This window comes from Streptomyces krungchingensis (genome assembly GCF_054729265.1).
In genome coordinates this window covers 8,398,028-8,455,698 of the sequence record NZ_JBPUKY010000001.1, presented here as the reverse complement: position 1 = coordinate 8,455,698, position 57,671 = coordinate 8,398,028, and the positions used below count along the sequence as shown (strand labels likewise).

General features: G+C 72.6%; 45 protein-coding genes (1 of these 45 cut by a window edge). 19 read left to right on the top strand and 26 right to left on the bottom strand.

What is annotated here, in order from left to right; translation table 11 throughout:
- From eboE to ACSYGO_RS36670, 19 genes are all read right to left on the bottom strand, one after another.
- Window positions 1-681: the 5' portion of a metabolite traffic protein EboE gene (eboE, locus tag ACSYGO_RS36760; RefSeq protein WP_426681613.1), read on the bottom strand. 489 nt of this gene lie to the left of the window's left edge; the window shows 681 of its 1,170 coding nt (coding positions 1-681); its start codon is at window positions 679-681; the stop codon falls past the left edge of the window.
- Window positions 682-684: 3 nt separating this feature from the next.
- Window positions 685-1,533, bottom strand: coding sequence for a TatD family hydrolase (locus ACSYGO_RS36755; RefSeq protein WP_359503853.1), 849 nt, complete (start codon window positions 1,531-1,533; stop codon window positions 685-687).
- On the bottom strand, window positions 1,533-2,279 hold the full coding sequence (locus tag ACSYGO_RS36750) for an EboA domain-containing protein (RefSeq protein ID WP_432174124.1): 747 nt from the start codon (window positions 2,277-2,279) through the stop codon (window positions 1,533-1,535). The genes ACSYGO_RS36755 and ACSYGO_RS36750 overlap by 1 nt, the downstream gene beginning before the upstream one ends.
- The gene (locus tag ACSYGO_RS36745; protein ID WP_432174125.1) at window positions 2,276-3,187 is read right to left on the bottom strand and encodes a sugar phosphate isomerase/epimerase family protein; all 912 of its coding nucleotides are present in this window, start codon (window positions 3,185-3,187) and stop codon (window positions 2,276-2,278) included. The genes ACSYGO_RS36750 and ACSYGO_RS36745 overlap by 4 nt, the downstream gene beginning before the upstream one ends.
- A complete protein-coding gene (locus ACSYGO_RS36740; protein ID WP_460389219.1) occupies window positions 3,184-4,464 on the bottom strand; it encodes a UbiA family prenyltransferase in 1,281 nt (426 codons plus the stop codon). The genes ACSYGO_RS36745 and ACSYGO_RS36740 overlap by 4 nt, the downstream gene beginning before the upstream one ends.
- 650 nt (window positions 4,465-5,114) lie before the next feature.
- On the bottom strand, window positions 5,115-6,245 hold the full coding sequence (locus ACSYGO_RS36735; RefSeq protein WP_432174127.1) for an inositol-3-phosphate synthase: 1,131 nt from the start codon (window positions 6,243-6,245) through the stop codon (window positions 5,115-5,117).
- A gap of 128 nt (window positions 6,246-6,373) precedes the next feature.
- On the bottom strand, window positions 6,374-7,732 hold the full coding sequence (locus ACSYGO_RS36730) for a ThuA domain-containing protein (protein ID WP_432174128.1): 1,359 nt from the start codon (window positions 7,730-7,732) through the stop codon (window positions 6,374-6,376).
- Window positions 7,733-7,749: 17 nt separating this feature from the next.
- Entirely contained in the window at window positions 7,750-10,257 is a 2,508-nt protein-coding gene (locus tag ACSYGO_RS36725) for a PQQ-dependent sugar dehydrogenase (RefSeq protein ID WP_432174129.1), read from the bottom strand.
- A gap of 511 nt (window positions 10,258-10,768) precedes the next feature.
- The gene (locus ACSYGO_RS36720) at window positions 10,769-11,773 is read right to left on the bottom strand and encodes a sugar phosphate isomerase/epimerase family protein (protein ID WP_095937688.1); all 1,005 of its coding nucleotides are present in this window, start codon (window positions 11,771-11,773) and stop codon (window positions 10,769-10,771) included.
- Window positions 11,774-11,787: 14 nt separating this feature from the next.
- Entirely contained in the window at window positions 11,788-13,005 is a 1,218-nt protein-coding gene (locus ACSYGO_RS36715; RefSeq protein ID WP_426681620.1) for a Gfo/Idh/MocA family protein, read from the bottom strand.
- 79 nt (window positions 13,006-13,084) lie between these two features.
- Window positions 13,085-14,134, bottom strand: coding sequence for a substrate-binding domain-containing protein (locus tag ACSYGO_RS36710; RefSeq protein ID WP_095937686.1), 1,050 nt, complete (start codon window positions 14,132-14,134; stop codon window positions 13,085-13,087).
- A gap of 20 nt (window positions 14,135-14,154) precedes the next feature.
- Window positions 14,155-15,177, bottom strand: a complete 1,023-nt coding sequence (locus tag ACSYGO_RS36705; RefSeq protein WP_028801782.1) for an ABC transporter permease — start codon at window positions 15,175-15,177, stop codon at window positions 14,155-14,157.
- Window positions 15,174-16,685 (bottom strand): sugar ABC transporter ATP-binding protein, encoded by a 1,512-nt coding sequence (locus tag ACSYGO_RS36700; RefSeq protein WP_432174130.1) that lies wholly within the window; start codon window positions 16,683-16,685, stop codon window positions 15,174-15,176. The genes ACSYGO_RS36705 and ACSYGO_RS36700 overlap by 4 nt, the downstream gene beginning before the upstream one ends.
- 146 nt (window positions 16,686-16,831) lie before the next feature.
- Window positions 16,832-18,013, bottom strand: a complete 1,182-nt coding sequence (locus tag ACSYGO_RS36695; RefSeq protein ID WP_426681622.1) for an ROK family transcriptional regulator — start codon at window positions 18,011-18,013, stop codon at window positions 16,832-16,834.
- 917 nt (window positions 18,014-18,930) lie between these two features.
- Window positions 18,931-19,605: a GntR family transcriptional regulator gene (locus ACSYGO_RS36690; protein WP_426681643.1), complete on the bottom strand. Its 675-nt coding sequence runs from the start codon at window positions 19,603-19,605 to the stop codon at window positions 18,931-18,933.
- Between the two features lie 183 nt (window positions 19,606-19,788).
- Window positions 19,789-20,727 carry a beta-ketoacyl-ACP synthase III gene (locus ACSYGO_RS36685; RefSeq protein WP_432174131.1) on the bottom strand — a complete coding sequence of 313 codons (939 nt, stop codon included), beginning with the start codon at window positions 20,725-20,727 and terminating at the stop codon, window positions 19,789-19,791.
- A 183-nt stretch (window positions 20,728-20,910) separates the two neighbouring features.
- Window positions 20,911-21,048, bottom strand: a complete 138-nt coding sequence (locus tag ACSYGO_RS36680; protein WP_199791429.1) for an MFS transporter small subunit — start codon at window positions 21,046-21,048, stop codon at window positions 20,911-20,913.
- Window positions 21,014-22,348, bottom strand: a complete 1,335-nt coding sequence (locus ACSYGO_RS36675; protein WP_426681624.1) for an OFA family MFS transporter — start codon at window positions 22,346-22,348, stop codon at window positions 21,014-21,016. Before ACSYGO_RS36675 ends, ACSYGO_RS36680 begins: the two co-directional genes overlap by 35 nt.
- A 400-nt stretch (window positions 22,349-22,748) precedes the next feature.
- Window positions 22,749-23,165: a hypothetical protein gene (locus tag ACSYGO_RS36670; RefSeq protein WP_426681625.1), complete on the bottom strand. Its 417-nt coding sequence runs from the start codon at window positions 23,163-23,165 to the stop codon at window positions 22,749-22,751.
- Window positions 23,166-23,486: 321 nt separating this feature from the next.
- Here ACSYGO_RS36670 and ACSYGO_RS36665 point away from each other — a divergent pair, with 321 nt between their 5' ends.
- The 5 genes from ACSYGO_RS36665 (at window position 23,487) to fdhD (ending at window position 29,982) form a co-directional block, all read left to right on the top strand.
- Window positions 23,487-24,458, top strand: coding sequence for a 2-dehydropantoate 2-reductase (locus tag ACSYGO_RS36665; protein WP_345648971.1), 972 nt, complete (start codon window positions 23,487-23,489; stop codon window positions 24,456-24,458).
- Complete coding sequence (locus tag ACSYGO_RS36660; RefSeq protein WP_460389214.1) at window positions 24,455-26,374, top strand: molybdopterin oxidoreductase family protein; 1,920 nt, start codon at window positions 24,455-24,457, stop codon at window positions 26,372-26,374. The genes ACSYGO_RS36665 and ACSYGO_RS36660 overlap by 4 nt, the downstream gene beginning before the upstream one ends.
- A gap of 4 nt (window positions 26,375-26,378) precedes the next feature.
- Window positions 26,379-28,202: an NADH-ubiquinone oxidoreductase-F iron-sulfur binding region domain-containing protein gene (locus tag ACSYGO_RS36655; protein ID WP_460389807.1), complete on the top strand. Its 1,824-nt coding sequence runs from the start codon at window positions 26,379-26,381 to the stop codon at window positions 28,200-28,202.
- A 63-nt stretch (window positions 28,203-28,265) separates the two neighbouring features.
- Window positions 28,266-29,126, top strand: a complete 861-nt coding sequence (locus ACSYGO_RS36650; protein ID WP_432174134.1) for a 2Fe-2S iron-sulfur cluster-binding protein — start codon at window positions 28,266-28,268, stop codon at window positions 29,124-29,126.
- A 7-nt stretch (window positions 29,127-29,133) separates the two neighbouring features.
- Window positions 29,134-29,982, top strand: coding sequence for a formate dehydrogenase accessory sulfurtransferase FdhD (gene fdhD, locus ACSYGO_RS36645; protein ID WP_432174135.1), 849 nt, complete (start codon window positions 29,134-29,136; stop codon window positions 29,980-29,982).
- Window positions 29,983-30,216: 234 nt separating this feature from the next.
- Here fdhD and ACSYGO_RS36640 read toward each other — a convergent pair whose 3' ends face one another.
- Both ACSYGO_RS36640 and ACSYGO_RS36635 read right to left on the bottom strand, forming a co-directional pair.
- Window positions 30,217-30,759, bottom strand: coding sequence for an isochorismatase family protein (locus ACSYGO_RS36640; RefSeq protein ID WP_432174136.1), 543 nt, complete (start codon window positions 30,757-30,759; stop codon window positions 30,217-30,219).
- A gap of 19 nt (window positions 30,760-30,778) precedes the next feature.
- Entirely contained in the window at window positions 30,779-31,213 is a 435-nt protein-coding gene (locus ACSYGO_RS36635; protein ID WP_426681631.1) for a MarR family winged helix-turn-helix transcriptional regulator, read from the bottom strand.
- Window positions 31,214-31,336: 123 nt separating this feature from the next.
- Here ACSYGO_RS36635 and ACSYGO_RS36630 point away from each other — a divergent pair, with 123 nt between their 5' ends.
- The 5 genes from ACSYGO_RS36630 to ACSYGO_RS36610 all read left to right on the top strand — a co-directional run bounded on the left by ACSYGO_RS36630 (window position 31,337) and on the right by ACSYGO_RS36610 (window position 36,770).
- The gene (locus ACSYGO_RS36630; RefSeq protein ID WP_432174137.1) at window positions 31,337-32,254 is read left to right on the top strand and encodes a quinone oxidoreductase family protein; all 918 of its coding nucleotides are present in this window, start codon (window positions 31,337-31,339) and stop codon (window positions 32,252-32,254) included.
- Window positions 32,255-32,479: 225 nt separating this feature from the next.
- Window positions 32,480-32,752 carry a hypothetical protein gene (locus tag ACSYGO_RS36625; protein WP_426681633.1) on the top strand — a complete coding sequence of 91 codons (273 nt, stop codon included), beginning with the start codon at window positions 32,480-32,482 and terminating at the stop codon, window positions 32,750-32,752.
- Window positions 32,749-33,507, top strand: a complete 759-nt coding sequence (locus tag ACSYGO_RS36620; protein ID WP_432174138.1) for a collagen-like protein — start codon at window positions 32,749-32,751, stop codon at window positions 33,505-33,507. The genes ACSYGO_RS36625 and ACSYGO_RS36620 overlap by 4 nt, the downstream gene beginning before the upstream one ends.
- A 124-nt stretch (window positions 33,508-33,631) precedes the next feature.
- Entirely contained in the window at window positions 33,632-35,521 is a 1,890-nt protein-coding gene (locus ACSYGO_RS36615) for an exo-alpha-sialidase (RefSeq protein WP_460389210.1), read from the top strand.
- Window positions 35,522-35,531: 10 nt separating this feature from the next.
- The gene (locus ACSYGO_RS36610) at window positions 35,532-36,770 is read left to right on the top strand and encodes a DUF4185 domain-containing protein (RefSeq protein ID WP_460389208.1); all 1,239 of its coding nucleotides are present in this window, start codon (window positions 35,532-35,534) and stop codon (window positions 36,768-36,770) included.
- Here ACSYGO_RS36610 and ACSYGO_RS36605 read toward each other — a convergent pair.
- Window positions 36,703-37,743, bottom strand: coding sequence for a bile acid:sodium symporter family protein (locus ACSYGO_RS36605; RefSeq protein WP_426681637.1), 1,041 nt, complete (start codon window positions 37,741-37,743; stop codon window positions 36,703-36,705). The genes ACSYGO_RS36610 and ACSYGO_RS36605 overlap by 68 nt on opposite strands.
- 145 nt (window positions 37,744-37,888) lie before the next feature.
- Here ACSYGO_RS36605 and ACSYGO_RS36600 point away from each other — a divergent pair, with 145 nt between their 5' ends.
- The gene (locus ACSYGO_RS36600; protein WP_028801803.1) at window positions 37,889-38,761 is read left to right on the top strand and encodes a LysR substrate-binding domain-containing protein; all 873 of its coding nucleotides are present in this window, start codon (window positions 37,889-37,891) and stop codon (window positions 38,759-38,761) included.
- A 19-nt stretch (window positions 38,762-38,780) separates the two neighbouring features.
- Here ACSYGO_RS36600 and ACSYGO_RS36595 read toward each other — a convergent pair whose 3' ends face one another.
- The gene (locus tag ACSYGO_RS36595) at window positions 38,781-39,761 is read right to left on the bottom strand and encodes an Lrp/AsnC family transcriptional regulator (protein WP_460389206.1); all 981 of its coding nucleotides are present in this window, start codon (window positions 39,759-39,761) and stop codon (window positions 38,781-38,783) included.
- A gap of 118 nt (window positions 39,762-39,879) precedes the next feature.
- Here ACSYGO_RS36595 and ACSYGO_RS36590 point away from each other — a divergent pair, with 118 nt between their 5' ends.
- From ACSYGO_RS36590 to ACSYGO_RS36565, 6 genes are all read left to right on the top strand, one after another.
- Window positions 39,880-41,364: an MFS transporter gene (locus ACSYGO_RS36590; protein WP_460389205.1), complete on the top strand. Its 1,485-nt coding sequence runs from the start codon at window positions 39,880-39,882 to the stop codon at window positions 41,362-41,364.
- A gap of 653 nt (window positions 41,365-42,017) precedes the next feature.
- The gene (locus ACSYGO_RS36585) at window positions 42,018-43,844 is read left to right on the top strand and encodes an AMP-dependent synthetase/ligase (RefSeq protein ID WP_426680843.1); all 1,827 of its coding nucleotides are present in this window, start codon (window positions 42,018-42,020) and stop codon (window positions 43,842-43,844) included.
- 803 nt (window positions 43,845-44,647) lie between these two features.
- The gene (locus ACSYGO_RS36580) at window positions 44,648-44,908 is read left to right on the top strand and encodes a hypothetical protein (protein ID WP_426680845.1); all 261 of its coding nucleotides are present in this window, start codon (window positions 44,648-44,650) and stop codon (window positions 44,906-44,908) included.
- Between the two features lie 509 nt (window positions 44,909-45,417).
- The gene (locus tag ACSYGO_RS36575) at window positions 45,418-46,671 is read left to right on the top strand and encodes an ABC transporter substrate-binding protein (RefSeq protein ID WP_426680846.1); all 1,254 of its coding nucleotides are present in this window, start codon (window positions 45,418-45,420) and stop codon (window positions 46,669-46,671) included.
- Between the two features lie 22 nt (window positions 46,672-46,693).
- The gene (locus ACSYGO_RS36570) at window positions 46,694-49,390 is read left to right on the top strand and encodes an ABC transporter permease subunit (protein WP_460389203.1); all 2,697 of its coding nucleotides are present in this window, start codon (window positions 46,694-46,696) and stop codon (window positions 49,388-49,390) included.
- On the top strand, window positions 49,387-50,223 hold the full coding sequence (locus tag ACSYGO_RS36565) for an ABC transporter ATP-binding protein (protein ID WP_432176026.1): 837 nt from the start codon (window positions 49,387-49,389) through the stop codon (window positions 50,221-50,223). The genes ACSYGO_RS36570 and ACSYGO_RS36565 overlap by 4 nt, the downstream gene beginning before the upstream one ends.
- 75 nt (window positions 50,224-50,298) lie before the next feature.
- On the opposite strand, the gene ACSYGO_RS36560 is transcribed toward ACSYGO_RS36565, so the two are convergent.
- Complete coding sequence (locus ACSYGO_RS36560; RefSeq protein ID WP_432176025.1) at window positions 50,299-51,084, bottom strand: heparin lyase I family protein; 786 nt, start codon at window positions 51,082-51,084, stop codon at window positions 50,299-50,301.
- A gap of 354 nt (window positions 51,085-51,438) precedes the next feature.
- Between ACSYGO_RS36560 and ACSYGO_RS36555 the strand changes: the two genes are divergently transcribed.
- Both ACSYGO_RS36555 and ACSYGO_RS36550 read left to right on the top strand, forming a co-directional pair.
- Window positions 51,439-52,230 (top strand): aldo/keto reductase, encoded by a 792-nt coding sequence (locus ACSYGO_RS36555; protein ID WP_460389806.1) that lies wholly within the window; start codon window positions 51,439-51,441, stop codon window positions 52,228-52,230.
- Between the two features lie 204 nt (window positions 52,231-52,434).
- Window positions 52,435-53,130: a glycoside hydrolase family 75 protein gene (locus ACSYGO_RS36550; protein ID WP_426680850.1), complete on the top strand. Its 696-nt coding sequence runs from the start codon at window positions 52,435-52,437 to the stop codon at window positions 53,128-53,130.
- Between the two features lie 80 nt (window positions 53,131-53,210).
- Here ACSYGO_RS36550 and ACSYGO_RS36545 read toward each other — a convergent pair whose 3' ends face one another.
- Both ACSYGO_RS36545 and ACSYGO_RS36540 read right to left on the bottom strand, forming a co-directional pair.
- A complete protein-coding gene (locus ACSYGO_RS36545) occupies window positions 53,211-53,912 on the bottom strand; it encodes an SDR family oxidoreductase (protein ID WP_460389200.1) in 702 nt (233 codons plus the stop codon).
- Between the two features lie 164 nt (window positions 53,913-54,076).
- Complete coding sequence (locus ACSYGO_RS36540; RefSeq protein WP_460389199.1) at window positions 54,077-57,649, bottom strand: nSTAND1 domain-containing NTPase; 3,573 nt, start codon at window positions 57,647-57,649, stop codon at window positions 54,077-54,079.
- Window positions 57,650-57,671: the final 22 nt, after the last annotated feature.

Here is a 57,671-nt window from a genome sequence, read left to right as displayed (position 1 = left end):
GGCGGTGTCCGGGTCTTCGAAGGAGGTGGCGAGGTGGCAGGTGTCGACGCAGATGCCGATGCGGTCGTGGCCGATCGCGGTGAGCGGGGCCACGGCGTCGGCGGTGGTCTCGACGGTGCAGCCCGGCTCGGGCTCCAGGCCGACGCGGATGGAGCGGCCGGTGAGTTCGTGCAGCGCGTCGAGGCGTTCGGCGAGCGTGCTGAGCGCGGTGCGGGCGGCCCGCGCACGGTCGTCGTCGTACACGGTGCGCCAGGCGAGCGGCAGGGTGGAGACGCTGCCCTCGGTGACGTCGTCGGGCAGCAGCTGGGCGAGGACGCGGGCCAGGGCGGTGGTGTGGACCAGTCGCTCGGGGTCGGCCCAGTCCGGCCGGTAGACGCGGTACTTGACCTCCTCGGCGCCGAAGCCCTCGTACGGGAAGCCGTTGAGGGTGACGACCTCGAGGCCTCGGCGGTCGAGTTCGGTGCGCAGGCCGCGCAGTGCGGACGGGTCGGTGACCAGGGTGCGGGCGGCGTCCCTGGCCAGCCACAGGCCGATGCCGAGGCGGTCCCGGCCCAGGCGGCGGCGCACCGGTTCGCAGTGGTCGCGCAGCTGCGTGAGGACGCCGTCGAGGGTTTCGGCGGGGTGGACGTTGGTGCAGTAGGCGAGGTGGACGGTGGAGCCGTCCGGGTGGCGGAAGCGCATCGGTCACTCCCCGCCGCGGAGGATGGAGTTGCCTTCGTGGGTGGCTTCCGCGGCGGTCACGTCGAGGGACAGCCGCCCGCTGAGCCCGTAGAAGGCGACCGGGTTGCGCCACAGCACGCGGTCCACGTCGTCGTCGTCGAATCCGGCCCGCAGCAGGGCCTCGCCGACCCGGCGGGTCTTGAGGGGATCGCTTCTCCCCCAGTCCGCGGCCGAGTTGACGAGCACCTTCTCCGGGCCGTAGGCGCGCAGGACGGCGACCATCCGTTCCTCGTCCATCTTGGTGTCGGGATAGACGGAGAAGCCCAGCCAGCAGCCGCTGTCCTTGGCCTCCTTGACGGTGGTCTCGTTGAGGTGGTCGACGAGGACCCGGTCCACCGGCAGGGCGGACTCGCGGACGGCGTCCAGGGTGCGGCGCAGGCCGGCCAGCTTGTCGCGGTGCGGGGTGTGGACGAGTGCGGGCAGCTCGTGGTCGGCGGCGAGCTGGAGCTGTGCCGCGAGCGCGGTGTCCTCCGCCGGGGTCATCGAGTCGTAGCCGATCTCGCCCACGGCCACGACCTGGTCCTTGACGAGATAGCGGGGCAGTTCGTCGAGGACGGGGACGCAGCGGGGATCGTTCGCCTCTTTGGGGTTGAGGGCGATGGTGCAGTGGTGGGCGATGCCGTACTGCGCCGCGCGGAAGGGCTCCCAGCCGAGGAGCGAGTCGAAGTAGTCGAGGAAGGAGGCCGGTGAGGTGCGGGGCTGTCCGAGCCAGAAGGCGGGCTCGACCACGGCGCGGACACCCGCCGCGTGCATCGCCTCGTAGTCGTCGGTGGTCCGTGACGTCATGTGGATGTGGGGGTCGAAGATGCGCATCAGGACTCCTTGCCGGACGTGCCGGTCGCACCGGAGGCGCCGGGGCCTCCGGACGTGCCGGTGGGGGTTGCCGTGGGCTCGGTCAGGGCCAGGACGCGGTACAGGTCTTCGGGCACGGGACGGCCCGCCGCGGTGCGTTCGTCGGCGTAGTCGCCGAGCATGCGGGCCAGTTCGGTGTCGGCGCGGGCACGCCGGGGCAGGTCCGCGACCTCGTCGACGGGTACGCCGGTGAACAGGCACTTGAGGACGGCGTGGCGCCAGTGGTGTGCCGGCAGGTGCCGTGCGGCGTACGGGCCGACGGCCGCCGCGAGCAGCCGGGTGTCGTTGGTGCGCAGGGCGTCCTCGACGAGGGGCAGCGCGTCGGGGCCGTCCACCAGATGGGGCAGCACGTGCAGGACGGCGAGGCGTTCGGCGGCGGTGCCCTGCCGGTAGACGCGCGTGAGGGCGTCCAGGTCGGCGCGGGCCGCGTACAGCAGGAGCACGCGGGCGTCGTCCGAGTGCTCGGGCCCGCACCGGCGTCCGGCCTCCGCTATCCGCAGCTCCCAGGTGGAGATCGGGCCGTGGGTGCCGGGGTGGTCCGCGGCTTCGCCGAGGGCGCGGTCGAACCAGGCGCGGGCGTCCGGGCGCAGGCGGCTGTTGAGGCGGGCGTGCCGGGCCGTCAGGGCGGCGGGGGCACCTCGCCCCCGGCGGGTGTCCTGGGCGTGCGGGCCGGACCGGCCGTCCTGGGTGCGGTTCGGGTGGTTCACGGGGTTCTCCCTTCGGGGCTCTCGGGGATCGCCCGGGCCGCGCGGTGGAGGAACGGAAGGGACTGTGCGGCGAAGTGCGGGCCCGCGTGGGAGTGGCGGGGCAGTTCGACGACGGTCAGGGCCTGGTAGCCGGTGGCGGCCAGTGCTTCGAGCACCGGCGGGAAGTCGATCTCGCCGTCGCCGAAGGGGAGGTGTTCATGGATGCCGCGGCGCATGTCCTCGATCTGGACGTGGCGCAGCCACGGTGCGGCGGCGCGCACGCAGTCGGCGGGGGGCAGGGGTTCGAGGCACTGGCAGTGGCCGATGTCGAGGGTGAGTCCGAGGGCGGCCGGGTCGCCGAGCGCGTCGCGCAGCCGGTGGAAGTCGGCGAGGGAGGAGAGCAGATGACCGGGTTCGGGTTCGACGGCGAGCGGCACACCCGCGCGGGTGGCCGTCTCGACGACGGGTGCGAGTGCCTCCGCGAGACGCTTCCAGGCGGTGTCCTCGTCCGTGCCGGACGGGGTGACGCCGCTGAAGCAGTGCACGGCGTGGGCGCCGAGGTCCGCGGCGACGCGCACGGTCCGGAGGAGCAGGTCGACCCGGCGTGCGCGGTCGCCCGGGTCCGGGTCGAGGAGCGAGGGCCCGTGTTTGCGCCGTGGGTCGAGGACGTAGCGCGCGCCGGTCTCCACGGTGACGGAGAGGCCGCGCGCCGCGAGGGTGCGGGCCACCCGCGCGGTGCGGGCGGCCAGGTCCGGGGCGAGCGGGTCGAGGTGCATGTGGTCGAGGGTCAGGCCCACGCCGTCGTAGCCCAGGTCGGCGAGGAGTGCGAGGGCGTCGTCGAGACGGAGGTCGGCGAGGCCGTTGGTGCCGTAGCCGAAGCGGAGGACGGGGGCGGCGGGGGTGCCGGCCGGGCCGGGGCTCGATGTCATGTGACGCTCACCTTCTTCGCGAACCTGCGGGCCGCCGGTGCGAGGGCGGCGGTCAGCAGAGCGGTGACGGGCGCGCCCGCGCGGGCGGCGAGGGTGGCCTGGAGCGGGATCATGGCGCGGATGCCCCCGCCGACGGCTCGTTGGACGAGTGGGGGTGAGGGGTTCAGGGCCGCGTGGAAGAGAGGGCGGGCCGACGTCGCCGCGTAGGCGAGGGTGAGAGCCGTGCGCAGGGTGTCCGTCGGGGCGGACACGGCTGCGGAGGGCGAAGGCGCCGACCCCGCCGGGCCCCGGCCACCGCCCGCCCGTCCCGCCCCGGGGGCCGGACGGCTCGTCAGGCTCCAGGCCAGCGCGCCCGTCGTGGCCAGCGCGGCCAGCGGTGCCACCGGCGAACCGCCCTGTGTCTCCCCGCGGGACACCGTCGTCACGGCGAGCGTGTGCGTGGCCAGGGCGATGGCGGAGGGGAGGGCGCGCCGGGCCGCGGTGGCGTGGCGGTCGCCGGTGCCGTGCGTGACGGCGGCCGTCCGGCCGGGCCGTGGGCCACCACGGCTGCCCCCGCGGTCGGCCGGAACGACGGGGCCGGACGGTCCGGATCGTCCGGCGGGTTCGGCGGGTTTCCTCAGTCCGGCCAGTCCGACCAGTTCGACAAGTCCGGCCAATCCGGCCAGTCCGGTTCGTCCAGCGGGTCCGGCGGGGCCGGCAGGTCCGGCGGGTCCAGCAGGTCCGGCAGGGCCGGCAGGGCCGGCAGGGCCGGCGGGTTTCCCCGGGCCGGCCAGTCCCGTCAGTGCGGTGCGTCCGGTCGGTCCGGCGGGTCCGTCCGGTCCGGCGGGTCCGCCCGGTCCGGCGGTGGCCGATGCCCCGAGGAGGACGTCCAGTCCGCGGGCGGCGGCCATCGCGGCGGGCCCGGCGGGGGTGTGTTTGAGGAAGAGGTCGTAGGCCCAGACGGTGGCCGCGAGCGGAGCGGCGACGGCGAGGGAGGGACGGCCCGCGCGGGACGCCAGGGCGAGCCCCGCGGCCGTCAGGGCTCCCGCCGCCGCGAGTGCCGCCGCCGGGCGTACACGGCCGGAGGGCAGCGGGCGGTGCGGGCGTTCCACGGCGTCCTCGGCACGGTCGGCCCAGTCGTTGAGGGCCATGCCCGCCTCGTACAGGCAGACGGAGGAGCCGACGGCGAGCAGGGTGCGGGAGTTCGGGCGGGCGCCGATGGCGGCGGCGCCCGCGAGGGCGTCACCGGGGACGGTGAACAGGGCGGGCAGGCGCAGCAGTTCGGCCCAGGCACGCACCCGCGCGCGCCTGCTCGGCCGCGCCTCGCCGGGCCCTCTCGACCGGGCTCCGCCGGGCCGCGTGCCCGCCCCGGCCCCTCGGCCGTCGCCAGCCCCTCGGCCGTCGCCAGCCCCTCGGCCGTCGCCAGCCCCTCGGCCGTCGCCAGCCCCTCGGCCATCCCTCGCCTCACAGCCATCGCCTGCCGAGCGGCTCCGCCCGGTCCCCCGGGACTCGCCCGCCGACCGGGAGGCCTCTCGCGTCCGGGACTCACCTGCCGACGGCGACTCGCCCGCCGACCGGGGCTCCCGTTCCGCTGGGCCCTCGCCTGTAGCTCGGTTGTAACCGGCCGGCCGTGACGCTTCCCCCCGCCAGGCCCCCTCGCCCGACCGAGAACCCTCGCCCTCGGCCGACTGGCTCGCCCCGGACGATCGGCAGCCCTCAGCCGACGAGCTCCCGCCCGCCGCCGGACTCTCCCTGACCGACCGGCTCCCCCCGCCGGACGGAAGCCCCTCGCCCGACCGGCTCCCCCCGCCGGACGGAAGCCCCTCGCCCGACCGGCTCTCCCCGCCGGACGAAAGCCCCTCGCCCGACGGGCTCTCCCCGGTCGGCCGAGGCTCCTCGGCCGGCCCATGGCGTCGGGGCGACCGTCGTGTTCCGAGTGCGCGGAGGTTCACCGGGTCTCCTCGGGGAGCGGGCGGAGGCGGGTGGCGAGGGCGGCCAGGGCCGCGTACTGCTCGCCCAGGGACGAAGGGCCGTCGCCGACCGGGTCCTTGAAGTAGAAGCCGAGTTCGCTCAGCGGACCGGAGAGGCCGGCTTCGTGCGCGCGGGCCGTGATGCGGGCCAGGTCGAGGACCAGGGGCGCCGCGAGCGCCGAGTCGCAGCCCTGCCAGGTGGTCTGGAGGATCATCCGGGTGCCGAGGAAGCCGTCGAAGGCGATGTGGTCCCAGGCGGTCTTCCAGTCACCGAGGACGGGGACGTCGTCGATGTGGGTCTCGCCGTCGGGGGCCGCGCCGAGGGTGTCCGCGAGCACCCGCTCCTTGCCGGCGTTCTTGGCCGCGGCGGCGGCCGGGTCGGCGAGGGCCGCTCCGTCGCCTCCGCCCAGGAGGTTCGTGCCGGACCAGGCGCGGACCGACAGCGCGCGCTGGGCGAACATCGGGCCGAGCACCGAGCGCAGCAGCGTCTGACCGGTCTTGCCGTCACGGCCCGCGTACGGCAGTCCGCTGGACTCGGCCGGCGCGGTCAGCGCCGGGTGGTGCAGGCCGGTGGAGGGGGTGAAGTTCACATACGGGCAGCCGGCCCGCAGGGCTGCCGCCGCGTACAGCGAGCTCGGCGGCATGGCACCCGGCCGGGCGGGCTCCGTGGAGGCCACGTTCACGACGACCGCCCGGTCCAGGCCGCGGCGGCGGACGAAGTCCCGCATGTCCGTGGCGAAGGCGTCGATGAGCTCGTCCGGTGCGCGGGTGTCGCCGGGGGTGGGCCCGCCCGGGCGGATCTCCCGGTCGGCGGCCTCCAGTTCGGCGGCGATCGCCGAGGGCAGGCCGTGCGGGAGCACACCTCCGGCGGCGAGGGCCTCCGCCCGCTTGGGGAGCGGACAGTCCACCGTGTCATGGCCGCCGAAGACGAGGGACGACAGGGCGGGCAGGCCGCTGCCGGTGAAGACGTCGGTCTCGGTCACCATGCCCGTGGGGGTGTGCAGGCCGGCGGTCACGGCGGCGCAGCCCGCGATGACGGTGGTGGCGACGGAGCCGCGAGCTCCGATCAGCCACACCCCCACCCTTGGGGCGGAAAGGGACGCGGACATGGGCAGCCTCCTTGTCGTACGTCAGCCGGAAGAAGCCGGAGATCCCGGGAACGGAATGGGCCGGGAGGACCGGTGGAAGTGGATGGGGGACGGCGGGCGGGAGTACGGCGTCTCCCGCCCGCCGCCGCTCAGTCGCCCGGCGAAGCCCCTTGTGCGGGGGACTTCGTGGGCAGTTCCTTGATCCGTACGTCACGGAAGGACACCTGGTCGTCGGCTCCGTGGTTCTGGATGCCGACGTGCCCGTCGCGCAGGCTCCGTACCGGATCGGTGTTGGTGAAATCGTTGACCTTGACGCCGTTGAGCCAGACCCGGAGCCGTTCGCCCTCGACCCGGATCTCGTACGTGTTCCACTCCCCCGGCGGGTTCAGCGCGCGGTCGCGCTTGCCGAGATCGGCGGACTGGAAGCTGTACACGGCGCCGGTGGTGCGGTCGGGGGCGTCGGTCGCGTCGATCTGGACCTCGTAGCCGTTGTCGACGGCCGACCACGGGTCGTCGGAGGCCGGGAAGCCCACGAAGACACCGGAGTTGTCGTCCCCGGCCACCTTCCAGTCCAGCTTCAGCGAGTAGGACCGGAACGCGGACCCGGCGTACCAGAGCATCCCCAGCCCGCCGGACGACGTGAGCGTGCCGTCGTCCGAGAGGGAGAAGGAGCCCGGTCCCGCCTGCTTCCACGCCGCCAGGGAGTCGGCCGTGCCGTCGAAGAGCGGCCGGTAGCCGTTCTCCGGGCGGCAGTCGGCCTGTGCGGCCCCGATGGCATAGCGGATTCCGCCCAGCAGGTGATGGCGGAAGGCGGGTTCGGCGTACGACTCCTTGGTGTGACCGCCGCCGGTGTAGAAGGCGCGGCCGCCCTGGTACTCCTGGCACCAGGCGATCGGATGGTCGCCGTTCATCGTGCCGCCGGTGTACGACGACTCGTCGAGCGAGGCCAGGATGTGCGCCCGATCGCGCGGATCGGAGCGGTAGTTGTACCACTCGTCGGTGCGGTCCCAGGCCTGCGGCAGCTCCGAGGTGGCCGGGTGTGCCCGGTCCTCGACGTTCACCGTCGCCGGCTGGATCGCCGGGTGCGACTGGAAGTAGGCGCCCGCGAGGCCGCCGTAGAAGGCCCAGTCGTACTCGGTGTCGGCGGCCGCGTGGATGCCCACGTAGCCGCCTCCCTTCTTGATGTACTTCTCGAAGGCGCTCTGCTGGGGGCCGTCGAGGACGTCACCCGTGGTGGACAGGAACACCACGGCGTCGTACCGGGCGAGGTTGCGGGCGGTGAAGGCTCCCGCGTCCTCGGTGGCGTCGACGGCGAAGCCGCCCTCCGTGCCCAGATCGCGTACGGCCGCGATCCCCTCGGGGATCGAGTCGTGCCGGAAGCCCGCCGTCTTGGAGAAGACGAGGACTCGCTTGCCGTCCGCGCCCTTGGACGCGGCGGGTCCCGACACACAGCCGAGCAGCAGGGCGGCAGCGGCGCCCGCGGTCAGCATCCGTGCGGATGCGCGCATGTCCGTCACCCCTTCCGTCAGCTCGTCGTGAAGGTGAAGTCGTCCACGTCGTAGAGCGCTCCGGTGCCGCTCCCCTTGAAGACGAGGTACAGCGTGGTGGTGCCGCGCGGCGCGCCCGCGAGGTTCGCGGTGACGTCCTGGAAGGTGTCCCAGCTGCCGGTCACGGGCACGGTCGCGCTGCCCAGGAGCCGGCCGGTCGGGGAGCCCGCCCGGACCTGGAGGGTGCCGCCGGATCCGGCGGACGAGACACGTGCCGTGATCTTGGTGGCCTTGTCGAGGACGTACGGGGTGAAGGAGATCCAGTCGCCGTTGTTGATGTCGCCGACCGTGCGGCCGCCGTGGGCGCTGGTCTTCGACTGGAGGGTGACACCGGAGGAGTCGTTGTAGTGCTCGGCCTGACGGTGCCTGGGCTGGAGCACGTTGCGGTCGTGGGTGGTCAGCGCGGCCTGGCCGCCGCCTCCGCCGTCGGTGTACTCGGCGTCGAGGACTCCGAAGATGTTGGCGTCGTCGTCATGGCCGCCGTCGGCGCTGGTCTGGAGGGTGCCGGAGCAGCCGTTCGCCGAGGTGAGCGGGTGGCCGTGGCTGTCGTGGCCGAGGATGAAGGTGACCTTCACCTTCGAGCAGTCGATCGTGGTGCCGTCCTCGGGGTCGGTGACCTTCACCTTGAACGGCACGGGGTCGCCGAAGCTGAACAGCTCGCCGTCGCGGGGCAGTTCCACCGTCACCTTGGGCGCGGTGTTGCCGACGACGATCTGCACGCTCGCGCTTCCGGTGCGTCCGCCCGGGTCCTTGGCGGTCACCGTCGCCGTGTAGGTGCCGTTCTTCGTGTACTTGTGCGTCGGGTTCGCGGCGGTGGACTTGCCGCCGTCGCCGAAGTCCCAGCTGTAGGTGAGGGCGTCGCCGTCGGCGTCCGTCGAACCGGCCGAGGAGAAGCTCACCTTGAGCTTGGCCTGGCCGGAGGTGCGGTCGGCCGCGGCCTGCGCCACGGGCGAGTGTCCGTCGGTGGCGTTCTCTATGCGGTAGAGGCCGGAGTTCTCGTCGCCGCCGAACCAGGCGGTGCCGTAGTCCAGGACGTACAGGGCGCCGTCGGGTCCGAACGCCATGTCCATCACCTGGGTGCCGGTCCACGGCACGTCGTTGATCGACTGCACGGTGCCGCTGCCGTCCTCGACGATCCGCTTGATCCAGCGGCGGCCGAACTCACCGGCGAAGAAGTTGCCGTCGTAGGCCTCGGGGAACTTCACGGGCGAGTCGAGCGAGGCGTCGTAGTGGTAGACCGGGCCGCCCATCGGGGACTCCGAGCCGCTGCCGAACTCCGGGACGGACGCGCCGTCGTACGGGATCCAGGCGGGCTGCGCCGGGGGCAGGTCGGTGAGGCCGGTGTTGTGGGGCGAGGTGTTCTTCGGTGCGGCGCAGTCGAACGTCGCGCCGGAGGCCTTGGTCCCGAAGTCGTAGTCGACGTAGGCGTCGTTCTTGCCGGTGCAGTAGGGCCAGCCGAAGTTGCCGGCCTCGGTGACCCGCGCGAACTCGACCTGTCCGCCGGGGCCGCGTGCCGGGTCGGCCGCGCCCGCGTCGGGGCCGTAGTCACCGACGTAGACGATGCCCGTCTTCTTGTCGACGCTGAAGCGGAACGGGTTGCGGAAGCCCATCGCGTAGATCTCGGGGCGCGTCTTGTCCGTGCCCGGCGCGAAGAGGTTGCCCTCGGGGATGGAGTAGGAGCCGTCGGCGTTCACCTTGATGCGCAGGATCTTGCCGCGCAGGTCGTTGGTGTTGCCGGCCGAGCGCTGGGCGTCGAACGCGGGGTTGCGGTCGGCACGCTCGTCGATGGGCGTGAAGCCGTCCGACTGGAAGGGGTTGGAGTCGTCGCCGGTCGACAGGTAGAGGTTGCCGGCCGCGTCGAAGTCGATGTCGCCGCCGACGTGGCAGCAGATGCCGCGGGAGGTCTGGACGTCGAGGATCTTCTTCTCGCTGGCCGCGTCGAGGGTTCCGTCGGTCTTGAGGACGAAGCGCGAGAGGCGGTTGACGCCGTCGAAGGGGGCGAAGTCCGCGGCCGTGCCGGTCTCCGGGGCGTCGCCGGCGGGCGTGTCCAGGGGCGGGGCGTAGTAGAGGTAGATGAAGCGGTTGTCGCTGAAGCCGGGGTCGATGCCGACGCCCTGGAGGCCTTCCTCGTCGTGGCTGTACACGTCGAGCTTGCCCGCGATCTTGGTGTTGCCCGCCGCGTCGGTGAGACGGAGTTCACCGTCGCGCGAGGTGTGCAGGACGGAGCGGTCCGGGAGGACGGCGAGGGACATCGGTTCGCCGACCTCGGGCTCGCCCTTGGCGAGGGTGACTTGCTGGAAGTCCTCGGCGGCGGTCCCCGCGTCGGCGACGGCTGCGCCGGCCGGGGGTGTCGTGAGCGTGAGGGAGGCGGCGGCGAGGAGCGCGCCGCTCAGCAGGGCGAGCGTCCCGCGCAGTCTGGGACGCCTTGAGTGGCTCTTGTTCGCTCTGGTGCGTGTGTTCTTCCTGTTTCGGACGTTCGGGTGCACGAAATGCCTCCATGAAGGGGCCGGTCGTACGGGTGTGTGCGGGACGCCGGGGTGCGCCGTCACCCCGGAACTCTCTGGGCGGCCCCGTGCGGGGCCGGTCGGCCTGACGCCGGTCCCCGTTCGGGGCCGGGTCGGGCCTGGCGTTACGGTCCCTGGCGGGGCCGGAACGGCCTGCTCGTCTCCGGTCCGCGCGGGGCCGGTGCGGCCGTTCGCTCCGGCCCGTGCGGGCCGGACGGCCTGGTCGTTCCCGGCCGGTCCGGGCCCGGGACGAGCCTGCTCACCTCGGCCCGTGCGGGCCGGTGCGATGCGGCCGGGCCGGCCCGTGGCGGGCCGGTGCGGCCTGGTCACACCGTCCGCTGTGGGCCGGTGCGGGCCTGGTCACACCGTCCGCCGTGGGCCGTGCGGCCTGGTCGTTCACACCGGTCCGCCGTGGGCCGGTGCGAACCGGTCACGTCGGCCCGTGGCGGGCCGGTGCGGCCTGGTCGTACCGGCCCCGCGCGGGCCGGCGCGGCTAGTCGTTGCCGCCGAACGCCGCGTCGAACGAGGCCGACGGCGGCTCGAAGTCGTACGCCTTGAGGCGGGCCAGGGCTTCGGGTGCGCCCTGGAGCCGGTCCATCCCGGCGTCCTCCCACTCGACCGAGACGGGGCCGGTGTAGTCGATGGAGCGCAGCATCCGGAAGACGTCCTCCCAGGGGACGTCACCGTGCCCGGCGGAGACGAAGTCCCAGCCGCGCCGCGGGTCTCCCCAGGGCAGGTGCGAGCCGAGCCGGCCGTTGCGTCCGTCGAGCCGCTTGCGGGCCTCCTTGCAGTCGACGTGGTAGATCCGGTCGCGGAAGTCGTAGAGGAAGCCGACCGGGTCGAGGTCCTGCCACACGAAGTGGGAGGGGTCGAAGTTCAGGCCGAAGGCCGGCCGGTTGCCGACGGCGGCCAGGGCCTTGTGGGTGGTCCAGTAGTCGTAGGCGATCTCGCTGGGGTGGACCTCGTGCGCGAAGCGCACGCCCTGTGCGTCGAACACGTCGAGGATGGGGTTCCAGCGGGTCGCGAAGTCCTCGTAGCCGCGCTCGATCATCGACTCGGGTGCGGGCGGGAACATGGCGACGAGGTGCCAGATCGCTGAGCCGGTGAAGCCGATCACGGTGTCGACGCCGAAGGCGGAGGCCGCCCGGGCGGTGTCGGCCATCTCGGCCGCGGCCCGCTGCCGCACGCCCTCGGGTTCGCCGTCGCCCCAGATCCGGGCGGGCAGGATGGCCTGGTGGCGTTCGTCGATGATGGCGTCGCAGACGGCCTGGCCGACCAGGTGGTTGGAGATCGCCCAGCATTTCAGGCCGTACTTGTCGAGGAGCGCGTGCCGGGAGTCGATGTACGCCGGGTCCGCGAGGGCCTTGTCGACCTCGAAGTGGTCTCCCCAGCAAGCGAGTTCGAGACCGTCGTAGCCGAACTCGCGGGCGAGCCGGCAGACCTCCTCGAGGGGCAGGTCCGCCCACTGGCCGGTGAAGAGCGTGAACGTGCGCGGCATGACCGGGGGCCTCCTCAGACCGCGATGGGTGTGTAGACGGAGTTCTTCTCGGCGCTCTCCTCCACCGCCGCGAGCACGCGCTGCACCTGCAGCCCGTCGGCGAAGGACGGGACCGGGGGGCGGCCCGCGGCGATGGCGTGCACGAGGTCGCGGGCCTGGTGCACGAACGTGTGCTCGTAGCCGAGGCCGTGACCGGGCGGCCACCAGGCGTCCAGGTAGGGGTGTTCGGGTTCGGTGACCAGGATGCGGCGGAAGCCCGCGTGGGTGCCGGGTTCGGTGTGGTCGTGGTACGAGAGTTCGTTGAGCCGTTCCAGGTCGAAGGCCAACGAGCCGTGCTCGCCGTTGAGTTCGATGCGCAGGGAGTTCTTGCGCCCGGTGGCGAAGCGGGAGGCCTCGAAGGAGGCGAGGGCACCGGAGGCGAAGCGCGCGGTGAACAGGGCGGCGTCGTCGACGGTGACGGTGCCGACGCCGCCCGTGTCCGTCACGGCGGCCAGCCCGCTCGACGCCGCGGCCGGCAGCGGCCGCTGCCGTACGAAGGTCTCGGTGAGCGCGGAGACCCCGACGAGCGGCTCCCCCGCGAGGTACTGGGCGAGGTCCACGATGTGCGCGCCCAGGTCGCCGAGCGCCCCCGAACCGGCGTACTCCTTGCGCAGTCGCCAGGTGAGCGGGAACGCCGGGTCCACGAGCCAGTCCTGAAGGTACGTCACCCTGACGTGCCGCAGGGTGCCGAGCCGTCCCTCGGCGACCATCGAGCGGGCCAGCGAAGTGGCGGGCACCCGGCGGTAGTTGAAGCCGACCATGGACATCTGGCCGCGCTCGCGGGCCTCGGCCGCGGCGGCGGCCATCGTCTCGGCCTCCTCGACGGTGTTGGCGAGGGGCTTCTCGCACAGCACGTGCTTGCCGGCGGCGAGTGCGGCGACGGCGATCTCGGCGTGGCTGTCGCCGGGGGTGCAGATGTCGACGAGGTCGACGTCGTCCCGGGCGATCAGGGCGCGCCAGTCGGTCTCGGCCGCCGCCCAGCCGTGCCGGTCCGCCATGGCCCGCACGGCCTGCCCGTCACGGCCGCAGACGGCGGCGAGGACCGGGCGGCGCGGCAGGTCGAAGACACGGCCCACGGTGCGCCAGCCCTGTGAGTGGGCTGCGCCCATGAACGCGTATCCGACCATGCCGACGCCCAGGGCCGGTTTTCCGGACCCGGTCCCTGCCTCGTCGGGCTCGTGCGGCTGTCCCATGCGGATGTCCTCCTCGTCGTCGTGGCGCGGTGGGGGGTGGGGGCCCGGCCCGGGGGCCGGGCCCGTGGTGCGGGGCGCCTCACTTGAAGCCGGTGGCCATGTACTGCTTGACGTTGTCCTTGTCGACGACGGCCGAGTAGAGCGTGAGCGAGGCGGGGATCTCGAACTCGGCGAGTCCGCCGATGCCCTTGCCCTGGCCGAGCGCTCGGGCGAGGTCGATCGCGGAGGCGGCCATGGTCGGCGGGTAGAGGACGGTGGCCTTCAGCACGCTGTTGTCGGCGTCGATGGCCTGGAAGGCGGAGAGCGCCCCGGCTCCGCCGACCATGAGGAAGTCGTCGCGTCCGGCCTGCTTGATGGCGCGCAGCGCGCCCACGCCCTGGTCGTCGTCGTGGTTCCACAGGGCGTCGAACTTGGACTGCGCCTGGAGGAGCTGGGCCATCTTGGCCTGCCCGGACTCGACGGTGAACTCGGCGGCCTGCCGGGCGACCTTCTTGATGTTCGGGTAGTTCTTGAGGGCGGCGTCGAAGCCCTGGGTGCGCTGCTTGGTCAGTTCCAGGTTGTCGAGCCCGGCGAGCTCGATGACGCGGGCGTCCTTCTTGTCCTTGAGCTTCTCGCCGATGTAGTGGCCGGCGTTGAGGCCCATGCCGTAGTTGTCACCGCCGATCCAGCAGCGGTACGCCTGCGGGGAGTTGAAGATCCGGTCGAGGTTGATGACGGGGATGCCCGCCCGCATCGCCTGGAGGCCGACCTGGGTGAGGGCCTTGCCGTCGGCGGGCAGGACGACCAGGACGTCGACCTTCTTGTTGATCAGTGTCTCGATCTGGCCGATCTGCGCGGCGGTGTCGTTGGAGCCCTCGGTGATCTCCAGGGTGACGTCCGAGTACTTCTTCGCCCGGCTCTTGGCGTTGTCGTTGATGGCGTTGAGCCAGCCGTGGTCGGCCTGCGGGCCGGCGAAGCCGATGGTGACGTGCTTGCCGGGCTTGTCGTCGGCGGCCGGCTGGCTGTTCGCGGCGGGCTTCTCGTCCTTGGTGTCGTTGCTGGTGCAACCGACGAGGAGGGCACCGGCCGAGGCGGCGGCGGTCCCGAAGAGCAGTCCTCTGCGGCTGGTGTGCCGGGTGGGTTCTGGCATGGCGGTGGACCCTTCTCGTGTCAGGTCGTGCTGGCTGTGCGCCGCTGGACCAGGACCGCGGCGACGATGATCGCGCCCTTGGCGATCTGCTGGACGTCGCTCTGGAGGTTGTTCAGCGCGAAGATGTTGGTGATCGTCGTGAAGATCAGCACGCCGAGCACGGAGCCGGTGATGGTGCCGCGGCCTCCGCTGAGCAGCGTGCCGCCGATGATCGCGGCCGCGATGGCGTCGAGTTCGTAGAGGTTGCCGTTGGTGTTCTGGCCGGATCCGGACAGGATGATCAGCAGGAACGCGGCGATGCCGCAGCACAGTCCGGACAGCAGGTAGAGGTACAGGCGCTGGCGTCGTACGTCGATGCCGGCGAGCCGTGCCGCCTCCGCGTTGCCGCCGACGGCGACCGTGCGGCGCCCGAAGGTGGTGCGGTTGAGGATCAGCCAGCCGATGACGGTGACCACGGCGAAGACCAGTACCAGCGGCGGTATGCCGAGCACGTACGAGTCGCGCTCGCCGAGTTTCAGGATCCCGTCGATGGTGACGATCTGCGTCTTGCCGTCCGTGATCTGGAGGGCCAGACCGCGTGCCGAGGCGAGCATGGCGAGCGTCGCGATGAAGGGGACCATCGCGCCGTAGGCGATGAGCAGTCCGTTGACCAGACCGCAGCCGACGCCGACGAGCACCGCGGTGAACAGGACGCCGGCGAAGCCGTACTCCTGGGTGGCGACGGTCGTCGCCCAGACCGAGGAGAGCGCGACGATCGCGCCGACCGACAGGTCGATGCCGCCGGAGGTGATCACGAAGGTCATGCCGACGGTGACGACACCGATCACGGACGCCTGGGTGAGGACGAGTTGGAGATTGCGGGTGTCGAGGAACTCGTCGGGCTTCGTGATGCCGCCGATGACGATCAGGGCGGCGAGCACGCCGAGGAGCGAGAGGGTGCGGACGTCGGCGCGGGCCGCGAGGGTCCGCCATGATGCGATGCCGTCGGGCGGCGATGTCTTGAGGGTTTCACCGGGCCGGGGCGGTGACGCGGGCTGCGTCATGATGTCCCTTCCATGACGAGGTCGAGTACGCGGTGTTCGTCGAGCTCCTGGGCGGGGGCCGTGTGCACGACGCGTCCCTCTCGGAGCACCAGCACACGGTCGGCGAGTCCCAGGACCTCGGGTACTTCGCTGGAGACCAGCAGGACGGCGAGGCCTTCGTCGGCGAGCCGGCGGATGACCGCGTACAGCTCGGCGCGGGCTCCGACGTCGACTCCCCGGGTGGGTTCGTCCAGCAGCAGCACCCGGCAGCCGCGCAGCAGCCAGCGCGCCAGGACCGCCTTCTGCTGGTTGCCGCCCGAGAGGGTCCGCACCGGCACCGAGGGGTTGTCGGGGCGCAGCGACAGTTCGCGGGTCGCCGCCCGGGCCGCGCCGCGCTCGGCACGCCGGTCGATCCAGCCGCCGTGCGCGAAGCGGGACATGGAGGAGACCGAGACGTTGCGGGTGACGGACTCCAGCATCAGCAGGGCCTGTGCCTTGCGCTCCTCGGGGGCGAGACCGAGTCCGGCCCGGACGGCCGCGCGTACGCTGCCGGGGCGCAGGGGCCGTCCGTCGACGCTGATCCGCCCGGCCGTCGGCCTGCGGGCTCCGTAGATCGTCTCCAGGATCTCGGAGCGTCCGGAGCCGACGAGTCCGGCCAGGCCGACGATCTCGCCGGGGCGCAGGTCGAGGTCCAGTGACTCGAACTCCCCCTCGCGGGCCAGCCCTTGGACCGTGAGGACGGGGTCGCCGGGGGGCCGTGTGGAGGGGCGGTCGGGGAAGACGTACTCGACGTTGCGGCCCGTCATCAGGGCCACGACCTCACTGGTCGGGGTCGACTTGGCGGGCAGTCCGCCGGCCACGGCACGTCCGTCCTTCAGGACGGTCACGCGGTCGCCGATGCGGCGGATCTCCTCCAGGCGGTGCGAGATGTAGACGACGGCGACGCCTTCCGCGGTCAGGTCGCCGACGATGCGGAAGAGGTTGTCGACCTCGTCGGGGTCGAGCGCGGCGGACGGTTCATCCATGACGATGAGCCGCACGTCATGGGACAGCGCCCGCGCCATGGAGACGATCTGCTGCTGTGCCGCCGACAACTCGCCGACCAGCCGTGCCGGATCGATCTCCGGGTGGCCGAGTCGCTTGAGCAGCGCGGCGGTCGACGACCGCGCCGCCTTTCCCCGTACGACGAAGCCCGCGCTGGTGGGTTCGTGTCCGAGGTGGACGTTCTCGGCCACCGACAGGCCTTCCACCAGGTCGAGTTCCTGGTAGATGGTGGCGATGCCGAGGCGCATGGCCGCGATCGGGGACTTGAGGGTGACGGGTGCGCCGCGCCAGCCGATGGTGCCGTCGTCGGGCTGGTGGGCGCCCGCCAGCACCTTGATGAGGGTGGACTTCCCGGCACCGTTCTGGCCGAGCAGGCAGTGCACTTCGCCGGCCTGGACGTCGAGGTCGACTCCGTCGAGGGCCCGGACTCCGGGGAACGACTTGGTGATGCCGGACATGGTGAGCAGCGGTGGTTCTGGTGCCATGACGGTTCCCCTTGGCGGGCGTGCGGACCGGTTTCAGGGCGTGACGTGTGCGAGCAAGCGCTTTCAGGCAGGGCAGGGCGAAGCAAGGCTCTGTACTGGTGACACGTGCCGATGGTGCGGCTGGTGACGCGTGCTGGTGTGGTGGGCTACGCGGGTGAGAACAGGTGGTCGCTGATGAGCCGGGCCGCGCCGATGACTCCGGCGGTGGGCCCCAACTCGCCGAGGACGATGGGGAGGTTGCCGGTCGCGAGGGGAAGCGACTGGCGGTAGACCTGGGTGCGGATCGCGGCGAGCAGGGTGTGGCCGAGACCCGTCACCCCGCCGCCGATCACCACCAGGCCCGGGTTGAAGAAGCTGACCAGGCCGGCGATGACCTGGCCGGTGCGGTTGCCGCCCTCGCGGATCAGGTCGAGCGCGGTGGCGTCGCCCGCGGCGGCCGCGGCGGCGACGTCGACGGCGCTCAGTGCGCCGTTCGTCTCCAGTCGTGCGGCGAGCTCCGCCGAGAGGCCCTGTTGGGCCGCCTCGACGGCGTCGCGGGCGAGCGCGGCGCCGCTGAAGTGTGCCTCCAGACAACCGCGGTTGCCGCAGGCGCACGGACGGCCGTCGGGTACGGCCTGGATGTGGCCGATGTCGCCGGCGCTGCCCGTCGCACCGCGGTGGACCTCGCCGCCGACGACGATGCCGCAGCCGATGCCGGTACCGATCTTGACGCAGAGGAAGTCGCCCACGGAGCGTGCGACGCCCGCGTGCTGCTCCCCCATGGCCATCAGGTTCACGTCGTTGTCGACCATGACCGGGCAGCCGAGTTCCTGGCTGAGTGCCTCGCGGACCGGAAAGCCGTCCCAGCCGGGCATGATCGGCGGGGCGACCGGGACACCCTCGGGGAAGCGGACCGGTCCGGGGACGCCGATGCCGGCGCCGTCGAACCCTTCCGCGAGCCCCGAGGCGCGCAACTTGGCCGCCATGGACAGGACTTGCTCGAAGACCGCGACCGGGCCCTCGCGGACGTCCATGGGCTGGTTGATGTGCCCCAGGACCTCCAGCTCGGCGTTGGTGACGGCCACGTCGATCGAGGTGGCGCCGATGTCGACGCCGAGGAAGCGCAGTGCCGGTGCGAGCCGGATGTTGTGGGACCGGCGGCCACCGCGGGATGCGGCGAGTCCGTCGGCCACCACGAGCCCGGTCTCCAGGAGCCGTTCCACCTCGACGGCCAGCTTCGACCGGGAGAGGTCGATCTGATCCCCGAGCTGGGCGCGGGAGTTGGGCCCTCCGTCACGCAGCAGGCGCAACAGGCGAGCCTGGTGCGCGTTGGCAGGTCGTGCCGTCATACGTCTCACGAGCCCCTCCCCGCCTCAATCGGCCTGCGTCCGTCGCGATCCGGCCAACTTCGCCGGTCTCGCTTTCGAGGGGAACGTAGCAGTGGCTGCCGGGAGTGGGAAGAAGTCACGCACGAATTGCTCTCAACTTTTTCCACTGACAGGACAAAGCGGAGGCTGCCGACAGCACATGGGCGCGCCCCCTGGCCGGCACCAGGCGGTGTCTGAGAGGGGGAGTTCAGGGGAACTCCGCCTGGTGGCCGGGGTGTTGGAGGCGGCCTCATGGACGTGACGACCCGGACGGAGCGACGCGGCGCGGAACACCTTGGGGGCGGCGCGCTGGACCGCCCCGCAGGAGCCTGGGGCGCACTCGCGGTCTTCAACGGGGCTGAGGTGTGAGGCTGTTGACGCGGCCGGGCGGATCGGAGCCGGATGCCGCGGGGGCGGGAGCCCGGGGGCGCGCCGATGGGCGCCGGGCAAGGGGCGCGGCGACGAACGCCGGCCACGGGAGCGAGCCGCCTTCCGGGCGGCGGCCCGCCACCGCCCGAACCCCGCGGACCACGGCCGGCCGCCACGCAGGCCATCACCTCGGGGGCGTCGTAGAGACGTTGGGGCCGGACGGGCCTGAGGCGGATGTCACGTAACCCGCCATCTCAGTGGTGGCGCAAAGCCGTTGAGGCCGGACCGACCGAAGTCGGCCACCGCGCGAGCCTCACCTCGACGGCGCCGTACGGCCGCCGGCGCCGCACAGCCGTCGGAGCCGGACGGACCGCGGCCGGACGCCACGCGCACCCTCGACTCGGCGGCGACGTACGGCTGTCGGAGCCGCCTGGGCCGAAGGCGCGGCCGGGCGGTGCGGACGTCCCGAGGGCGCGCCCGTCGTCCCGCCCGGCTCCGGGCGGGCTCCGGGCGGCTCCGGGCGGGCCGAGCTACTTCTCCCGCTCGTGGTACGTCTTGCGCGTGTGCTCCGTGTGCGTGCGCATGACCTGAGTGGCGCGCGGCTCGTCACGGTCGGCGATCGCCGCGATGAGGTCACGGTGCTCGATCCAGGACTGCCGGCCGCGCTGCCGGGCGACCGGCGTGTAGTACCAGCGGACGCGCCGGTCGACCTGCGCGGCCAGCTCGGCGAGAACGGTGTTGCCGGCGAGCTCCATCACCTTCGCGTGGAAACGGGCGTTCATCGCGACCGCGCCGTCCACGTCGTCCGCGGAGACTGCGCGCTCGCCCTCCGCGCACAGCTCCTCCAGGGCGGCGATACCGGCGCTCCCCGCGTTGGCGGCGGCGAGGCGCGCCGCCTCGGCCTCCAGCAGCGTACGCACGGTGAGGAGTTGGTCGGCCTCCTCCTCCGTCGGCTCGTGCACGAACGCGCCCTGGGCGGGACGCAGGTCGACCCACCCCTCGGTGTTCAGCCGCTGCAATGCCTCACGCACCGGCTGGCGGGAGACCCCGAGGTGCCCGGCGAGTTCGCTCTCGACCAGGTGCTGGCCCGGCTGGAGGGCACGGGTGGTGATGAGTTCGAGCAGCGCCTCGTAGACGCGGTCGCGCAACGGGCCGGGCCGTTCCAGCTTGGGCACCGACCCTTGCGGCAGTCCGGTCGACAACATCACGGTCCCCCTCCTGAGGCAGCGGCGGGTGCGGCAGCCGACAACCGGTGCCACCGGTCGGCCGGAGCCGGGAGCCGACGCCACCGGAAAGCCAGTATGAATTGTCTTTCGTCTACAGTCTACGGCGCACAATGGCCAGGGAGAACGGGAGTTGGACTCGTCACACCGGGATGTCCGCGCACGTCAGGGGCAGCGCACGACCTGCCCGGCGTACGACAGGTTTCCGCCGAACCCGAAGAGCAGAACCGGATCCCCGCTGCGGATCTCGCCGCGTTCGACGAGCTTGGAGAAGGCGAGCGGGATGCTCGCGGCGGAGGTGTTGCCGGATTCGGTGACATCGCGCGCGACGACCGCGTTCACGGCGCCGATCTTCTCGGCGAGGGGCTCGATGATGCGCAGGTTCGCCTGGTGCAGGACGACTCCGGCGAGGTCCTGCGGGGCGAGACCGGCCCGCTCGCACGCCCTCCGGGCGATCGGCGGCAGCTGGGTGGTGGCCCAGCGGTAGACGCTCTGCCCCTCCTGGGCGAACCGGGCGGGCGTGCCCTCGATGCGTACCGCGTGCCCCATCTCGGGCACCGATCCCCACAGTACGGGCCCGATGCCGCTCTCGTCGGCGGCCTCGACGACCGCGGCGCCGGCACCGTCCCCGACCAGCACGCACGTCGTGCGGTCGGTCCAGTCCGTCACGTCGGTCATCTTGTCGGCGCCGATGACCAGGGCCCGGGTCGCGGCACCGGCGCGCACGGCGTGGTCGGCGGTGGCGAGGGCGTGCGTGAAGCCGGCGCAGACGACGTTCACGTCCATGGCGGCCGGGGACGGCACGCCGAGGCGGGCGGCGACGCGGGCCGCCATGTTCGGGGAGCGGTCGACGGCCGTGGACGTGGCGACGAGGACCAGGTCGATGTCGCCGGGGGTCAGGCCGGCCGCCGCGAGCGCCTTGGCCGCGGCGTGCGCGGCCAGCTCGTCGACCGGTTCGTCGGGGCCCGCGACATGGCGCGTGCGGATGCCCACCCGGCTCCTGATCCACTCGTCGCTGGTGTCGACCATGCCCGCCAGGTCCTCATTGGTGAGCACCTTGGCGGGCTGGTAGTGGCCGACGGCGGCGATCCGTGAGCCGTTCATGGGTGGTCCCCCTCGTTGCCTTGGGTAGCGGGATCCACCAGTCTGATCAGTGACTCACGGGTACGAGGGCAGGTGATGCCACAGGAATGCGGCGCCAGGCTTGTCGGCTTCTGTCAGCACTCCCGCACGGCGTCGGTGCCGACAGCCCCACACAGGGTCACCGGCCGGCACGGGCTCCGGCGGTCATCCCGTGAACAGCTGGGTCGCCTTCTGGGTCAGTTCGTACAGCCCGTAGCCGAACGGGATCCCCACCCACAGCCAGGCGAGGGCGATCAGCGCGCGGCGGCTAGGCGGACTGCTGGGGCTGGACGGAGTCGTCATCGGCGGCCTCCCTCGGTGCGGGGATGTGATGGCGGGCGTGCACGGGGCGGACCAGTTCGTTGGCGACGAAGCCGACGGCCAGCAGCCCGATCATGATCAGGAACGACGTGCCGTAGAGCGAGGAGCCGTGCTTGCCGGCCTCCTCCTGTCGGTCCGCGATCCAGTTGACGATCAGCGGGCCGAGGACGCCCGCCGTGGACCACGCGGTGAGCAGTCGGCCGTGGATCGCCCCGACCTGGTAGGTGCCGAAGAGATCCTTCAGATAGGCGGGGACGGTCGCGAAGCCGCCGCCGTAGAAGGAGAGGATCACCAGTGCGCAGAGGATGAACAACGGCTTCGACGAGTCGCCGAACCAGGCGATGAGCGCGTACATCAGCGCTCCCACGCCGAGGTAGACGCGGTAGATGTTCTTGCGCCCGATGAGGTCGGACGTCGAGGACCAGCCGATGCGGCCCGCCATGTTCGCCGCCGAGAGCAGCGCGACGAATCCCGCGGCCGCGGACGCGGACACCGGGGTGGACGTGTCCGCGAAGAAGTCCGTGATCATCGGGGCGGCCTTCTCCAGGATGCCGATGCCGGCGGTCACGTTCATGCACAGCACGAGCCACAGACACCAGAACTGAGGGGTGCGCACCGCGTTGCGGGCCGAGACCTGCACGCCGTCGAGCGCGCTCGGACCGGACGCGGCGGGCTTCTCACCGCGCGGGACCCGCACCAGCAGCACGCCGAGCGACATGAAGACGGCGTACACCAGTCCGTGCACGAGGAAGGCGAGCGCGATCCCGGAGGAGTCGGACCCGAACGACTTGAGCATCTGTGTGGACCACGGCGAGGCGATCAGCGCGCCGCCGCCGAAGCCCATGATGGCGATGCCGGTGGCCATGCCGGGCCTGTCCGGGAACCACTTGATCAGGGTCGAGACGGGCGAGATGTAGCCGATGCCGAGGCCGATCCCGCCGACGAAGCCGTAGCCGAGCACGATCAGCCAGTACTGCTCGGTGGCGGCGCCCAGTGCCGAGATCAGGAACCCGGAGGAGAAGCAGACGAGGGCGACCGTCATGGCCCAGCGCGGCCCGTTGCGCTCGACGAGCGTGCCGCCGAACGCGGCCGACAGGCCGAGCATGACGATGCCGAGCTGGAAGGGGAGCGCGCTCTGGGTGCCGCTGAGGCCGAGCGCGGATTCGAGTGGCGGCTTGAAGACGCTCCAGGCGTACGCCTGGCCGATGGCGAGGTGGACCGACAGTGCGGCCGGCGGGACGAGCCAGCGGCTCCAGCCGGGCGGTGCGACAGGGGGACTCATGATCCGGGACGATAGAAAGCGGTACCGGAGTTGGGAACCCGCGCGGCGTGAATCGGTCGACCGTATGCGGTGAGCGGTATGCCACGCGCGACGAGCGGTCGTCCACGCCGGACGAACGGCTTCCGCCCGGCCGGATCCCGCCCCCTCGCTCCCCGCGATCGCGGGCCGGTCACCGCCCGCGGAAGGTCACCGGCATGCCTCGCGGTGGACGCCGCCTCCCGCTGGACGCCGGTTCCCCGGTCCCGGACGAAGTGCCCCTGACGGGACGGGCGTCCCCGAGCGCGAACGGCCCGCCCTCCGGGGGCGGAGCCTGCACACGCCGCAGGGCAGCAGAGATGCCCTGTGACCCGACGGTGCCGCCCGCGCCGTCGCAGGCGGATGCGCGCGGCAAGGCTGCGGCTCAGCCGGGGCGGAACACCTGGGCCGGTCCCTCAGAGGTGTCGATCACTTCCGGTTGCGTCGTCCTCGCCGGCTCGTAGTGCGTCCCGAGGACGGTGATCCCGTCGCGCACGACCGTGAGGGGCAGCGGTCGCGTACGGCCGTCGGCGGGACCGCCGACGAAGGTGACCAGCACGGTGATCGAGGCGGGATCCATGGACGGTTGCGCCTCGGGCGTCTTCACCGGCACACGGGGTACGGGGCTCGTGGCGTCACGCGGTGCCGGGCTCGTGACGTCGTGGGGCTCCGCGGTCGCGGCGTCGCGCGGTACCGGGCTCGCGACGTCGCCGTCGGTGGCGCCGGCCCGCGCGCCCGCGGCGCCGCACCCCGTCACGGCCAGCAGCACCACGACACTTCCGAAGGCCCTCAGTGATCGCACCCGGACAGTGTGCCGTCGCCCGCAGCCCGCACCAAGCGATGTCACGATCTTGAGATGTGGGACGGTTCCGCACCCCGCGCCTTCGCACCAGGGCGAAGGCACCACCGCCCCGGCGAAGGCCCCCTCGAAAGTCGCGACCCGGTCGCCATGGCACCGCGCACCCCCGAACCACGCCCGGCCGCCCCGTCCTTGGCCCCTCGGACAAGTCCTGCCCAGGTGCTGCGCGAAGTCTTGCTGCCCCAACCTCCATACTGTAGACAATATTTCGTCGACAGAGTTCGGCAGTTCCTCGGTACCCTCGACCGAACGGAGCGAGCCACCGTGAAAGTCGCAGTTCTCGGCGCCGGTGCGATCGGCGCCTACGTCGGCGCCGCGCTGCACCGTGCGGGCGCCGACGTGCATCTCATCGCCCGTGGACCGCACCTCGCGGCCATGAGGCAGCACGGAGTCCAAGTCCTCAGCCCGCGCGGCGACTTCACCGCGCGTGCCCACGCCACCGACGACCCGGCCCAGGTGGGTCCGGTCGACTACGTCCTGCTGGGTCTGAAGGCGAACTCGTACGCGGCGTGCGGGCCGCTGATCGAGCCGCTGCTGCACGACACCACGGCGGTCATCGCCGCCCAGAACGGCATCCCCTGGTGGTACTTCCACCGGCACGGCGGCCCGCACGACGGCCACCGCGTCGAGAGCGTGGACCCCGGCGGCGCGGTCAGTGCGGTGCTCGCGCCCGAACGGGCCATCGGCTGCGTGGTGTACGCGGCGACCGAACTGGCCGGCCCGGGCGTCGTACGCCACCTCGAAGGCACCCGGTTCTCCATCGGCGAGCCCGACCGGTCGGTCTCCGATCGGTGCACGGCGTTCAGCGAGGCCATGCAGGCGGGCGGTCTCAAGTGCCCCGTCGAGCAGGACCTGCGCAACGACATCTGGCTCAAGCTGCTGGGCAACATCTCCTTCAACCCGATCAGCGCACTGGCCCGCGCCACGATGCGGCAGATGTGCCTGCACGGCGGCACCCGCAAGGTCATCGAGATCATGATGACCGAGACGCTCGCGGTGGCCGAGGCCCTCGGCTGCAAGGTCGGCGTCTCCATCGAACGGCGCCTCGCCGGCGCCGAGCGGGTGGGCGACCACCGCACGTCCACGCTCCAGGACCTGGAGCGCGGCAAGCCGCTCGAACTCGACGTACTCCTCGCGGCCGTCGTCGAGTTGGCGGAGATCACCGATGTCCCGGTGCCCACGCTCCGCACCGTCCACGCCATTTCGGACCTGCTCGCATTGAGGACCGCCGCATGAGGAAACGACAGCCGAAGACGTACGCCCGGCTCACGCATCCGCTGGTGAGGGACTCACGCGACGAGCCCTTCCGGCGGGCCACCTGGGACGAGGCACTGACCCGCGCGGCCGCAGGACTGGGGGCCGCACGCGGCGCCTTCGGCATGTTCTCCTGCGCCCGCGCGACCAACGAGATGAACTACGTGGCGCAGAAGTTCGCCCGGGTCGTCATGGGCACGAACAACGTGGATTCCTGCAACCGCACCTGTCACGCCCCGAGTGTCGCCGGACTCTCGGCGGCCTTCGGTTCGGGCGGCGGGACGTCGTCGTACGAGGAGGTCGAGCACACCGACCTCATCGTGATGTGGGGCTCCAACGCACGGTTCGCGCACCCGATCTTCTTCCAGCACGTCCTGCGGGGGATCAGGAACGGCGCCCGCATGTACGCGGTCGACCCGCGCCGCACCTCGACGGCCGAGTGGGCGGAGAGCTGGCTCGGGCTGAACGTGGGCACGGACATCCCGATGGCGCACGCGATCGGCCGGGAGATCATCCACGCGGGCCTCGCCAACCGGGCGTTCGTCGAGCGGGCGACGAGCGGCTTCGAGGAGTACCGGCAACTCGTCGAGCCGTGGACGCTGTCGCTCGCCGAGAAGGTGACCGGTGTACCGGCGGCGGCCATCAGGGAGTTGGCGCACGCCTACGCCCGCGCCGAGCGGGCCCAGCTGTGCTGGACGCTCGGCATCACCGAGCACCACAACGGCACGGACAACGTGCGCGCGCTCATCAACCTGTCGCTGCTGACCGGACACGTGGGCCGGTACGGCTCCGGGCTCCAGCCGCTGCGCGGCCAGAACAATGTGCAGGGCGGCGGCGACATGGGCGCCATCCCCAACCGGCTGCCCGGCTTCCAGGACATCCTCGACCCGCCGACGCGGCTGAAGTTCGAGACCGCCTGGGACACCGTCATCCAGCCGCACTACGGGCTGAACCTGACGGAGATGTTCGAGGCGATGGAGGAGCGCACACTCAAGGCCGTCTACTGCATCGGCGAGAACCCCGCGCAGTCGGAGGCCGACAGCGAGCAGGCGGTGCGCCGGCTGCGCGCCCTCGACTTCCTCGTCGTCCAGGACATCTTCCTCACGAAGACGGCCCAGTTGGCGGACGTGGTGCTGCCCGCGACCGCCGGCTGGGCGGAGACCGACGGCACGACCACCAACAGCGAGCGGCGGGTCCAGCGGGTCCGCGCGGCGGTCACCCCGCCCGGTGAGGCCCGCGAGGACATCGACATCATCTGCGACCTCGCCGCCCGCCTGGGACACGACTGGAAGTACGCCGACGCGGAAGCCGTCTGGAACGAGCTGCGGTCGGTGTCGCCGGACCACTACGGGATGACGTACGAGCGGCTGGAGGAGCACCAGGGCATCCAGTGGCCCTGCCCTGACGTCGAGCGGCTCGAACCGACCTATCTGCACGGCCGGTTGTGGGAGTCCGACCCGGCCGACCGCGGACGGCTCGCGCCGTTCGGGCTGGTGCAGCACGACCCGCCGGTGGACCTGACGGACGAGGAGTACCCGATCCGGCTCACCACCGGGCGCCGGCTCGACTCGTACAACACCGGCGTGCAGAGCGGTGGTTTCGCCTCACCGCTGCGCCGCGGCGAGTACGTGGAGCTGTGCCCGGAGGACGCCGAGCGCTACGGGGTCGTGGTGGGCGAGGAGGTCCGGGTCTCCTCGCGCCGCGGGACGGTGCTGGCACCGGTGTGGATCGACACCGCGCTGCGACCCGGTCTCGCCTTCATGACCATGCATTTCCCCGACGAGGTGGACACCAACCAGCTGACGATCGAGGCGAACTGCCCGATCGCCGGCACCGCGGAGTTCAAGGCCTCGGCGATCCGGATCGAGAAGCTGCCGGCCCCGATTCAAGTGAGGTGACGTGGTGGACCTGCACTTCGGCGACAGCAAGCCGACGGACGAGGAACGGGCGGCGGTCGACGCGCTGCTCGGCCCTCCGCAGTCCTCGTGGGAGGGCGCCGACCGCAGCGATGCCGATCTCCGGTGGGCGCGCGGCGGCCGGGAGGCCAGGGAGCGCCGCGACCTGCTGTTGCCGGGGCTGCACGCCCTGAACGACCGGATCGGCTGGATCAGCGAGGGCGCGCTCGACTACCTGTGCCGCCGGCTGACCGTGCCGCCCGCGGAGGCGTACGGGGTCGCGACGTTCTACGCGATGTTCTCGGTGCGTCCGCGGCCCGCGACCGTGCTGCACGTGTGCACGGACCTCGCGTGCGCGGCCGCCGGCGCCGCGGACCTGTGCGCCGGGGTCGAGGCCCGGCTCGGGGCCGGCAGCGGTGTCGCGGTGGAGCGCAGTCCCTGCCTCGGCCTGTGCGAGCGCGCTCCGGCCGCGCTCGCGATCAGGGCCGGGGATCCGGTCCGCACGGCGGTGTCGGCACCGACCACCGTCGAGCGGGCGGTGGCCGCGGGCGGCGCGCCCGGCTCGGCGGACGACGAGCCGCCCGCGGTCATGGCCGTCCCCCAGGCGGGCGACCCTTCACTGGTGCTCTTGAGCCGGGTCGGCGTGGTGGACCCGGCCGACCTCGACGACTACCGGGCGCACGGCGGGTACACCGCGCTGCGCCGGGCGTTCGCGATCGGCCCCGCCGCGGTGATCCGCGAGGTGACGGACGCGGGCCTGGTCGGGCGCGGCGGCGCCGCCTTCCCCACCGGCCGCAAGTGGCAGGCCACGGCGTCCCAGCCCGACCATCCGCACTACCTGGTGTGCAACGCCGACGAGTCCGAGCCCGGCACCTTCAAGGACCGGGTGCTCATGGAGGGCGACCCGTACGCGCTCGTGGAGGCGATGACCGTCGCGGCGTACGCGGTCGGCGCGCACCAGGGCTATCTGTACCTGCGCGGCGAGTACCCGCGCGCGCTGCGCCGGATGGAGCACGCCATCGGGCAGGCACGCGCCCGGGGTCTGCTCGGCGACGACGTCCTCGGGCAGGGCTACGCCTTCGACATCGAGATCCGGCGGGGCGCGGGCGCGTACATCTGCGGTGAGGAGACCGCCCTGTTCAACTCGATCGAGGGCTACCGGGGAGAGCCCCGGTCGAAGCCGCCGTTCCCGGTGGAGAAGGGGCTGTTCGGCAAGCCGACGGTGGAGAACAACGTCGAGACGCTGGTGAACGTGCTGCCCGTCCTCACGATGGGGGCTCCCGCGTACGCGGCGATCGGCACGGCCGGCTCCACCGGCCCGAAGCTGTACTGCGTGTCGGGCAGCGTGGACCGGCCCGGCGTCTACGAACTGCCGTTCGGTGCCACGCTGGGCGAGCTGCTCGAACGGGCGGGGGTGCGCGAGCGGCTGCGGGCGGTCCTGCTGGGCGGTGCGGCGGGCGGCTTCGTACGGCCGGACGAGCTCGGCATCCCGCTCACCTTCGAAGGCACCAGGGAGGCGGGCACCACCCTCGGCTCGGGTGTGGTCATGGCGTTCGACGACACGGTCCCGCTGCCCCGGCTGCTGCTGCGGATCGCCGAGTTCTTCCGTGACGAGTCGTGCGGGCAGTGCGTGCCCTGCCGGGTGGGGACCGTACGCCAGGAGGAGGCGCTGCACCGGATCGCGGAGCGCACCGGAGCGGCCGCCGCCGACGACATCGCTCTGCTGCGCGAGGTGGGCCGCGCCATGCGGGACGCCTCGATCTGCGGTCTGGGACAGACCGCGTGGAACGCCGTGGAGTCCGCCATCGACCGTCTGGGGGCGTACGAATGACAGCAATCGACCGGGCGGAGGCCGCCGCATGATGACCGCAATGGACCGGACGGAGGCCGCCGCATGACCGTGGTACCGCTGGGAGTGCCCCGCCGGCTGATCGAGTTCACGCTGGACGGGCAGGAGGCCCGGGTGCCGGAGGGCTCGACGATCCTCGACGCCTGCCGGGCCGCGGGCAAGGACGTACCGACGCTGTGCCAGGGCGACACCCTGACACCCAAGAACGCGTGCCGGGTGTGCGTCGTCGAGGTGGAGGGCGCACGCACGCTCGTCCCGGCCTGCTCGCGCCGGGCGGAGGCGGGCATGGAGGTGCGCACGGACACCGAGCGTGCCCGGCACAGCCGCAAAGTTGTCCTGGAACTGCTGGCCTCCTCGGTCGACCTGTCGACGACTCCGCGGGCCGCCGAGTGGATCAAGGAGTACGAGGCGAAGCCGGACCGCTTCGGCCCGGACGCGGCCCGGGTGAACGAGGAACCGAGGGTCGACAACGACCTGTACGTCCGGGACTACGACAAGTGCATCCTCTGCTACAAGTGCGTGGACGCCTGCGGCGACCAGTGGCAGAACACCTTCGCCATCTCCGTCGCCGGTCGCGGCTTCGACGCCCGGATCGCCGTGGAGCACGACGCGCCGCTCACGGATTCGGCCTGCGTGTACTGCGGCAACTGCATCGAGGTGTGCCCCACGGGGGCGTTGTCCTTCAAGTCGGAGTTCGACATGCGCGCGGCGGGTACGTGGGACGAGTCGGCGCAGACCGAGACGACCACGGTGTGCGCCTACTGCGGAGTGGGCTGCAACCTCACCCTGCACGTGCAGGACAATGAGATCGTGAAGGTCACCTCCCCGCACGACAACCCGGTGACCCACGGCAACCTCTGCATCAAGGGCCGCTTCGGCTACCAGCACGTACAGAACCGGGACTGATCAGGACATGGGACGAGTCACGGAACGACGCAAGGTGATCCGCATCCGGGACGGGGCCGTGAGCACCCGCCCGGACACCCTCGTGGCGGAGGAACCCCTGGAGATCCGCCTCAACGGCAAGCCGCTCGCCATCACCATGCGCACCCCGGGCGACGACTTCGCCCTGGCGGCGGGCTTTCTCGTCAGCGAGGGGGTGCTGGGCAGCGCGGACGAGCTCCAGAACATCGTGTACTGCGCGGGCGCGACCGTGGACGGCTCGAACAGCTACAACGTGGTCGACGTGCGGACGGCGCCCGGCGTCGTCCTCCCGGACATCACGCTCGAACGGAACGTGTACACGACGTCCTCCTGCGGCCTGTGCGGCAAGGCCAGCCTGGACGCGGTCCGCACGACGGCCCGCTGGACGATCGACGACACTCCCCCGGTGCGGCTGGAGCCCGAGCTGCTCGCGAGCCTCCCCGACCGGCTGCGGGCGGCCCAGCGGGTCTTCGACCGGACCGGGGGCCTGCACGCGGCCGCGCTGTTCTCGCCGGAGGGCGAGCTGCTCGACGTGCGGGAGGACGTCGGCCGGCACAACGCGGTCGACAAGCTGGTGGGTCGCGCGCTGCAGAGCGGCTCGCTGCCGCTGTCCCGGACGGTCCTGCTGGTGTCCGGACGGGCGTCCTTCGAGCTGGCGCAGAAGGCGGTGATGGCGGGCATTCCGGTGCTCGCGGCGGTGTCGGCGCCGTCGTCCCTGGCGGTCGACCTGGCCGCGGAGGCGGGCCTGACCCTGGTCGGCTTCCTGCGCGGCGCCTCCATGAACGTGTACGCGGGCGAGCACCGCATCGCCCTGCGGGCCGCGGCCGCCCAGGGCTGACCGGCTCCCCGCGACACGGCGGCGGGGCCCCGAACGGCGGGGAGCGCCCCCTGCGCCGGAGGGGCCCCGTCTTTCCCGCGCCGCCGTGCCGAGGGGCCCGTCGCGTTCGCGCCCTGCCCCGGAGGCCCCGGGGCGTCCGGGCCGCAGGGCCGGTGCCGTACGCGCCCAGGGCCCGGGCCGTCCGCGCCGGTGGGCCCGCCGGGGTCAGGAGGTCTGCCCCGTCCCCGCCGGGCCTCAGCGCTGCGCGAAGCGGACCTCGGCCGCCGTCACGACCGTGCCGAGGCGCGGGAAGTCGAGACGGACGGAGGCGTCGTGCTCGGGGGCGGTGAACGCGGCCATCGCGTCCTCGACGAAGACGAGGTCGTAGCCGAGGTCTGCGGCGGCACGGGCGGTCGACTCGACACCGAGGTTGGTGGCGATACCCCCGAACACCAGCGTGGAGACGCCGTGGGCCCGCAGCCGCTCGTCGAGGCCGGTGCCCTGGAAGCCGCCGATGGTCCGCTTCACGATCTCGATGTCGCCCGGTGCCGCGAGGCCCGCCACGAGTCCGCTGCCCGGCGGCTGTTCGGGGACCCCGGGCCGCTCCACGCGGATCAGCACGACGGGTGCCCCCACCGCGCGGAAGGCGGCCGCCATGTCCTCGGACGTGGTGAGCACGTCGGTGCCCTTGTGGGGTTCCAGGGGCAACGCCACGATGCGGTCCATCAGGTCGACGAGGACGAGGGCGGTGCGCGCCGGGTCGAGGGCGAGACGGGGTTCGGCTTCGGGTGCGGTCATGACGGAACGTTAGCCCGCGTCACCCGTCCGTACCGGAAATCCGGATCAACAGGCCCATGAACTGCTCCCGTTCGGACGCGGACAAGGGGGCCATCAGGACGTCGTTGGCCTCCAGGGCCGCCGTCTCGCAGCTGCGGAGCACCCGTTCCCCCTCGGCGGTGAGGGAGACCGCGTTCTTGCGGCGGTCCCCGGGGTCGGGTGCGCGGACGACCAGGCCGGCCGCCTGAAGGTCGTTCAGGACACCGACCAGGTCCTTGGGGTCGAGGCCGATCGAGCGGCCGAGCTCGGCCTGGGCGACGGGGCCGAGGTCGGCGACGGCGGACAGCACCACGTGGTGCCACATCTTCATGCCTTCGGCGGCCAGCGCCTCCGCGACGAGGGCGCGGCCACGGGCGGCGGCGCGGCCGAGGAGCCAGCTGGGGAGCGCGCGGATCGCGGGCAGGGGGGCGGACATGCGGTCAGGTTAGCGAAAAAGCCGTTGGACTTCCCAACGAATGTCGCTATACCGTTGGGACTCCCAACGATTTTCGTGGGTGCTCCTCGATGTCCCACGACCGCTCCGATCCCTGGAGGTGCGATGCGTCGCGTCCGCTACGAGCACACCGGTGGCCCGCTGTTCCTGGAGGAGGTCCCCGAACCCGTCGCCGGACCGGGCGAACTGCAGGTGCGCACCGAGGCCATCGGGGTGACCCTGCCGGTGGTGCGCAAGGTGACCGAGGCGGCCGAGCCGATCCCGCTCGGCGGCGAGGTCGCCGGCGAAGTGGTCGCCGTCGGCGAGGGCGTCACCCGCTTCCGGACGGGCGACCGCGTCACCGGGCTCGGCTTCGGGCACGCCTACGCCGATCTCACCCTTCTGCACGAGTCCATGGCCTCGCCGATACCCGACGGCGCGGGCGCCGTCGACGCCGTGGCGCTCGTCCGCAGCGGTCTGGTCGCGCTGGGCGCCCTGGAGGCGGCGCGCCCCGTCCCGGGCGAGTCGGCACTCGTCACGGCGGCGGCGAGCGGGATCGGCCATTTGGCGGTACAGCTGGCCCGGCTGCGCGGGGCCTCGCGCGTCGTCGGAGCGGTGTCCGGGTCCGGCAAGACGGCGTTCGTGCGCGCGCTCGGCGCCGACGAGGTCGTCACGTACTACACCGACGGCTGGGGCGCCCCCGTCGACTACGCGCTCGACGCCGTCGGCGGGGATCTGCTGACCCCGGCGATCGGGGCCCTCGCCCCGGGCGGACGCCTCGTCGCGTACAGCTCGGGCGGCGGAACCGTGCGCGCCCACGACCTGCTGGTGGGCGCCAGGTCGGTGACCGGCTTTCAGATGGCGCGGTTCGCCCGCGAGGATCCCGAGCGGTACGAGCGGTGGCGTCAGGAGCTGTGGCGGCTGTTCACGCAGGGTGCTCTCCGGCCCGCCGTGCACGGGGAGTTCACGCTGGAGGACGCCGCTTCGGCGCACGCGGCGATCGAGTCGCGCGGCAACCTCGGCAAGGTGGTCCTGCGCCCCTGAGCTGCACAGGGCGGAGCCGCCCCGGCGCCCCGCGCCCGCACCGGCGTGCGCCCGGTGGGCACACCGGGCGCACGGCGGCACGGACGGGCTCGGTGACGTTCCGTCACCACCCGTCCGAGCTATCGGACGCCGTACGCACATCCTCGTACGCCCGTGCTCGTTACTCCTGGCGAATTCCATCGGGCCTCGTCCGCGCGGCCCGTCGTCCAGGTAGGAGGCGTTTACTTGGATGCCGGCACCACTCTGTTCGGCTCGCTGCTCGCCTGCGCGGGCGCGCTGGGCGCGGCCCTCGTGGCGTATCTGGGAAAGCGGGGCGAGAACGCCCTGACCGGCTACTCCAGTCTGACCGAGCGGCTGCAGTCCGAGCGCGACCGCCTGGAGCGCCAGGTCGCCGAGCGTGACTCGCGCATCGACGAACTGGCCACGCTCCGCCAGGCGGACCAGACGGAGATCGCGCGGCTGCGCCTCGACATCCATCGCCTGGGAGGGGCGCCGTGACCCGATTCCAGCAGGTGCTCGCCGTGCGGTGGCGCACCGTCTCCCTCGTCTGCGTCCTGGTCGCGCTGTCCGGCGTCGCGGTGGTCCTCTGGGCACGCATCGACGCCGGGGACCGCAGGGCGGACGCGCTGCGCTCGGAGGCGGACCGGCGCGGCAAGGCGCTGTCGACGCTGGCGCAGGACGTGCGCGATCTGCGCGCCCAGGTCGAGGCGGGCGGCGGCACGCCCGCGGCGCCGGACCCCGCCGAGGCGATCGACGGTCTGATCGACCGGGTGCGCGTGCCCGCCGGAGCACCCGGCGCGCCCGGCGAGCCCGGCGCCAGGGGCGAGCGGGGCGCGGGCGGGAAGCCGGGCGCCGACGGACAGCGCGGGCAGCCCGGTGAGCCGGGCGCCGCGGGCGCGGACGGCGGGCCCGGCCCCTCGGGCCCGCCCGGCGCGGACGGTTCACCGGGTCCGGCGGGACCGCCCGGCCCACAGGGCGAGCAGGGCTACCAGGGACTGCCCGGGGCCCCCGGGACCACCGGGAACTCGGGCACGAAGGGCGACAAGGGCGACAAGGGAGACCGCGGCGACCTGGGGCCGCCCGGCCCCAAGGGCGAGCCCGGACCGGTGTGCCCCGACGGGTACACGCTCCAGGCGCCGTCCGGCGACCCGGACGCACTCGTCTGCCGCAGGAGCGCCCCGGAGCCGACTCCGCAGTCCGCGGCGGTGCTTCCGCTCGTCCCCCTGCCACGGCGGCGGCGCAATCGGACGTGAACATGACCGGTGCACGCTTCTTGTGGGGTGCCTGAGGGCCCAAGTAGCGTCTGTGCCGCGAACGTTGGACGTGGGATGTCCAGAGAATCCGGATTGCCCGGACGGATGAAGGGCAGGTCGCACCATGCCGTCACATCTCCGCGCACGCCTCAGATCCACCGTCGGAGCCACCCTCACGGCCGCGCTCACCGCAGCCGCGCTCCTCGCACTGCCGGCCCCCGCCGGCGCCGAACAGAAGGTCACGCAAGGCGAGTTCGAACAGCAGGTGCTGTTCAAGGCCTCCCAGGACCCGGGTTACGCCTGCTTCCGCATTCCCGCCGTCGTGCGGACGACCGAGGGGACCCTGCTGGCGTTCGCCGAGGGCCGCGTCCTCAACTGCGGTGACGCCGCCGACATAGACATCGTCGTCAAACGCTCCACCGACGGCGGACGCACCTGGGGTCCCCTCCAGGTGGTCAACGACGGCGGCGGCGACACCCACGGCAACCCGGCGCCCGTCGTGGACCGGGAGACCGGCCGCATCCTCCTCGCCGAGACGTACAACACGGGCCGCACGGACAGCGCGAGCTGCTCCGTGCCCTGTGACCGCACACCGCACCTCCAGTACAGCGACGACGACGGCCGGACCTGGTCGGCGCCGCGCGACCTGAGCGACGAGATCCTCCCGCCCCAGTGGAACTCCTGGTACGCCACCGGCCCCGTGCACGGCATCCAGCTGACGCGCGGAAAGCACGCGGGACGGCTCGTCTTCGGCGTCAACACCGAGACGTGGAACGGCAGTCGGGTCACCGCCAACCACGCGGCCCTCATCACCAGTGACGACGGCGGCGACAGCTGGGACGTCGGGGCGACGGACTCGTGGCCGATCGCCGACGACGGCACCTTCCGGCAGAAGCCGTCCGAGATGACCCTCGCCGAACGCACCGACGGCTCGGTCCTGGTGAGCGGCCGCGAACAGGACGGCACCGACCTCGGCCACCGCACCCAGGCCGTCAGCCACGACGGCGGCGACAGCTTCGTGTCCCCCTTCCGCGACCTCCCGGACCTCTACGCCCCGCAGGTGCAGTGCTCGTCCCTGCCCCTGGGCAAGCGGCTGCTGCTGGCCTGCCCCGGCGACCCGGACCGCCGTCGCACCATGATGATCCGCTCCTCGTACGACGGCGGACGCACCTGGGACAGCGTGGACCGCGGCACGGTCGTCACCACCGACTGGTCCGGATACTCGGACCTGGTGCGCGCCGACGCCGGCACCGTGGGACTGCTGTACGAGGGCGGCGCCGTCGACGCCCGCGACGAGATCCGCTTCGCCCGCTTCACCGAGGACTGGCTCACCCCGCGGCGCGGACCGGACCCCACGACGGCCGACCTCGCCCCGCACGCCCGGCGCGCCGCGGTCCTCGGCGGAGCCCAGGAGACCGACGGCGTGTTCGGCGGCGCCCTCGCCTTCGACGGCAGGGACGACGCCGTCCGGCTGCCGTACCAGGACCGGCTCCCGCTCGGGACGAAGGACTTCACCGCCACGCTGTGGTTCCGCTACACGGCCACCACCGGCGAGCAACCGCTGCTGTGGATGGGCGGCATCGGTACGACACAGCCGCAGGTGTGGCTGCGCGGCGAACCCGCCTCCAACCGGATCACCGGGCTGATCACCACCCGCAACGGCGCGTCGGCCCCCACCACGGCCTCCGTCCGCACGACGGGCGCCTACAACGACGGCCAGTGGCACCTCCTGGCACTGCGCCGCGGGCAGGGACAGCTGACGCTGTTCGTCGACGGGACCGCCGTCAGCACGGCGGACGTGCCCGGTTCGGTCAGCCGCAACTCGCCGTTCGGCGTGCACATCGGCCAACGGCTGGACAGCCGCGCGTACTTCACCGGAGCCATCGACGACGTCCGCGTCCACGACCGGGCGTTGAGCGACACCGAGCTGGCCGGGCTGCGCACCCACCAGGAAGCCGTGACCCGGGACACCGTCCTGTGGCTGCCCATGGACCAGGTGAGCGGAGCCCACTAACGTCCCGTCCGTGCCCGACGACGCACGAGCACGACGGCGGAACGCGACCGGGACCGGCCTCCTGCTGGCCCTGGTCTGCACGGCCGTGCTGCTCGCCGCCCTCCCGGACCGCGACCGGGAGGGCGGCGGCACGTGCGCGCCCCGCACGCCGCGGTCCTGGAGCGCGGACGCCGCGCTCACGGGCGAGTTCGCCCGCTACGGGGACGACCCGACGCGCACCGACGACTGGACCGGCGGCGACGGCACCCACTCGGTGCGGCTGCCCGACGGGCGGGTGCTGTGGCTCTTCTCGGACACCTACCTCGGCCAGGTGCACGGGCCGCCGAACCCGGTCGGCGAGTCGTACGCCTGGCGCGACACGAACACCCCGCTCGTCCGCAACTCCGCCGTCGTGATGTCCCGCGGCGGACGGCTGCGGACGACCCTGCCGGCCCCGGTCTTCCCCGACCCGGCGCCGCAGCAGTGGCGCTGGCCGGTCGCCGCCCGGGTGGAGCCCCGCTCCCCCGGCTCCGCGGACCAGGTCGTCCGCGTCCTGCTGTGGACCCGCACGGCCGGCCCGGCACCCTGGATCTACGGCGTGCCGACCGCCACCGAGGTCGCCACCCTCTCCCTGCCGGACCTGCGCCTCGAAGGCATCACCACCGTCCTGGACCAGCGTGCCGTCGCCGACGCCTCCCGGCGGGTGCTGTTCGGCACCTCGGCGGTCGACGCGGGCGAGTGGACGTACGTCTTCGGCGGCGACGACGGGCAGGCCGCCGCACGCCCGGTGTCGCGGGCCTACGTCGCGCGGGTGCCGCACGGCAGGCTCGCGGAGCCGGGCGCCTGGGAGTACTGGGACGGCTCGGCCTGGACGGTGCGGGGGCGCCCGGCGCCGGTCCTCGGGGACGGGCGGCGCACGGGGGTGGGCAGCGCGTTCACGGTGCTGCGCGACGGCGGCACGTACGTCCTGTTCACCATGGCGGCGGGCACCGCGGGGCTGACGACGATCACGTCGTACTGGGCGTGTTCACCGACCGGCCCCTGGCACGGGCCCGTCCGCGGCTTCAGCCCGGCGCTCCCCGACGGCGACGTGGCCGCGTACAACCCGCAGGTCCATCCGGAGCTGGGCGACGGCGACCGGATCGTGCTCAGCTACGACGTGAACTGGCTGACCTCGGCGGGCGCCACCGCGCAGGCGAACATCAGCCGGAACGTGTCCCTGTACCGACCGCGATTCGTGACGCTCCGGCTGACCGGCGCGGGGGCGTAGCGGCCTCGGGGTCGCGGGCCCGGCGTTTGGCGATCACCGCGCACACCATGAGCTGCATCTGGTGGAAGAGCATCAGCGGCAGCACGGCCAGCGAGGCGTGCGCGCCGAAGAGCACGCCGGCCATGGGGAGTCCGGAGGCGAGGGACTTCTTCGACCCGGCGAACTGGATCGCGATCCGGTCCTCCCGGCCGAAGCGGAGCGCCTTCGTGCCGTACCAGGTGAGCGTGAGCATCACGGCGAGCAGCACGGCCTCGACGAGCAGCAGTCCCGCCAGCCGCACCGGGCTCACCTGGTGCCAGATGCCCTGCACCATGCCCTCACTGAACGCGGTGTAGACGACGAGCAGGATCGAGCCGCGGTCGACGTATCCGAGCACCTTCTTGTGCCGGGTGATGAACCCGCCGATCCAGCGGCGCAGTACCTGGCCCGCGAGGAACGGCACCAGCAGTTGCAGCACGATCTTGACGAGCGAGTCGCTGGAGAAGCCGCCGCCGCTGTTGCCGAGCAGGGCCGCGGCGAGCAGCGGGGTGATGACGATGCCCGCCAGCGAGGAGAAGGATCCCGCGCAGATCGCGGCGGGCACGTTGCCGCGCGCGATGGAGGTGAACGCGATCGACGACTGGATGGTCGAGGGCACCAGCGTGAGGAAGAGCAGTCCGGTGTAGAGGTCGTGCGTCAGGAACACCGGTTCCAGCCCGCGGGCGGCCAGGCCCAGCAGCGGGAAGACGACGAAGGTGCAGGCCAGGACCGTGCCGTGGAGCCGCCAGTGCTTGAACCCCTCCAGCGCCTCACGGGTCGACAGACGCGCCCCGTAGAGGAAGAAGAGGAAGGCGATGGCGGCCGTGGACGCGCCCGACGCGACGTCGGCGGCCGTACCCCGCGCGGGGAAGAGGGCCGCGAGGCCCACCGTCCCCAGCAACAGCAGGATGTACGGGTCGATCGGCAGCCGGCTCGGCCACTTCAGGCGTTTCACGGTGCTCCACTGCTCGGTTCTGTACGTCGGTCGTGTCGGTCGCACGAGGTCGGGTCGTGCCCTCTCCATCGTCCTCTCCCGGACCGCGATCGGGAATCCGTCATACCGTTCTGACTGTCATCACGATTCGCGATAACGTGGCGCCGTGTACGACCCCTCCCAGCTGCGTACGTTCCTGGCGGTGGCCCAGACGCTCAGCTTCACTCAGGCCGCCCGCCGGCTCGGGCTGCGGCAGTCCACGGTCAGCCAGCACGTGCGCCGCCTGGAGGACGCCGCCGGACGCCAGCTGTTCTCCCGCGACACGCACTCCGTGGAGCTCACGGAGGACGGCGAGGCGATGCTCGGCTTCGCCCGCCGGATCCTGGCCGTGCACGAGCAGGCCACGGCGTTCTTCACCGGGACGCGGCTGCGCGGCAGGCTGCGGTTCGGCGCCTCCGAGGACTTCGTCCTCACCCGGCTCCCGGAGATCCTGGAGGGCTTCCGGTACGACCATCCCGAGGTGGACCTGGAGCTGACGGTCGAACTGTCGGGCACGCTCCACGAGCAGCTCGCCGCGGGCAAGCTCGACCTGGTGCTGGCGAAGCGGCGGCCCGAGGACCCGCGCGGCGAGCTCGTCTGGCACGACGGGCTGGTGTGGATCGGTGCCGAGCGGCTGCGCCTCGACCCCGACCGGCCCGTCCCGCTGATCGTCTACCCGCCGCCGGGCATCACCCGCGCGCTCGCCCTGGAGGCTCTGGAGCGCCAGGGCCGCCCCTGGCGCATCGCCTGCACCAGCGGCAGCCTCAACGGCCTGATCGCGGCGGCCCGCGCGGGCCTCGGCGTGATGGCGCACTCCCGGGGGCTGATCCCGCCGGGCCTGGTCCGCGTACCGGAACGGGCGGGGCTGCCGGAGCTCGGCGAGGTCGACTTCGTGCTGGTGCACGGGCGGCGGCGCACGTCCGCGCAGGGCGCCGCGGACGCGCTGGCGGCGGCGATCCTGGCCGGCGGCGACCGGCTGCACCGCGGACGGCGCGTGTGACACAGCCGCCCGGCCGCGGTCAGAGCACCTTCGCGTAGGTGAGCTGCTTGACCCGGCGCAGGAACGGCGTCGTCTCGACGTGCTGGACGCCATCGAGACGGCCGATCCCCTCGCTGAGATAACCGTAGAGGCCGGCCGTGTCGCGGGTGACGGCAGTGACGACGATGTTGGAGGGCCCCGCGGTCGCGGCGGCGAAGGCGACCTCGTCGTGGGTGGCGAGGGCCTCACCGACGGACCGCAGGGCCGCGGGGGCCGCCGTGATCCACAGGCAGGCGGCGAGGGGGTGGCCGAGCAGCTCGGAGTGGTACTCGATGTCGATGTAGACGGCGTCGGAGGCGAGCAGTCCGGCCAGGCGGCGCTTGACCGCGGACTCCGAGCGGCCGGTGGCCCGCTGGAGTTCGGGATAGGTCGCGCGTCCGTCCCGCTCCAGGGCGGCGACCAGCGGCTCGTCCTCGGGGTCGATCACGACGGTGCCGGCCGTGCCGTCGGCCTCGGGCACGTCGCGGCGCAGCGCGGCGATCTGGTCGTCCGTCAGTACGGCGAACTTGCCGAGCCAGCCGTTGGGGCCGCCGAAGAAGCGGTGGAGCAGTTGGTGGGCGCGGATCTCCATGATGCTCGGGGTGCGCGGCAGCTTCCCGAGCAGCAGGTCGTCGTGGTCACCGGGGCTGCGCGGACGCGTCATGCAGACGACCTCGGTGCCGCCCGAGGCGAGCCCGATCCACGCCGTGTCGGGGCGCTTGGCCAGCGCGTCGGCGATGGCGTGCGCGCTGTCGGGGGCGCAGCGCAGCCGCAGCATCCAGTGGTCCTGGCCGAGCCGCTGGGCGTCGCGGACGGCGACGACGCGCAGCCCGCCCTCCGCGCACAGTCTGCGGTAGCGCCGTGCGACGGTCTGGTCGGAGACCCCGAGCACCTCGGCGATGCGGCTGAACGGCGCCCGGGCGTTGACCTCCAGCGCGGCGAGCAGCCGCAGGTCGAGTTCGTCGCCCGTGTGGGATTCCATCGGTACGAGACCCTCCTCTGTCGGATTCCGTCGATCCGATCCCCGCGACGACCGCGATCATCCGTCCGGAGCTCATCGTACGGAGGCATACGCATCCGTGGCACGAGGAGTTGAGGACATGCGTACATGGGGGCCGCTCACGGCGATATGCCTGGGCACGTTCATGTTGCTGCTGGACGTGACGATCGCCGTCGTCGCGCTGCCGGACATGGCGCGGGCGCTGGACGCGTCGCTGAGCGATCTGCAATGGGTGATCGACGGGTACGCGCTCGCGCTCGCCGCACTGCTGCTGGGAGTCGGGGCGGCGGCCGACATCCTCGGAAGGCGCCGTGTGCACGTGGCGGGCGTCGTGCTGTTCGCGGGGGCGTCGCTGCTGTGCGGGCTGGCGTCGGGGCCGGGAATGCTGGTGGCCGCGCGGGGTCTGCAGGGTGTGGGCGCGGCGGCGATGTTCGCGACGACGCTGCCGCTGCTCGGTTCCGTCTACCGGGGGCGGCAGCGGTCGGCGGCGCTCGGCGTGTGGGGCGCGGTCAGCGGCGGCGCCGCGGCGGTCGGGCCGGTGCTGGGCGGTCTGCTCACCGAGGGGCCCGGCTGGCGCTGGATCTTCTTCGTGAATCTGCCGGTCAGCGTGGCGTCGGTGTGGCTGACCCTGCGCGTGGTGCCGGAGTCGCGCGGGCCGCGCGGCATGCGCATCGACTGGGCGGGCACGGCGGCGTTCGCGTGCTTCGCCGGAGCGACCACGTACGGGGTGGTGCGGGCCGGTTCCGACGGCTGGACGTCGGCGGTCACCTCGGGTTCGTTCGCCGTCGCGGCGCTGGCCGCCGTCGGGTTCGTCCTCGTCGAGCAGCGAGTGGCTCACCCGCTGCTCGACCTGTCCCTGCTGCGCACGCCCTCGTTCGTGGGGGTGATGGCGGGCGCGCTCGCCTTCAACGGGGTGGCGTTCGGGGTCGTCCCGTACCTGTCGATCTGGATGCAGACGGTGCTGGACATGAGTCCGGTGCGCGGCGGGCTCACGCTGCTGCCCATGACGGGCGCGTCCGTGGTGGTCGCGATCCTCGCCGGCAAGCTGCTGCACGGGGTTCCGGCCCGGCTGACGATCGGCGGCGGGCTGCTGCTGATCGGCTCGGGCGCGATCTGCCAGGCCGTCCTGGACGCGGGCAGCGGGTGGACGGCACTGGTGCCGGGCCTGGTGCTGGTGGGCATCGGCACCGGCTTCGTCTCCCCCGCGATCGCGGGCGCCGCGCTCGCCGCGGTGCCGCCCGAGCGGGCGGGCATGGCGGCCGGCGCGGTCAACACGGTCCGGCAGCTCGGCTACGCCCTCGGCGTCGCGGTCTTCGGCACGGTCCTGACGTCCCGGATGCGCGACACGCTGCCGCACGACGCGGCGCACACGCTCGCGGGCGGCGGCGCGGGGGCCCTGCGCGGCGCGTTCCCCGAGCACACGCTGCGGGCGGCCTTCGCCTCCGGGCTCGACACGGCATCGGTGGCCGCGGGAGTGACGGGAATGGTCGCCGGGGCGCTGGTACTGGTGCTGGTGCGGACACCGCGCCCCGTGGCGAACCCGGTCGAGGCACCGGGCGAGCCGGTGGCGGCACCGCGCGGGTGACACGGGCGGTGCGGTGACGGCGCCGCGCAGTGTCACCCGGCCGGGACGGGGGCGGTTTCCGGGGCGATCGCCCCGGAAACCGCCCCGTCCCGCGGTCGACGGCCGCCTCTCCCCCGCAGCCCGCGATCCGCAACGCGCACAGCCTGCAAGCCGCTGCCTGCCGCCCGCCGCCCGCCGCCCGCCGCCCGCCGCCCGCCGCCCGCCGCCCGCCGCCCGCCGCCCGCTGCCCGCTGCCCGCTGCCCGCTGCCCGCTGCCCGCTGCCCGCACGTCAACGACCGGGCCCGCACGGCGGCACGAACAGCCCGTCCTGGGCCGAGCCGAAGCAGAGAGGCAGGTCGTGCGGGGTGGAGGCATAGGTTCCGGATCTTCGGGCAGAGGATCCGCCGAGGCTTCGCTCTCGCGGAATCGGATGCTCCACATCCGGTTTACAAGACGCCGTCCACCGTAATCGGGTCGTACAGATTCCGTGGAGATTGCGGGCCAGAAGCTTACGGAACCGTAAGGGATTCTGTCCGGCCCTTCCCCTTGTGAGGGCATTTCCGCGGCTGACCTGTGCATTCGCCGGGACGCCCGGTGGTCCGAGCCCTCTCCCGCCCGGCGGCCGGGTGGGGTAGCTTTCACGGCGCTGTGCGGAGCGCCACAAGGAGCGGGATTGCGCGAGTTCACCAACCCCCCATTGGCGTCGGCGCCGCCGGTGGGCGGCCTGGCTGACGTCGTCTTCGACCATGCCCAGGAAGACCCCCTCCACGTCGCACTCGGACGCAAGGACGACCAGGGCCAGTGGCGCGACGTCACGTCCGCCGAGTTCCGTGACGAGGTGCTCGCGCTCGCCAAGGGCCTGCTGGCCCACGGCATCCGCTTCGGCGACCGGGTCGCGATCATGTGCCGCACCCGGTACGAGTGGACGCTCTTCGACTTCGCGCTGTGGACGATCGGCGCCCAGGTCGTGCCCGTCTACCCCACCTCCTCCGCCGAGCAGGTCTTCTGGATGCTGCACGACGCCCAGGTGTCGGCGATCATGGTGGAGCACGAGGACCACGCGATGACCATCGCCACGGTCGTGGACCGGCTCCCGCAGCTGCACCAGCTCTGGCAGCTCGACGTCGGCGCGGTCCAGGAGCTGTACGAGGCGGGCGCGCACATCGACGACGAGGTGGTGCACCGGCACCGCCGGGCGGTCACGCCGGAGTCGATCGCGACGATCATCTACACCTCGGGCACCACCGGGCGCCCCAAGGGCTGCGTCCTGTCCCACTCGAACTTCATGTTCGAGGCGGACACCGTCATCGAACGCTGGGAGCCCGTCTTCCACTCCAAGCGCGGCGACCAGGCGGCCACCCTGCTGTTCCTGCCGCTCGCGCACGTCTTCGGGCGCATGGTGCAGGTCGCCGCGTTCCGCGGGAAGGTCAAGTTCGGCCACCAGCCGCAGCTGAACGCGGCCGCCCTGCTGCCCGACCTGGCCGCCTTCCGGCCGACGTTCTTCCTCGCCGTCCCGTACATCTTCGAGAAGGTCTTCAACGCCGCCCGCCGCAAGGCCGAGAAGGAAGGCAAGTCGGGGCCGTTCGAGAAGGCCGTCGAGGTCGCCGTGCGCTACGCCGACGCGGTGGAGGCGAAGGCGTGGGGCATCGGCCCCGGCCCGTCCGCGAGCCTGCGGATGCAGCACCAGCTCTTCGACAAGCTCGTCTACTCCAAGGTGCGGGCCGCGATGGGCGGGCGCGTCAAGCACGCCATGTCGGGCGGCTCGGCGATGGACCGGCGGCTCGGACTGTTCTTCGCGGGCGCCGGCGTGTTCATCTACGAGGGATACGGGCTCACCGAGTCCACGGCCGCCGCGACGGCCAACCCGCCCGAGCGCACCCGGTTCGGCACCGTCGGGCAGGCGATCCCCGGCACGACGGTGCACATCGCCGACGACGGCGAGATCTGGCTGCACGGCGGCAACGTCTTCCAGGGATACCTGAACGACCCCAAGGCCACCGACGCCACCCTGCACGACGGCTGGCTCGCCACCGGCGACCTGGGCTCGCTCGACGAGGACGGCTACCTCACCATCACCGGGCGCAAGAAGGAGATCCTGGTGACCTCCGGCGGCAAGAGCGTCTCGCCGGGGATCCTGGAGGAGCGGGTGCGCGACCACCCGCTGGTCGCGCAGTGCATCGTCGTCGGCAACGACAAGCCCTACATCGCCGCGCTGGTCACTCTCGACTCCGAGGCCGTCGAGCACTGGCTCGGGATGCGCGGAAAGCCGCAGTTGTCGCCCGCCGAGCTGGTGCGCGATCCCGACCTGGAGACCGAAGTGCGGCGCGCGGTGGTCGCCGCGAACACGCTGGTCTCCCAGGCGGAGTCGATCCGCACGTTCCGGATACTGGCCCACCAGTTCACCGAGGAGCACGGGCTGCTGACGCCGTCGCTGAAGCTGAAGCGGAAGGCGATCGAGAAGGCGTACTCGACCGAGGTCGAGGCCCTGTACCAGGCTTAGGGGGTTTCGTTCGGATCAGGTCGGATCAGGCCGCGGCGTCCGGTGCGGTGCATCGCAAGGCGGAGGATCACCCGCGTACCGGTCGTACTCGGGTGGTCCCACAACGCGGCGAGGTGCCGTGCCGGGCGTCGCGGACCCGGGCTGATCCAAACGAAACCCCCTAGCGGCAGCCCGGACCGGCGGCGCGTTCCGGCTGTGTCGAGCCGTCGTCGACCGTGACTGACCGCCCTATGTGGCACGACCGCGGCACGCGCAAAGCAGCCACGGGCTTGGAAGAGAGTGGTTCCCTTCCGCTTCGCCAAAGCCGTGAACTGCGAAGGACTGGTCTGAGGCGCGGACGCCGCGGTCAGCGCCGTCGCCGAGGCCCCCTCTCGACGGCAAACCGGCATGCGCCTGGCGCGGTGGGTTCCTGTTCCTCACCTGCTCACACCCGGCGGTGAGGGGGCTCGGCCGGGTTGGCAACTCGCTCAGGTGAATCACCCTGCTCGCCTCGCTTTTCCCTGATCAACCCGATTCTGGCGTCGGCGTCGACCGGATGATCAAGCGGCGTGTGCAGCTCGGTCGGCAATGCCCCTCAGCCGGAGCGGCTCGCTCACGACTCCTGGCAGCTGACCATCCCGCTACGCCCTATTGCCGTATTTATATGAGTATTTGAGAGCAATGAGAAATTGATTGGTATTTCATAACAGGCGGTGTTCTATGGCGATTTGGCCGTGTCGGAGGGCAAGGATCAGAGCGTGCCCGGCCGAACGGTTCGGGCAGTGACGGGGCGCCAGCCCCGGTTCGTACGGAAAGGCCTGAACATGATCAACCGGTTGAAGAGGGCTGCGGCCCTGGGGGCGGCGACGGTGGCGCTGGCCACGGGCGCGGTCGTCGGCATGGTCGGCACCGCGTCGGCCGCGCCGCAGAACCACCGGCCACCGGCGGGGTCGCACCACTGCCAGGAGGAGCGGGGCCAATGGGCGCGCCACTGGCAGCCCGCATTCCGGGACCGGCACCACCGCTGGCACCCCGGCCATTGGACCCGCGTCTGGCGCCCCGTCCACCGCGATTGCCACCGCTGACCCGGTAGCTGACGCCGGCACCGGCCCGTAGAAGGGGCCAGCGATCCGAACCGGCCCGGCGCCCCCGAAAGGGCGCGCCGGGCCGGTTCATTGCGTCGCTCCTGCTCTCTGTGGCCTGTGCGTGCCGGAAACCACGCCCAGCCGGCCTCCTCCGTTACGTGGAGAAGCGGCTAGCCAGACCGGGCACCGCGACGGGCCGCGACCTCGTAGCGGCGGGGCCTGGGCTCCGCGCGCGCCCGTACTCCACCCGCGCCGGCCCGCGACCTCGGGAGGCCGGAGCGGCTGCGGCCCTGCACGCGCGCGTGCCCAGGAGGGTGCCCGCGCCCCGGGGGAGCCCCCGCACACAGAGGTTCCCCCGACGCGTCCCCCGCAGCCCTTCGCGATGTCTCGCCGGTCCCCATCACCCACGCCTTGCTTGCTGATGGTTCGTCATTTATCGATGCGTCAGATATTGACGCTCCGTCAGATTCCACGGACACTTTCGGTCATTCTCAGGAGGGGGACCGACCGTGTCGCGACCGATCCGCACCATGACCGTCGCCGTGGCCGCACTGCTGCTCGCCACCGCCTGCAACTCGGCCGCCGGTGGCGGGAGCTCGGACAAGGCGGGCGGCTCCGTCCGCGGGGTGACCGCGGACTCCGTCAAGGTCGGCGGGATCGTCTCGATGACGACCGCCACCGGGTACTCGAAGAAGGACACCGATCTCGGGGCGAAGGCCCGCTTCGACCGCGCGAACGCCGAGGGCGGTGTCAACGGCCGCACCATCGACTACCTCGGAGCCGAGGACGACGGACAGGACCCGGCCAAGAACCTCGCCGCGGCGCGCAAACTCGTCCAGCAGGACAAGGTGTTCGCCATCGCTCCGATGAGTTCGACGACCTTCTCCGGAGCGGACTTCCTCCAGAAGGAGAAGGTCCCCACCTTCGGCTGGGGCACCCTGCCCTCCTTCTGCGGGCCGACCTACATCTACGGCTTCGGCGGCTGCATGGTGCCGATGCCCGGGGGCACCATCTCGCAGACCTGGCCGGAGGGGCTCAAGCAGGTCACGGGCGGTGCGCGGGGCAAGTCGGTGGCGATCCTGGCCAACGACAGCGACGCCGGCACCTTCGCCATCCGCACCTACCGGCAGAGTTTCGCGTCGGCCGGCTACAAGGTCACCTTCGCCAAGTCGTCCGTGCCCGCCGGAGCCGTGCCGAGCGACTGGTCGGCGTACACGAAGGAGATCCTGCGCAGCGACGGCGGCAAGGCCCCCGACGCGGTGGTGTCCGTGATGCAGACCCCGTACAACATCGGCCTGTTCACGGCTCTCAAACGGACCGGGTACGACGGGGTGCTCACCGATCCGACGGACTACGACCCGTCCCTGCTCGCCAAGAGCGCCACGAAGAAGGCGCTCGACGGGGTGCACATCCTGCTGTCCTTCCAGCCGTTCGAACAGGACACCCCGGCGATGGCACAGTTCAAACAGGACATCAGGAAGGCGGCGGGCAAGGACGTTCCGCTCAACATGCACATGATGACCGGCTACATGTCGGCCGACCTCTTCCTGGCCATCGCCGAGAAGGCGGGCAAGGACCTGACGGTGGCCTCCTTCCAGAAGGCCGCGAACTCCTTCTCGGACACCGGCACCATGGTCGGCGACCGGGCCGAACCCAGGGGCCGCAAGGAGTCGTTCGGCTGCGGGGCCCTGGTCCAGCTGAAGGACGGCCGGTACGTCGTGTCGGCGCCCTTCAAGTGCTACACGCCCATCCCCTTCAAGTAGCCGACGTCAAAGGGGGTTGGGAATGTCGGACCTGCTGGGGTTCGTCCTGAGCGGGCTGGTGTCCGGTGCGCTCTACGCACTGCTGGCCACGGGACTCGTCCTGTCGTACTCGGCTTCGGGGCTGTTCAACTTCGCGCACGGCGCCACCGCGTACCTGTGTGCGCTCACCTTCCACGAACTGCACTCCGGCTTCGGCTGGCCGGCCGTGCCCACGGCCCTGCTGCTGGTGTGCGTCCTCGCGCCCGCGCTGGGCTTGGGCCTGGACCGGCTGATGTTCCGCAAGCTGGCCCGGGTCGGCGAGACCGCCCAGATCGTCGCCACCATCGGACTGTTGGTGGCTCTGCCCGCCCTCGGTCTGTGGGTCGTCGAACTCCTCGCGGACGCGGGCGTGTCCGTCGCGCCCGCGGAGAACCAGTTCGGGCTTCCCGGAGTCGGCCCCAGTCCCGCGAAGTCCTGGCAGCCGGTCGACGGAGTCGGCGTCGACTCCGATCAGTTGATCACCTGGGTGACGACCGCGGTGGTCGCCGTCGGCCTGTGGGTCCTCATGCGGCACACCCCGCTGGGCCTCCGGCTCCGCGCGACGGTGGACAACCGCTCGCTCGTCGAACTGCGCGGCATGAGCGCCGACCGCTTGTCGTCGGTCGCGTGGATGCTGTCCTCCGCGCTCGCCGGACTCGCCGGCGTCCTGGCCACCCCCCTTCTGGGCCTGTCCGCCCACGACTTCACCCTCTTCCTCTTCGTCTCGGCCACCGCCGCGGTCCTCGGCCGCTTCGCCTCCGTGCCGCTGGCCTTCGCGGGCGGCCTCGGCCTCGGCGTCCTGCAGAACCTGGTCGCCGGATACGCGTCCTTCGCCGACGGCATCACGGGATTCCGCACGGCCGTCCCGTTCCTGATCCTCTTCGCCGGGCTGCTGGTGCTGACCCGTCGGCAGCGGACGGCGGGCACCGCCGCCGCCGACGCGCCGCCCGCCGACTATCTCGCCGGCCGCTCGTGGGCGCGGCGCTGGGGCCCGTGGACCGTCGCCGGGATCCTGCTCGCCGTCTCCTTCTACACGGTCACCACCCCGTTCTGGAGCGGCCTTCTCGCCCAGGGCCTCGCCCTCTCCCTGGTGTTCGTGTCCTTCACCGTGGTGACCGGGCTCGGTGCGATGGTGTCCCTGGCGCAGGCCACCTTCGTGACCGGGGCGGCGCTCGTGGCGGGCCTGCTGATGAGCCACGGTTGGCCGTTCGCGGCGGCCCTCGCCGCGGGGACCTGTGCCGCCGCCGTACTCGGCGCCCTGGTGGCCCTGCCCGCGCTGCGCCTCGGCGGACGTGCGCTCGCCCTCGCGACGCTGGCGCTGGCGTTCCTCGCCGACCAGGTCCTCTTCCAGACGGGCCTGCTGCGCAACGGCGACACGGGGTGGGCGGTTCCCCGACCCGTCATCGGCCCGGTGGACCTCGGCGACGACCGGGCGATGGGTGTGGCGATGACCGTACTCGTCGCCCTGGCCGTCGCCGGGCTCAGCGCACTGCGGCACTCGCCGTCGGGGCGCGCGATGCTGGCCGTGCGCTCGGCGCCCGCCGCGGCCATGGCCTCGGGCGTGTCGGTGATCCGCACGAAGCTCCTGCTGTTCACCCTGTCGGCGGGGATCGCCGGGTTCGGCGGAGTGCTGTACGCGTCGTACAGCACCCGCGTCACGGCGACGGACTTCACCGCGATGACCGGGCTGATCTGGCTCGCGGTCGTCGTGGCGGCGGGCGTCCGGCGTCCGCAGTTCGCCGTCGTCGCCGGGCTCGTCTACGTCGTCGTACCGCATCTGCTGGCGGACCACGTCACCGAGTCGGCGCAGCTGCCGGTGGTCCTGTTCGGTCTGGCGGGTCTGGCGCTCGCCAACGACCCGGACGGGTACGCGGCGGCCGTGTCCACCCGTCTCCACCGCAGGCGCACGGCCACCGCGCCGCCCGCCCCGGCCGGGCCCGACTCGCCCCCGTCGCCCGGTGCCGTGCTCGAACTGCGCGGCGTCCGGGCCGGATACGAGGGAGCCGCCGTCCTGCACGGCGTCGACCTCGCGGTGCGCCCCGGCGAGATCCTCGTCCTGCTCGGCCCCAACGGCGCCGGGAAGAGCACCGTGTGCGGCGTCGCCGCCGGACTGCTGACACCGTTCACCGGCCGGGTGCACGTGGCCGGGGTCGACGTGACGCGGGAACGGGCCCTCGGGCGGTCGCGGGCCGGGGTGCTGCTGGCGCCCGAGGGGCGCGGGATCTTCCCGTCGCTCACCGCCGAGGAGAACCTCGCGCTGCACCTCCCGGCGAAGGAGGCGCGCGAGGCCGTGTACACACGCTTCCCCGCCCTCGCCGCGCGCCGCGGCGTCGGCGCCGGTTCCCTCTCCGGCGGTGAGCAGCAGCTGCTCGCCCTCGCACCGCTGCTGCAGAATCCGCCGCGGGTGCTGATCGCGGACGAGCCCTCACTCGGGCTCGCCCCACGCCTGGTCGCCGAGGTGTTCCGGCTGCTGACCGAACTGAAGGAGCGGGGCACCGCGGTCCTGCTGGTCGAGGAGAAGGCCACCGAGGTCCTCGACGTCGCCGACACGGTGGCCCATCTGAGCCAGGGGAGGGTGACCTGGTGCGGTCCGCGCGACCAGGTGCGGGCCGACCGGCTCACCGAGGCCTACCTCGGGGCCGCCGCGCCGGGGGCCGGCGGGACGCCCAGGACCGATGCCGAGGAGGTGCCCCGGTCATGAACGCCCCGGTGCTCGAAGCGGTCGGCATCGGCGTCCGCTACGGCGGTGTCCGCGCGGTCGACGGCGTCGGCCTCGCCCTGCGGCCCGGCGAGATCTGCGGGCTCATCGGCCCCAACGGCGCCGGGAAGACCACGCTCTTCGACGCGCTGTCCGGGATCCGCCGCCCCGACGCGGGGCGCATCCTGCTCGACGGCGCGGACATCACGCGCCGGTCGCCCGTCTGGCGGGCCCGTCACGGCGTGCGCCGCACCTTCCAGCGACAGCAGCTCTTCGGCCGGCTCACCGTGGCCGACAACCTCCTGGTCGCGCAGGAGTGGCACGGCGGGGGCGGCGGTCTGGCGGCCGATCTGCTGGCGGCGCCGACGCGCCGCAGATTCGAGAGGGACCGCCGGGAGCGTGCGGCGGCCGTCCTGCACGAGTGCGGGCTGGACGACGTCAGCGCCGTGTACGCGGGCACCCTCCCGGTGGGCCGGGCCCGGATGGTCGAGCTGGCGCGTGCGATCGTGGAACCGCCCCGGGTGCTGCTGCTGGACGAGCCCACCAGCGGGATGACCGCCGGCGGGGAGGGCCACCCGCCGGACGGCGGGCGTCCGGCGGACGGCACCGGTCGGCCGGTGTCGGACGTGCGGCTGCTGGCGTCGGTGGTCCGCCGGCTCGCGGACGAGGGCTCGGCCGTCCTCCTCGTCGAGCACGACGTCGGCTTCGTCATGGAACTCTGCTCCCGCGTCGTCGTGCTCGACCTCGGGCGGGTGCTCGCCGAGGGTACGGCCGCCGAGGTGCGCGCCGACCCGAAGGTCAGGGACGCGTACCTCGGTACCGCGACCGCGCACTGATGGTCCGTCATCGCACGCTCCTCGTTGGGCGGTTCCAGGTGGGAGCGTGCAGTGTGCGGACAAGTTGCCCCGCTCTCAGACAAGTTGGTAGCCGCGCAGGTTCGTGAGCAGCAGATAGCAGTCCTGGAGGGATCCGGAGGTGTCGCCGAGGGAACGGTAGATGCCCCACTTGGGCCGCACCCGGTCGGCGAGGAAGGTGTCGACGCCCGTCTTCGACGCGTCGACGACCGTGGACGCGCCGTTCTTGAGGATCCAGCGCACGGAACCCGCCGAGCCGTTGCCGACCTTGATCTGGAAGTCGACGTCGATCCACCGGTTCTGGAGCGGCTCCAGGTCGGTCCGGCCGACGAGGACGTCGGCGACGGCCAGTTTGAGCTCGACGGTCTGCACGCCGTTCACGCGCCGCAGGGACTGGACGACGATGGGCGAGGTCCCGTTGCCGGGCTGCTTCATCTGCATGATGTGGGTGAAGGTGGTCGTCGCCTTGAGCGAGCTCGGAATGTACATCGAGTAGGTGACCCGCCAGGTCTGACCCTCCTGCCACTTGAGGTAGCTGCTGCCGCTCGTGCGCAGTCCGGTGACCTCCTGGCGCTGCCGGTCCGTGGAGGTGTCGCGGTCGACGGTGTGCATGGTGAACCGCCAGTTGTCGCCGCTCGTCCGGATGTGCGGCCGGCCCGCCGGGTGCGAGTCGGCGCGGTCGTCCTCGACGGTCTCGAAGGCGCCCAGGCCGTCGGCGCTCGCCGACGGGGACCACTTCAGCTGCCAGGAGGCGGCGTGGGCGGTGCCGGCAGGCAGGCCGGCCGCGGCCGCCGCCGTGGTGCCGAGCGCCGCGCCCAGCAGGGCTCTTCTGGATGTGCTCATGACTGACTCACCTCGTCCTGGTGGGGGGTGTGCGCGTCGGGCCGGGCCCGGACGCAAGCGAGGGTCGTTCACATGCATGCACGTTGTTCGTCGACATGTTCAGCGATGCGTACAGAGTCGCGGGATGACGGGTTCCGGTCAATGGTCCGGACCGAGGGACCGGATCCCTTTCCGGCCAACCTCCGCCGACGCGCGGCACCGGCGCCCGGCCCCCACCATGAATCCACAGGGAATCCACGGGTCAGGAATGCATCACGGCGCGTGATCGTTGACCATGGGAGTACCACCCGACGACTGAAGGATCGAGAGCTCGTGAGCAAGGTCCCCCCGATCATCCTGAACAACGGCGTCGAGATGCCGCAGCTGGGCTTCGGTGTCTGGCAGGTGCCGGACGACGAGGCGGAGCGGGCTGTCGCCACCGCGCTGGAGGCCGGGTACCGCAGCATCGACACCGCCGCGATCTACGGCAACGAAGAGGGCACCGGCAAGGCCATCGCCGCCTCCGGCATCCCCCGCAAGGACCTCTTCGTCACCACGAAGCTCTGGAACGGCGATCAGGGGTACGACTCGACGCTGCGCGCCTTCGACACGTCACTGGAGAAGCTCGGCCTGGAGTACGTGGACCTGTATCTGATCCACTGGCCGCTGCCGTCCCGGGGCACGTACGTCGACACGTACCGGGCCTTCGAGAAGATTCACGCGGACGGCCGCGCGAAGGCCATCGGCGTCTCCAACTTCCTTCCGGAGCACCTGGAGAAGCTGATCGAGGCGACATCGGTCATCCCGGCGGTCAACCAGATCGAGCTGCACCCGCACCTCCAGCAGCACGCGGCCCGCGAGTACCACGCCGAGCAGGGCATCGCCACCGAGGCCTGGTCCCCGCTCGGCCAGGGCAAGGGCCTCCTGGAGGTCCCGGCGATCGTCGCCATCTCCCAGAAGCACGGCCGCACTCCGGCTCAGATCGTCCTGCGCTGGCACCTCCAGCTGGGCAACATCGTGATCCCGAAGTCCGTGACCCCGGCCCGGATCGAGGAGAACATCGACGTGTTCGACTTCTCCCTGGACGCCGAGGACATCGCCGCGATCAGCGCGCTCAACGAAGACCGCCGCCTGGGTCCCAACCCGGCGACGTTCGACATGGGCTGAGCCGTCCCGGACACCTGCAGGCCCGGACGCGCACCGTGCGTCCGGGCCTGCGTTCTTTCCAACTCCCCGGTTCCCCGGGCATTTCGAGCCCCGGCGGCTTGGACCGGACCAAGTCCCCCGCAGGGGTTGACGCGGTCATGCAAGCGGGTCCACCTTGTACGGCAACCCGGTAAGGAAAGTTTCCTAACAGAAGGGTCCCCCACAGTGCGTTCTCGAACACTGACCCTCGCCGCGGCCGCGGGCGCCGCGCTCCTGGCCACCGCGGCACTCCCGGCCAGTGCCTCCGGCACCACCACCCCCCGATCGGCGCAGGAGGGTTCGGTCAGCGCGGCCGACCTGCTCGCCAAGGTGACGTCCTGCTCGCAGATCTCGAACGGCAAGTACCGGACCGACGAGGAGACCTCGGCCACCGTCCCCGTCTGCGGCAAGAACGGCGCGGTGTTCTGGAAGGCCGACATGGACATCGACTGCGACGGCCAGGTCACCACGAAGTGCAACGGCGACACCGACCCCTGGTTCCAGGACGACACCGCCTTCCACCAGTCCGACGGCAAGCCGCTGCGCGCGGACTCGCTGCCCTACGTGGTGGTGCCCAGCTCCAGCAGCATCTGGAAGTACACGAGCGCGGGCATCAAGGGCGGCGGCGTGGTCGCCGTCATCTACAACAACAAGGTCGAGTACGCGGTCGTCGGCGACACCGGCCCCACGCAGATCATCGGCGAGGCCTCGTACGCCACCGCGAAGGCGCTCGGCATCGACCCGGACCCGGAGACCGGGGGCACCGACTCCGGCGTGACGTACATCCTCTTCAAGAACTCGCAGGTGTCCCCCATAGAGAGTCACGGCGCGGCCGTGTCGCTGGGTGACTCCCTGGCGAAGAAGTTCCTGCAGGACAACTGACCTGTCCTGCCGGTGCCGTGGGGGAATCGCAGGCCGTGCGCGGCCGGTCGTGCGATTCCCCCTCGCGCTCGCGCGGCGGGTCAGACGGGCTGGCCGACCGGTCGTACGACCACGGTGTTCACGTCGACACCGCTCGGCTGTCCCATCGCCCAGACGATCGACTCGGCGAGCTGGTCCGCGGTGAGCAGGTGGCCCGGCGGCAGGCTGCCGTAGGCGTCCCAGAACGGGGTCTCCACGCGGCCCGGCGAGATCAGCGTCACGCCGACGCCGTGCTCGGTGACCTGCCGCCTGGTGTTCTCGGCGAGTCCGGTCACCGCCCACTTGGTCGCGCCGTAGATGTTGCCGGGCGTGAAGACGTGTCCGGCGACGCTGCCGATCAGCACGATCCGGCCCTTGCTCTCCTTCAGCGCCTCGATGGAGGCCCGGATGAGGAGCGCCGGACCCAGCACATTGGTCAGCACCATCTCGGGCCACCCCGCCGGGTCGCCCTCCGCGACGGTGTCGTGCGTGGCGAAGCCGGCGTTGGCGACGACGGTGTCGAGCCGCCCGAACTCCTTCAGCGTCGCCTCGACCGCCGCCGACACGTGCTCGTAGTCGGCCGCGTCGCCGGGAACCGTCAACAGGCCTTCGGGGCGCCCGAGTTCCTCGGCGAAGGCGTGCAGCCGCCCCTCGCCGCGGCCGGTGACGGTCACCCGCTGCCCGGCGTCGAGCAGCCGCCGCGCGACCGCGGCGCCGATACCGCTCCCGCCCCCGGTGATGAGCGCGACAGGAGAGTCGGTCATGGTTACCCCCATATGAGTTCGGTGAACGCCGCGAGTTCATCACTTGGAGCACTCTCGAAGTCAAGGCCTCGAAGCCCGGTCCGGCACCGGCGCGGGGCGCCGGGCCCGGCGCCCACCCGCCGCGGAGGCCCGGAGACAGGGGTCCCGTCGCGGCACCGCACACCTCAACACGTCCGCCGGAACGGCACGTCGGGCAGGTGCGCGCGCCACTGGTCCCGGGTCGGTCCGCCGCCCGCCCGCGCGCACACCACCGACGTGGCCTCGGCGGGCGCCAACTCGACCGTGCGCGCACCGAGATGCGGGGTCGCCACCCGCAACTCCCGGCTGTCCGAGGTGAATCCCAGCGCCAGGACGGGGCCGTCGCCGACGGGCAGCTCCGCCCCGCGCAACCGCGGTGACGCCGTCTCCCACACCCGCACCGAGCCGTCCGACGTGCTCGCGGCCAGCAGCGAGCCGTCCCAGGAGAACGCGAGGACGGGCGGATCGACGGTGGAGCCGGCGGCCGTCAGCACGGCGATCCGGTGCCGCCCGTCCCCGTCCCACAGGGTGAGCCGCCCCTGCTGGTCGGCGACCGCCACGAGACGGCCGTCGGCGCTGAAGGCCGCGGTACGGAGCAGATCCTCGCCGCCGAACCCCTTCCTGCACCCGCCCGAGGCCACGTCGATCAACACGCCTTCGGCGGTCAGGACGGTACGCCCGGAGGGGGCGATCGCTCTCGGGTCGTCGTCACCCGTGCGGACCGTGCGGGCGCCGGGGCGCGTGCCCTGCCGCACGACACGTATCCCGTCCCGGACGCCGACGGCGATGTGCACGCTGCCGTCCGCCGCGACGGCCCGCGCCGCATGGTCCTGCGCGGGGACGGCGGGCTCCCCGTGGGCGCCGAACGCCGCGTCGGCGGCCGGGCTCGTCCACCAGGCCGGACCGACGAGTCCGTGCAGACGCAGCGTGTGCACGACCCCGGCCCCGGACGAACCCTCTCGGTAGCGCAGGACACCCTCCCGCGGGTCGAGCCGGATGTCGGTGACGGCCGGGGTGCCGACGGGGAAGGTGATGAGCGGCTGCCGGGGACCGCCGTCGGCGGGTGCCGGTGCGTCCGTCCGCCACAGGGCCAGTGCGCCCGGGCTCCAGGTGAGGGCGTAGCCGCCGGTGGGGTCGAACTCCACCGCGTGGACGGCCGCACCGGGCGTCGGCAACAGGGGCCGGGCACGGCCGGCGCGGAAGTCCCAGGTGACGACGCCCTCATCGGTGCCGGCGGCCAGGGCGCGGTTGTCGGGTGTGAAGACCGGCTCGTCCGAGCCGCACAGCAGCCGCGCGGTCCGCGCGGGCACGTCCGTGGCGATCCTGTGCCGCTCGACGACGTCCCAGACGCGCAGTTCCGCGCCGTCGTGCGTGCACCGGGCGAGGAGGCGGCCGTCGCGGCTCAGTACCGGCAGCGGCCCGTCGGGGTCGCCGTCGCGGTGGCGGAAGAGGACCCGTTGCCGGCGGGCGTCCCACACCTCGACGGTGGCGCGACGGCCGCCGGTGTCCCGTTCCGGGCGTCGTACGACGAGGGTGCGGCCGTCGGGGCCGAACGCGGCGTCGGTGTCCGTCCAGTCCCCCGGTGCGACGCGGTGGACGGCATGGGTCGCGAGGTCCCTGACCACGGCGCCGCCACGGCGTTCGCGGTACACGATCCTGCGGCCGTCGGGGCTGACGTCGACGATCCCCCACGACAGTCCGGGCAGCGTCACGGCGCGGGTGCGCCGATGGGTACGGACGTCCCACTGAACGATCTGGTCCCGTACGACGGTCGTGAGCTGCCGGCCGTCCCTGCTCAGCCAGGAAGGGGCGTTGGTGGCACGGTCCCGCACGGGCTGGGTGAAGGCGTCCTGCTCGCTCTGGCCCGCAGCGGCGCGCAACGCCTCGCGGGTCTCGGGCAGATCGGCCGTGCGCCAGGCCGCGAGCGCCAGGCGCATCGCGGTACGCGGATCCGTGGGCCGCAGGGTGTCCGCGAAGGCGGCGACGCGGCGGGCCTCGGCCTCGTCCCGCTGCCGTTCGCTCACGCCGCTCTGCCGCCAGGCAAAGACGCCCGCGACGACGGCGAGGCAGAGGAGTACGGCGAGCCCGGCCGTCAGAGCCCGCAGCCGGCGCGCCGCACGGGCCGCGGCGCGGCGACCGTGCTCGTACGCCGCCACGCTCGCCGCCAGGAAGTCCCGCTCCAGTGTGCTCAACTCGCCCTGCCGCGTGCTGAATTCCTCTCGGGCCTCGGTCAGGCGTACACCCCGGTAGAGCGCGCCCCTCTCCCGGCCCAGCTCCCTCCAGACGCCTGCCGCCTCGGTGAGGCGGCGGTGCGTCCGCAGCCGTTCGCGGTCCTCGTCCAGCCAACCGTGCAAACGGGGCCAGGCGCTGATGAGGGCCTCGTGGGCGAGCTCGACGGTGTCGCCGTCCACGGTCAACAGGCGGGCAGCGACGAGTCGTTCGAGCAGCCGCCCGGTGGGCGCGGTGTCACCGAGTTCGTCGCGGCGCACCGGACGCCGGGTGTCCTCGGCGCCGTCGCCGGGGTGGACCAGGCGCAGCAGCAGCGCCCGGACCGCGACCGCCTCGGCGGGAGTGCAGCGCCCGTACACCTCTTCCGCGGTGTGCGCGACGGCGCCCTGGACCCCGCCGACGGACTCGTACGCCGCGAGGGTGAGGGTGCGTGCGCTGCGGCGCCGCCAGGTCTCCCGGAGGGCGTGGGCCATCAGCGGCAGGCCACCGGGTTCACCGGTCACGTCCGCCACGATCCGTGCGGTCAGGGCGCGTTCGACGACGACGCGCCGCGCCGCGGCGGGCCGCACGACCGCCTCGCGGAGCCGCTGCGGCGTCATCGGCCCGACGAGCAGCGTGGATTCGCGCAGCGCCTCGGCCAGCCTGCCGTGGTCGGCGCACCGCCCGTAGAAGTCGGCGCGCACCCCGATGATCACGCGCAGTCCGTTGTCCGGCTCCAGGGCCGTGAGCAACCGGTCGATGAAACGGGCGCGTTCACCGGAGTCGGCGCAGAGCGTGAAGACCTCCTCGAACTGGTCGACGACGAGCAGGGTGTCGCCCGGCGCGTCGTGCGGGACGAACAGCGCGTCCGGTGTCCGGTCGGGGTGCGCGCCCGGGGTGAGGATGCGGATGGCGGCGGGCACGAGGGAGGGACGCGGCAGTCCACGCCCACCGCCCGGCGGCACCCCTGGGCTGCCCGGTGCTCCTGCCTCTTCGCGTCCCGTGCCCGGCGACACGGCCGCCCCGGAGGTCTCCTGCCGCAGTGCCGGGATCAGGCCCGCCCTGAGGAGGGACGACTTGCCGCTGCCGGAGGCACCGACGATCGCCGAGAACCTGGCGCGGCCCGTGAGGGCCAGCAGTTCGGCGATCAGGTCGTCGCGGCCGTGGAAGCGGTCGTGGTCGGCGGGCTCGAAGCGGGCGAGTCCCGGATAGGGGCTGTCGGCGCCGTCCTGCCCGGGTGCGTCCGCCCGCTCGGCGGCGGCCTCGTGCCAGCGCTTCTCCCACTCGGCGGTGTCGCCGCCGCACGCGGTGACGTACGCGAGGAGCACGGCCAGCGTGGGCAGCCGTTCGCCCGACGCGGCGGCGGACAGGGTGGGCCCCGAGTAGCCGGCGCGGCGGGCCATCGCGCGGTAGGTCGGGGTCCCGGCGTCGGCACGGAGCTTGCGCAGCTCGTGGGCGAAGGCCGGCACCGTGCCGTCCGCCGGGTCCAGCGGCTTCTCCCGACGTCCCACCCGTTCCTCCCCCCGTTCGGTG

What these genes read in the sequence shown, in the direction of transcription:
- ACSYGO_RS36675 (WP_426681624.1), bottom strand. Translation starts at nt 22,348, where the DNA reads ATGAGTCCCCCTGTCGCACCGCCCGGCTGGAGCCGCTGGCTCGTCCCG.
- ACSYGO_RS36570 (WP_460389203.1), top strand. Translation starts at nt 46,694, where the DNA reads ATGTCGGACCTGCTGGGGTTCGTCCTGAGCGGGCTGGTGTCCGGTGCG.
- ACSYGO_RS36755 (WP_359503853.1), bottom strand. Translation starts at nt 1,533, where the DNA reads ATGCGCATCTTCGACCCCCACATCCACATGACGTCACGGACCACCGAC.
- ACSYGO_RS36590 (WP_460389205.1), top strand. Translation starts at nt 39,880, where the DNA reads ATGCGTACATGGGGGCCGCTCACGGCGATATGCCTGGGCACGTTCATG.
- ACSYGO_RS36700 (WP_432174130.1), bottom strand. Translation starts at nt 16,685, where the DNA reads ATGGCACCAGAACCACCGCTGCTCACCATGTCCGGCATCACCAAGTCG.
- ACSYGO_RS36580 (WP_426680845.1), top strand. Translation starts at nt 44,648, where the DNA reads ATGATCAACCGGTTGAAGAGGGCTGCGGCCCTGGGGGCGGCGACGGTG.
- ACSYGO_RS36720 (WP_095937688.1), bottom strand. Translation starts at nt 11,773, where the DNA reads ATGCCGCGCACGTTCACGCTCTTCACCGGCCAGTGGGCGGACCTGCCC.
- ACSYGO_RS36695 (WP_426681622.1), bottom strand. Translation starts at nt 18,013, where the DNA reads ATGACGGCACGACCTGCCAACGCGCACCAGGCTCGCCTGTTGCGCCTG.
- ACSYGO_RS36545 (WP_460389200.1), bottom strand. Translation starts at nt 53,912, where the DNA reads ATGACCGACTCTCCTGTCGCGCTCATCACCGGGGGCGGGAGCGGTATC.
- ACSYGO_RS36690 (WP_426681643.1), bottom strand. Translation starts at nt 19,605, where the DNA reads ATGTTGTCGACCGGACTGCCGCAAGGGTCGGTGCCCAAGCTGGAACGG.
- ACSYGO_RS36635 (WP_426681631.1), bottom strand. Translation starts at nt 31,213, where the DNA reads ATGTCCGCCCCCCTGCCCGCGATCCGCGCGCTCCCCAGCTGGCTCCTC.
- ACSYGO_RS36595 (WP_460389206.1), bottom strand. Translation starts at nt 39,761, where the DNA reads ATGGAATCCCACACGGGCGACGAACTCGACCTGCGGCTGCTCGCCGCG.
- ACSYGO_RS36745 (WP_432174125.1), bottom strand. Translation starts at nt 3,187, where the DNA reads ATGACATCGAGCCCCGGCCCGGCCGGCACCCCCGCCGCCCCCGTCCTC.
- ACSYGO_RS36555 (WP_460389806.1), top strand. Translation starts at nt 51,439, where the DNA reads ATGCCGCAGCTGGGCTTCGGTGTCTGGCAGGTGCCGGACGACGAGGCG.
- ACSYGO_RS36715 (WP_426681620.1), bottom strand. Translation starts at nt 13,005, where the DNA reads ATGGGACAGCCGCACGAGCCCGACGAGGCAGGGACCGGGTCCGGAAAA.
- ACSYGO_RS36650 (WP_432174134.1), top strand. Translation starts at nt 28,266, where the DNA reads ATGACCGTGGTACCGCTGGGAGTGCCCCGCCGGCTGATCGAGTTCACG.
- ACSYGO_RS36660 (WP_460389214.1), top strand. Translation starts at nt 24,455, where the DNA reads ATGAGGAAACGACAGCCGAAGACGTACGCCCGGCTCACGCATCCGCTG.
- ACSYGO_RS36560 (WP_432176025.1), bottom strand. Translation starts at nt 51,084, where the DNA reads ATGAGCACATCCAGAAGAGCCCTGCTGGGCGCGGCGCTCGGCACCACG.
- ACSYGO_RS36685 (WP_432174131.1), bottom strand. Translation starts at nt 20,727, where the DNA reads ATGAACGGCTCACGGATCGCCGCCGTCGGCCACTACCAGCCCGCCAAG.
- ACSYGO_RS36730 (WP_432174128.1), bottom strand. Translation starts at nt 7,732, where the DNA reads ATGCGCGCATCCGCACGGATGCTGACCGCGGGCGCCGCTGCCGCCCTG.
- ACSYGO_RS36630 (WP_432174137.1), top strand. Translation starts at nt 31,337, where the DNA reads ATGCGTCGCGTCCGCTACGAGCACACCGGTGGCCCGCTGTTCCTGGAG.
- ACSYGO_RS36735 (WP_432174127.1), bottom strand. Translation starts at nt 6,245, where the DNA reads ATGTCCGCGTCCCTTTCCGCCCCAAGGGTGGGGGTGTGGCTGATCGGA.
- ACSYGO_RS36705 (WP_028801782.1), bottom strand. Translation starts at nt 15,177, where the DNA reads ATGACGCAGCCCGCGTCACCGCCCCGGCCCGGTGAAACCCTCAAGACA.
- ACSYGO_RS36640 (WP_432174136.1), bottom strand. Translation starts at nt 30,759, where the DNA reads ATGACCGCACCCGAAGCCGAACCCCGTCTCGCCCTCGACCCGGCGCGC.
- ACSYGO_RS36710 (WP_095937686.1), bottom strand. Translation starts at nt 14,134, where the DNA reads ATGCCAGAACCCACCCGGCACACCAGCCGCAGAGGACTGCTCTTCGGG.
- fdhD (WP_432174135.1), top strand. Translation starts at nt 29,134, where the DNA reads ATGGGACGAGTCACGGAACGACGCAAGGTGATCCGCATCCGGGACGGG.
- ACSYGO_RS36565 (WP_432176026.1), top strand. Translation starts at nt 49,387, where the DNA reads ATGAACGCCCCGGTGCTCGAAGCGGTCGGCATCGGCGTCCGCTACGGC.
- ACSYGO_RS36615 (WP_460389210.1), top strand. Translation starts at nt 33,632, where the DNA reads ATGCCGTCACATCTCCGCGCACGCCTCAGATCCACCGTCGGAGCCACC.
- ACSYGO_RS36680 (WP_199791429.1), bottom strand. Translation starts at nt 21,048, where the DNA reads ATGACGACTCCGTCCAGCCCCAGCAGTCCGCCTAGCCGCCGCGCGCTG.